Here is a 57671-nt window from a genome sequence, read left to right as displayed (position 1 = left end):
GTGGCACACCGTCGAGCAGGATGCACCCTTCGGCGGGATCGTAAAAACGCAGCAACAGGTCGTACACCGTCGATTTGCCAGCACCGGACGGCCCGACCAGCGCGAGGGTTTCGCCCGCCTTGATGGTCAGATTCAAGCCATCGACGGCGTAGCTTTCCGGGCGCGACGGGTAGGAAAAACGCACGTCCTGCAGAACGAGATTGCCCGTCACCCGCTCGGGTAACGTCACCAGGCCAGTCGCCGGTGGCTGGATGATGTTTTCCGAGCGCAGCAGTTCGGCAATCCGCTCGGCGGCCCCGGCGGCGCGCTGCAACTCACCAATGACTTCACTCAACGTGCCAAATGCACTGCCGACAATCAGGCTGTAGAAGACGAACGCCGCCAGTTCCCCTGCCGAAATTCGTCCGGCCATCACGTCCATGCCGCCCACCCAGAGCATCACGCCGACCGCCCCCAACACCAGCACGATCACCAGGGTAATCAGCCAGGCCCGCTGGAAAATCCGTTTACGTGCCGTGTTGAACGCCTCTTCCACGGTCACGGCAAAACGTTGTTCGTCCTGGGTCTGGTGGTTGTAGGCCTGCACGGTTTTGATCTGGCCCAGGGTTTCGGAAACATAACTGCCGATATCGGCAATCCGGTCCTGACTCAGGCGCGACAGGCTGCGCACCCGACGACCGAAAATCAGGATCGGCGCAATCACCAGCGGCAAAGCCACAACGACGATGCTGGTGAGTTTCGGGTTGGTGATAAACAGCAACACAATCCCGCCGATCACCATCAGCAGATTACGCAGGAACAGGGACAGCGATGAACCGATCACTGATTGCAGCAGCGTGGTATCGGCGGTCAACCGCGACTGGATTTCGGAGCTGCGGTTGTCTTCGTAAAACCCGGGATGCAGATAAACCAGATGGTTGAACACCTGACGGCGGATGTCGGCGACCACGCGCTCACCGATCCACGACACCAGGTAGAAACGCGCGAAGGTGCCAATCGCCAGGCCTATCACCAGCAACATGAATAAACCGATCGTCTGGTTGAGCAGATGCGGGGACTGGGTCATGAACCCCTGGTCCACCAGCAAGCGAATCCCCTGCCCCATGGACAAGGTAATGCCGGCCGTGACGACCAGCGCGAGCAAGGCGCCGAAGGCCTGCCAACGATAGGGCGCGAGAAAAAGGCTGGTCAGGCGAATCGCGCGGCGGTGACGGGCAGAGAGCATCGGGTTCATCCAGTTACGCAATTGATAGGGCCAGCCTGACGGTTCAATGGGGTTGAACGCTGTAAATCACAATGAGTCAGGTTAATTATGACCGCGATGACTAGCTCCTAGACGCTATTGGTCTAAAGTCCGGGTGGCAACGTCTGGGTATTTCTGGTGGACTGGTGTTGCCGCTCTGGAAAGATCGCAGGGAGTTGTCATAGCCCGGTCACCTGACGGTTCTACAGTAAGCACACACCTGAAGAGGAGACAGGCCATGTCCTTGCAAAATAGCAGCGATGACAAGATTCAAGTGATCCGCACACAGCCAGATCAGTCTCTGGGTTGCTCAATCATTGACGAAAAAGGCCGCGAAGTACCGATCACTGAAGAAATGATCCAGGGCGCTTGCCGCGAACTGGAAAAGCGATTGGTCAAGCCTGCCAAACAAGATTGATATAGCCCCGTCTTCTTGACCCGGCCCTGATGGCCGGGTTTTTTGTGGGTGCTTTTTGAGGGCGCTGCGCACCCTATCGCGGGCAAGCCCGCTCCCACAGGATTAATGCGATTCCAGCAATCACGCATGACCTGTGGGAGCGGGCTTGCCCGCGAATGGGCCAACTCGGTTTTCAGACAGCCGATGCACCCAAAGCCGCCACAATCTTCAGCAACGCAGGCGAATCCCCCTCAATCCGCACCTGCAACCCGTCAATCTCGCGCCGCGATGGATAATTCTTGCGCAACGCATCAAACGCCGCACGCTGCTCACTCACACTGCCCACAAGACTACGGCGGAAATCCGCGTCGTCGCGGCGAGGGTCGTACACGCCACGGCACAACATCGCTAGCGCCCAGGCAGGATCGCTCTCAGCGTTCAAGGTCACCTGCGACAACCACGGTGCCGGCAGCAAATCGCTCAAGCGGACCTGCGCCGGTTGCCCGAGAAAATCGCAGTACGCCTGGTAGATCTGCGCCGTCCCGCGTTGCTTGCCGTCGAGGCTGTAACCGGCAATGTGCGGCGTGGCCAGCACGCAGAGTTCGGCCAGTGCCACATCGACCTCAGGCTCGCCCTCCCAGACATCCAGCACCGCTTGCAGGTCTTCGCGCTGCAGCAGCACCTCGCACAGGGCGGCGTTGTCCACCACCGGACCACGGCTGGCATTGATCAGCCAGGCACCGGGCTTGAGCTGGTTCAAACGGTTTTGGTCGAACAAATGCCAGGTCGAACCGGCCCCGTGTTTTTTCAACGGTGTGTGCAGGCTGATGACATCGCACTGCTCGATGATCTGCTCAAGGCTGACGAAATCGCCCCCTTCAGCAGCTTGCCGTGGCGGATCGCAGACCAGCACGTTCCAGCCCAGCCCTTGCAGAACCTTGACCAACCGCCCACCCACTTCGCCGGCACCGACCACGCCGTACGTGCGCCGGGTGAGGTCGGCGCCTTCGATTTCGGCGAGGGTCAGCAAACTGCCCAGCACGTAGTCGACCACGCCTCGGGCATTGCAGCCGGGAGCGCTGGACCAGGTGATGCCGGCCTGCTGAAAGTAATCGAGGTCGAGGTGATCGGTGCCGATGGTGCAGGTGCCGACGAAGCGCACCTTGCTGCCTTCGAGCAACCCGAGATTGACGTTGGTCACCGAGCGCACCAGTAGCACATCGGCCTGCTCGACGGTGGCGCGGTCGATTGAACGTCCCGGCACCCGGCGGATTTCGCCGAAACCTTCGAAGAAGGCATCGAGCAGCGGAATATTTTCGTCGGCAACAATCAGCATGGCAGGCTCCTTTGGCGGATCGGCAGTGTAGGCGCAGATGACACTTCACGCCTAGCACACACAATTTGTAGGAGCGAGCCTGCTCGCGAAAAACGCATGAGCACTGCGGTGATTCAGACAGCCCTCGTCATCGTTGACGTCCATCGCGAGCAGGCTCGCTCCTACAGGTTTTTGTGTGATTACAAATGGGTAACACAGGACTTTTCCTGACCGTTACGTCAACGCGTAGAATGCGCCGCCTCGCGCATCAAAACCTTTTGGACGTTTTGCCTTTGAATTCCGTGACTGACCGCCCCGCCGCCATTTCCCTCAATCGCCCCGCCCGGGTTCGCCTCGAGCTGAAGAACCTGCTCGGCCTGGCGTTGCCGATCATGATCGCGCAACTGGCCACCACGGCGATGGGCTTCGTCGATGCGGTGATGGCCGGTCGAGTCGGGCCACGGGATCTGGCGGCGGTGGCGCTGGGCAACTCGATCTGGGTCCCGGTGTTTCTGTTGATGACCGGCACGCTGCTGGCCACCACGCCGAAAGTCGCCCAGCGCTTTGGTGCTGGCACCCACAGCGAAATCGGCCCGATCGTGCGGCAGGCGTTGTGGCTGGCGTTGGTGGTGGGCTTGATGGCGACTGGCATGCTGTTCAGCGCCGAACCGATTTTGCACCTGATGAAGGTCGATCCCGAGCTGATCGGCCCGTGCATGCAATACCTGCACGGTATCGCCAGCGGGCTGCCCGCCGTCGCGCTCTACCATGTGTTGCGCTGTTTCAGTGACGGCCTGGGACGCACGCGCCCGGCGATGGTCCTGGGGTTGTGCGGGCTCGCGCTGAACATTCCGCTGAACTACGTCTTCATTTATGGCCACTTCGGTGTGCCGGCCATGGGCGGCGTCGGTTGTGGCTGGGCCACGGCGATTGTGATGTGGGTGATGGCGCTGGGCATGGCCGGCTGGGAGCGCTGGGCGCCGGCGTATCAGTCGAGCCAGTTGTTCAGCCGTTTCGACTGGCCACAATGGGCGGTGATCAAACGCCTGCTGAGTATCGGCTTGCCGATCGGCATCGCGGTGTTTGCCGAATCGAGCATCTTCGCGGTGATTGCCCTGCTGATCGGCAGCCTCGGCGCCACGGTGGTGGCCGGGCATCAGATTGCCCTGAATGTCAGCTCGCTGGTGTTCATGATCCCTTACTCCCTGGGCATGGCTGTGACCGTGCGCGTCGGTCAGGCACTGGGGCGTGAAGAGCCGCGCGAGGCGCGTTTTGCCGCGGGTGTCGGCATGGGCACCGCGCTGGCCTACGCCTGCCTGTCGGCGAGCATGATGTTGCTGATGCGCGAGCACATCGCAGCGATCTACACCGCAGACCCGACGGTGATCCATATCGCGGCGATGCTGATTGTGTACTCGGCGCTGTTCCAGTTTTCCGACGCCATCCAGGTGACCGCGGCCGGCGCCCTGCGCGGTTTTCAGGACACTCGGGTGACGATGATCCTCACCCTGTTCGCCTACTGGGGCATCGGCTTGCCGGTGGGTTACGCCCTCGGTCTGACCGACTGGTTCGGCGAACCCCGTGGCCCGAGCGGGCTGTGGCAGGGTTTGATCGTCGGCCTGAGCTGCGCGGCGCTGATGCTGTCGATTCGCCTGACGCGCAGTGCACGCAAGCGGATCCGCATGAGCCATTCGATGGGTTGAACTGTAGGAGCGAGCTTGCTCGCGATGGAGCTGAGAGCGACGCGTTTATCCAGCAAACACGCGCTATCGTTTACGTCCATCGCGAGCGAGCTCGCTCCTACAAGGGTCAGCGTTGGTTAATCCGATTTCTTGCGAATCCAGTACAGGTAAGTGCCGGCATCTTCGTGCTGCGCGATCAGCTCGTGGTCGAGGAACACGCAGAACTTGGGAATGTCGCGACGGGTCGACGGGTCGGTGGCGATCACCTTGAGCAGGCCGCCGGGTGCCAGGTCACGGATGTGCTGGTGCAGCATCATCACCGGTTCCGGGCAGTTGAGGCCGGTGGCGTCGAGGGTGCCGTCTACCGGCGTATCAAGCATTTCACTCATGATTCACTCCTGAAACTGGCCGGCATTGTCGCGCATTGCCGGGTGTTCGGTCATCTGTGGCATGACGCCATCCCCTGTAGGAGCGAGGCTTGCCCGCGAAGCTTTTGGCGTCCTTAAGGGCCTCTTCGCGGGCAAGCCTCGCTCCTACACGGTTTGTGTACATCAGCGGGATTTTGGTTTCTTCACGTCCAGGCGGCGCAGGTGGCACGTCACTTCTTCGCGGTCGTGATACAGCTGCTTGCAGCCGATTTCGACGCGAATCCCGCGCTCCTTAAAACCGTCGGCAATGCGCTCCAGCAAGCGTTTCACTTCAGCGTAACGCTGCTTCATCGGCAGCTTGAGGTTGACCACCGCTTCGCGGCAATGCCCTTCACCAATCCATTCCTCCAGCATCGCCGCGTTGCGTGCCGGTTTCTCGACGATGTCGCAGACCATCCAGTCCACCGGCTGCCGTGGCTTGAAGGTGAAACCGTCGGCCATCAAATGCTGCACCAGACCAGTGTCCATCAGGCTTTCAGCCATCGGACCATTGTCGATGGCAGTCACCAGCATGCCACGATTGACCAGTTGCCAGGTCCAGCCACCCGGCGCCGCGCCAAGGTCGACGCCAGTCATGTCGCTGTGCAGACGCTCGTCCCACTGATCGCGCGGGATGAAATGGTGCCACGCCTCTTCCAGCTTCAACGTCGAACGGCTCGGCGCCTCGCGCGGAAACTTCAGGCGTGGAATGCCCATCGGCCACATCGCCGAGTTATTCGACTCGGCCAGGCCCATGAACACTTCGCGACCACTCTTGAACGTCAGCAGCAAACGCGGCTTGTTCGCGTCTTCCACCAGTTTGCCGGCCGCCATCAGCGCCTTGCGCAGGTGCACTTCGAATTTCTTGCAGAAGTTCGACAGCTCTTTGCCGTCGTTGGTGTCGACCATTTCCAGCCACAGGCTGCCGCACAGCGGGAAATCCGCCATGTGCGTGAGAATCACGCTGATACGGTCGGTTTCCGGCAGGTCGATGAAAATCCCCCGCGCCCATTGGCGCGGGAAGATCAGCTCGGCGAAACGCTGACCGCGCATCAGGCGCTCGGCGCCGTCTTCTTCGGTGCAGATGAATTCGGCGCAGGCGCTGGCGGTTTTTGCCTTGGCATAACCGGCCACGTTCAGCCGTGCGGCGTGTTCGGAAATCTCGGAACAGACTTCGCCTTCGAAGCCCGGCCGGCAATGCATAAAGAGGGTGTTCATTCTTACTCCTGGGCAGTTGGCGAAGAATTCAGCCACTGCGCGATGCCCAGACTTGCGTTGAAGCAAAGCCTGTCACGAAAACCGGCGCATGATAGCCGAGTTCGGAACCTCGGACTTGCCCATAGAGTCCGGTTATTAGCTTTAACGTTCAAACGGGGCTAGGTTGAAAGCTCTGTCCGTCCCCTCAGTCCGTAGCCGTGCGGACTTTAAGGAGTGATCGTAATGCCGTCCCTCGATAGCCTGAAAACCCTTAAAACCCTGCAAGTCGACGACAAGACCTACCATTACTTCAGTCTGCCCGATGCCGCCAAAAGCCTCGGTGATCTCGACAAGCTACCGATGTCGTTGAAAGTGCTGCTGGAAAACCTGCTGCGCTGGGAAGACGAAAAAACCGTCACCGGCGCCGACCTGCGAGCGATTGCCGCCTGGCTCAAGGAGCGCCGCTCCGACCGCGAGATCCAGTACCGCCCCGCCCGCGTCTTGATGCAAGACTTTACCGGCGTTCCCGCCGTGGTCGACCTGGCCGCCATGCGCGCCGCCATGGCCAAGGCCGGCGGCGACCCGCAGCGGATCAATCCACTGTCGCCGGTGGACCTGGTGATCGACCACTCGGTGATGGTCGACAAGTTCGGCAGCGCCAGCGCCTTCGAACAGAACGTCGACATTGAAATGCAGCGCAACGGCGAGCGTTACGCCTTTCTGCGCTGGGGCCAGAGTGCTTTCGACAACTTCAGCGTGGTGCCGCCGGGCACCGGGATTTGCCATCAGGTGAACCTCGAATACCTCGGCCGCACGGTCTGGACCAAGGATGAAGACGGCCGCACCTATGCGTTCCCCGACACGCTGGTCGGCACTGATTCCCATACCACCATGATCAACGGCCTCGGCGTCCTCGGCTGGGGCGTCGGCGGGATCGAAGCGGAAGCGGCGATGCTCGGCCAACCGGTGTCGATGCTCATTCCAGAAGTGATCGGCTTCAAACTCACAGGCAAATTGAAGGAAGGCATCACCGCCACCGACCTGGTGCTGACCGTGACCCAGATGCTGCGCAAGAAAGGCGTGGTCGGCAAATTCGTCGAGTTCTACGGCGACGGCCTTGCCGATCTGCCGCTGGCCGACCGCGCGACCATCGCCAACATGGCCCCGGAATATGGCGCTACCTGCGGCTTTTTCCCGGTGGATGACATCACTCTGGATTATCTGCGCCTGTCCGGTCGTCCACTTGAAACCGTGAAACTGGTCGAGGCCTACAGCAAGGCGCAAGGCCTGTGGCGTCTGCCGGGCAAGGAACCGGTGTTCACCGACAGCCTGGCGCTGGACATGCGCAGCGTCGAAGCCAGCCTCGCCGGGCCGAAACGCCCACAGGACAGGGTGTCGTTGCCGAATGTTGCGCAAGCATTCAGTGACTTCACCGACCTGCAATTCAAACCTGCCAGCAAGGAAGAAGGTCGCCTCGAAAGTGAAGGCGGCGGTGGCGTTGCGGTGGGCAATGCCGACTTGGCCGGTGAAGCCGACTACGATTTTGAAGGTCAAACCTATCGCTTGAAAAACGGCGCGGTGGTCATCGCCGCAATCACCTCCTGCACCAACACCTCCAACCCAAGCGTAATGATGGCCGCCGGCCTGGTGGCGAAGAAAGCCGTGGAAAAAGGCCTCAAACGCAAACCGTGGGTGAAAAGCTCGCTCGCTCCCGGTTCCAAAGTGGTGACCGACTACTACAAGGCTGCCGGGCTGACGCAATACCTGGATCAACTCGGTTTCGACCTGGTCGGTTATGGCTGCACTACCTGCATCGGCAACTCCGGGCCGTTGCCGGAGCCGATCGAAAAAGCCATCCAGAAAGCCGACCTGACCGTCGCTTCGGTGCTGTCGGGCAATCGCAACTTCGAAGGCCGCGTGCATCCGCTGGTGAAAACCAACTGGCTGGCCTCGCCGCCGCTGGTCGTCGCGTTTGCGCTGGCCGGCACGGTGCGCATTGATATCAGCAGTGAGCCATTGGGTGACGACAAGGACGGCAACCCGGTTTACTTGCGGGACATCTGGCCAAGCACCCAAGAAATCGCCGACGCGGTGAATCAGGTCAACACCGCGATGTTCCACAAGGAATATGCCGAAGTGTTTGCCGGCGACGAGCAATGGCAGGCGATTGAAGTGCCTCAAGCGGCGACTTATGTCTGGCAGAACGATTCGACTTACATCCAGCACCCACCGTTTTTCGACGACATCGGCGGACCGCCGCCCGTGGTCAAGGACGTCGCGGGTGCCCGCGTCCTTGCGCTGCTCGGCGACTCGGTGACCACCGACCACATCTCCCCCGCCGGCAACATCAAGACCGAGAGCCCCGCCGGCCATTACCTGCGCGAGAAAGGTGTGGAGCCGCGGGACTTCAACTCCTACGGCTCCCGTCGCGGCAACCATGAAGTGATGATGCGCGGCACCTTTGCCAACATCCGCATTCGCAACGAGATGCTCGGCGGCGAGGAAGGCGGCAATACGATTTACATTCCTACCGGGGAAAAACTGGCGATCTACGACGCGGCCATGCGTTACCAAGCCTCGGGCACGCCGCTGGTGGTGATTGCCGGGCAAGAATACGGCACCGGTTCGAGCCGCGACTGGGCGGCCAAGGGCACCAATCTGTTGGGCGTGAAAGCGGTCATCGCCGAAAGCTTCGAGCGGATTCACCGCTCCAATCTGGTCGGCATGGGCGTGTTGCCCTTGCAGTTCAAGCTGGATCAGAACCGCAAGAGCCTCAATCTGACTGGCAAGGAGACCCTGGACATTCAGGGCCTGAGCGGCGTCGAGCTGACGCCGCGAATGAACCTGACGCTGATCATCACCCGTGAAAACGGCAGCCGAGAGAAGATCGAGGTGTTGTGCCGGATCGATACGCTGAATGAAGTCGAGTACTTCAAGTCAGGGGGGATTTTGCATTACGTGTTGCGGCAGTTGATTGCGTCGTAAGTATTTGCAGAAAAAGACACCGCCTTCGGGCGGTGTTTTTGTTTGTGGGGTGTATGTCCCTATAATCGCCGCGCTTTTGTATACCGGACATCGCACCACTGTAGGAGCGAGCCTGCTCGCGATGGGGCCGTAACATCCAATATCAGTGCCGCCTGACACTCCGCCATCGCGAGCAGGCTCGCTCCTACAAAGGACCGAGGCGACCCGCAGAATTTCGAACACAAGGACTTCAGATGTTTGCTTTGCCATGGACCTTCCTGGCCCTGCTCTCCCTCGGTTATGCCATGGCGCTGTCCTACGGCCATCTCGGCTGGCTGGCGCTTATCTCGGTCGCATTGCTACTGATCGCCGGTTTCGCCGTGCGTCAGCAACAGCTCCGGATCGGCCATTACCTCGGTCACGGCCTGTTTATTTTCATGGCGCTGGCATTGGCGATGCACTGGCTCCCCGGTTTCTACAACGGTCGAGGTATCAATCCGCATCGTATTACCGACGATGCCGTACCGTTTGCGCTGTACCTGAATCTGGACAAACCGCTGATTGGTTTCTGGCTGTTGCTGGTCTGCCCGTGGATTGTCGGCCGGCATTCGCTGCGGCTTTCCATTCCCGCCGCGCTGCTGGGGCTGACACTGAGCAGCGTGCTGGCATTGGGTGGCGCGCTGTTGTTGGGTGTGATCAGTTGGGCCCCCAAATGGCCTGATCAGGCCTGGCTGTGGCTGTTCAACAACCTGTTGCTGGTGACGCTGGTGGAAGAAGCGCTGTTTCGCGGCTACCTTCAGGGCGGCCTCAGCCGGCACTTTAAACACCTACCTTATGGTGAAAACCTGGCGCTGCTGCTCGCCTCGCTGTTGTTTGGCCTGGTGCATGCCGGCGCTGGCTGGCAATGGGTGTTGCTGGCGAGTCTGGCAGGTGTCGGCTATGGTCTGGCCTACCGTTTCGGCGGGTTAGGTGCGGCCATTGCCACGCATTTCGGTTTGAACCTGCTGCATTTCAGCCTGTTCACCTATCCGATGCTGGCGGGCTGACGCAACGGTCGTTTTGCGACGCGCCGCTGATTATTGAAAAATTTTCTTCAATAAATCCCTGACGGTGCCGACAACCTCTCAAAGCCTTGCGGATTGAAAAAAGCCATGCGTAACAACCAGCCCATTACACAACGCGAACGGACCTTCCCGGCTCAGCAACGATTGATTTCCACTACCGATGCCAAGGGCGTGATCACCTACTGCAACGACGCTTTCGTCGAAATCAGTGGGTATTCCCGCGAGGAACTGATCCGTGCACCGCATAACCTGGTTCGTCACCCCGACGTACCGGCCGCGGTGTTCGCGCACATGTGGGGCACATTGAAACAAGGCTTGCCATGGATGGGCATTGTCAAGAATCGCTGCAAGACCGGTGACCACTACTGGGTTAACGCCTACGTCACACCGGTGTTCGATGGCAGCCAGGTAATCGGTTACGAGTCGGTGCGGGTCAAACCCACCGCCGAGCAGATCCAGCGTGCCGAAGCGCTCTACCAACGCATCAACCAGGGCAAGTCAGCGATTCCTTCCACCGATAAATGGCTGCCGGTCCTGCAGGACTGGTTGCCGTTCATTCTGGTCAGCCAACTGAGCTTCATGATCGGTGCCACGCTCAACTCCCAATGGGGTTTTGCCTTGGCCGCCGGTCTTTCGGTGCCACTGGGCCTGCTGGGGTTGAGCTGGCAACAGCGCGGCCTCAAGCGCTTGCTGCGACTGGCCGAGCAAACCACCTCCGACCCGCTGATCGCACAGATGTACACCGACAGCCGTGGTGCCCAGGCGCGTCTGGAGATGTCTATCCTCAGCCAGGAAGCCCGCCTGAAAACCTGCCTGACCCGTCTGCAGGACACCGCCGAGCACCTGAGCGACCAGGCGAAACAGTCCGACACCCTGGCCCACAGCAGCTCCACCGGCCTGGAACGTCAGCGCGTCGAAACCGAGCAGGTGGCCACCGCCGTCAATCAGATGGCCGCCACCACCCAGGAAGTCGCCAGCCACGTGCAACGCACGGCGGACGCGACTCAAGAAGCCAATCGCCTGACCGGGCGCGGCCGTGACATCGCCGGGGAAACCCGCGAAGCCATTCAGCGCCTGTCGGAGGTGGTCGGCGAAACCGGTCTGACCGTGACGCAACTGGCCAAGGACAGCGACGAAATCGGCGGCGTGGTCGACGTGATCAAAGGCATCGCCGACCAGACCAACCTGCTGGCATTGAACGCCGCCATCGAAGCGGCGCGTGCCGGCGAGATGGGTCGCGGCTTTGCGGTGGTTGCCGACGAAGTTCGCCAATTGGCGCAGCGCACCAGCGAATCCACCGGGCAGATTCATGCCCTGATCGCCAAGCTCCAGCAAACCGCCAGCACCGCCGTGCAAACCATGGAATCCGGGCATCGCCAGGCGGAAGAAGGTGTGGCACGGGTGCTCGAAGCGGATCAGGCGCTGGTCGGGATCAGCGAAGCGGTGGCACACATCACCGACATGACCACCCAGATTGCGGCCGCGACCGAAGAGCAAAGCTCAGTGGCCGAAGAAATCAGCCGCAACATCAGCAACATCTCGCAACTGGCCGACCAGACGTCGGAACAGGCGCAGCACTCGGCGTTGTTGAGTGAAGAGCTGACCAAGACCGCGAATACCCAGTATTCGTTGGTGGAGCGGTTTAACCGCTGATTGATGCTGGAAAGACAAAAAACCCGGACGGTGAAAGCCTCCGGGTTTTTTATTGCCAGTTTGAATGGGATGTCGCCTGTCCGGGCCTCTTCGCGGGCAAGCCTCGCTCCTACAGGTCATCCCGAGCAGACACCGATAACCTGTAGGAGCGAGGCTTGCCCGCGAAGAGGCCCGGACAGGCACTGCAAATCTCACCGCAGAAATGTTGCAACCTTGTTCGCCGCAGCCGCCAAATGCTGCTCATGCGTAAACCCCGAAGCCTTCAACGGCTTCAAATCATGATCCCCCGCCGCCAACCAGAACACCTCGATACTCGGCGCCAACGCATAAGCCTCGACCGCCTCACGATTCCCCAACGCATCGCGCTCGCCCTGGACAATCAGCGTCCGGGTCTTCAACGCAGCCAGATGCTCGACCCGTGGCTTCTCCGGCTTGCCTACGGCATAGAACGGATAGCCGAGGCACACCAAGGCATCGGCTTCGAGCTCATCGGCCAAAAGACTGGCCATCCGCCCGCCCATGGACTTGCCGCCAATGGCCAGGCGACCAGTGACATGGCGTCGCACCACGGCGTACACCTCACGCCAGCACTCCAGCAGTTTCGGTGCCGGGTTCGGGGGACGCTTGCCGCCATCGACACGTCGTTGCGCCATGTAGGGGAACTCGAAGCGCAGCACGTTGACGCCCTGCGCAGCAAGGCGCGCGGCCATGTCGTTCATCCAGGCGCTGTCCATCGGCGCCCCGGCGCCATGCGCAAGAATCAGCGTCACAGGTTCAACCGAAACCGTTGAAGCGGCTTCATTCCACAGCCATCCATGCTCCCGCACACACTGCGCCCATTGATCCCCGTCAATACTGGCCTTGTGCTCTTTGTCCATGCTTGCCTCGCTTTTAGTCTGCCTATAACTCCAGGCGAAGGGAGCGTCTGCCTTGCGCGAACGCCCTTTCGGCTGAACCGTGGATGGGGAACCATGAACACTTCTATCAGTACCGCCTACAACTACAAGGTGGTCCGCCAATTCGCCATTATGACGGTGGTGTGGGGCATCGTCGGCATGGGGCTCGGGGTTTTTCTCGCGGCTCAATTGGTCTGGCCCGAACTCAACTTCAATTTGCCGTGGACCAGTTTCGGCCGCTTGCGCCCACTGCACACCAATGCGGTGATCTTCGCGTTCGGCGGTTGCGCCCTGTTCGCCAGTTCGTTCTATTCGGTGCAACGCACCTGCCAGACACAACTGTTTGCGCCGAAAGTTGCCGCATTCTGCTTCTGGGGCTGGCAACTGGTGATTCTGCTGGCGGCGATCAGCCTGCCGCTGGGCTACACCAGTTCCAAGGAATACGCCGAGCTGGAATGGCCGATCGACATCCTGATCACCATCGTCTGGGTCGCCTACGCCATCGTGTTTTTCGGCACGCTGGCCAAGCGTAAGACCAAGCACATCTATGTGGGCAACTGGTTCTTCGGTGGCTTCATCATCACCGTGGCGATTTTGCACATCGTCAACAACCTTGAGCTGCCGGTGAGTTTCACCAAGTCCTACTCGCTGTACGCCGGTGCGACCGATGCCATGGTGCAGTGGTGGTACGGCCACAACGCCGTAGGCTTTTTCCTCACCGCCGGTTTCCTCGGGATGATGTACTACTTCGTGCCGAAACAGGCCGAGCGTCCGGTGTATTCCTATCGCCTGTCGATCGTGCACTTCTGGGCGCTGATCACCCTGTATATCTGGGCCGGTCCGCACCACTTGCACTACACCGCGCTGCCGGACTGGGCGCAGTCGCTGGGCATGGTGATGTCGCTGATCCTGCTGGCGCCAAGCTGGGGCGGGATGATCAACGGCATGATGACGCTTTCCGGCGCCTGGCATAAGTTGCGCAGCGACCCGATCCTGCGCTTCCTCGTGGTCTCCCTGGCGTTCTACGGCATGTCGACCTTCGAAGGGCCGATGATGGCGATCAAGACCGTGAACGCCCTCTCCCACTACACCGACTGGACCATCGGCCACGTACACGCCGGCGCACTCGGCTGGGTGGCGATGATTTCCATCGGCGCGCTGTACCACATGATCCCGAAAATCTTCGGTCGCCCGCAGATGCACAGCATCGGCCTGATCAACGCGCACTTCTGGCTGGCCACTATCGGCACCGTGCTGTACATCGCCTCGATGTGGGTCAACGGCATCGCCCAGGGCCTGATGTGGCGCGCAGTCAACGAAGACGGCACGCTGACCTACTCCTTCGTCGAAACCCTGGTGGCCAGCCACCCAGGCTTCATCGTGCGACTGGTGGGCGGTGCGATCTTCCTCAGCGGCATGTTCCTGATGGCTTACAACACCTGGCGCACCGTGCGGGCCTCGCAGCCTGCCGAAGTCGCCGCTGCCGCGCAGATGGCCTGAGGAGTCCGAGATGAAACACGAAACAATCGAAAAAAACGTCGGCCTGCTGATGCTGCTGATGGTCCTGGCCGTGAGCATCGGCGGTCTGACCCAGATCGTCCCGCTGTTCTTCCAGGACGTGACCAATAAACCGGTGGAAGGCATGAAGCCCTACACCGCGTTGCAACTGGAAGGTCGCGACATTTACATCCGCGAAGGCTGCGTCGGTTGCCACTCGCAGATGATCCGGCCGTTCCGCGCCGAGACCGAGCGTTACGGTCACTACTCGGTGGCCGGGGAAAGCGTCTGGGACCACCCGTTCCTGTGGGGTTCCAAGCGTACCGGTCCGGACCTGGCCCGTGTCGGTGGCCGCTACTCCGAAGACTGGCACCGCGCGCACTTGTACAACCCGCGCAACGTGGTGCCGGAATCGAAGATGCCGGCCTATCCATGGCTGGTGGCCAATCAGCTCGACAGCAGCCACACCGAAACCAAGATCAAGGCAATGCGCACCCTCGGCGTGCCGTACACCGATGCCGACATCGCAGGCTCGGTCGAATCGCTCAAGGGCAAGACCGAAATGGACGCACTGGTCGCCTACCTGCAAGTGCTCGGCACTGCCATCAAGAGCAAGAGGTGAGCCATGCCCTTTGAAATAATGAGCGTAATGAGCAGTGGATTGATTCGTGGCCTGGGCACGGTCGTGGTGTTCGTGGCCTTCGTCGGCCTGACGTTGTGGGTGTTCAACAGCAAGCGCAATCCGGAGTTCGCCGAAGCACGTTTGCTGCCGTTCGCCGATGAGCCACAAGCCGATAGCACCCAAGAACCTGAAGCAAGGAGTACCCGGTCATGACCACTTTCTGGAGTACGTGGATCTGCGTACTGACCATCGGCAGCCTGATCGGCCTGACCTGGCTGCTGATCGGCACCCGCAAGGGCGAAACCAAGGGCAGCGTCGACCAGACCATGGGCCACAGCTTCGACGGCATCGAGGAGTATGACAATCCGCTGCCGCAATGGTGGTTCATGCTGTTCGCCGGCACGCTGGTGTTCGCCGTGGGCTACCTGATTCTTTACCCGGGCCTGGGCAACTGGAAAGGCATCCTGCCGGGTTACGAGAACGGCTGGACCGGCGTTCACGAATGGGAAAAGGAGATGAACAAGGCCGACGCGAAGTTCGGACCGATCTTCGCCAAATTCGCCGCCATGCCGGTGGAAGAAGTGGCCAAGGACCCGCAAGCGCTGAAAATGGGCGGTCGCCTGTTCGCCTCGAACTGCTCGGTGTGCCACGGCTCGGATGCCAAGGGCGCTTTCGGCTTCCCGAACCTGGCCGACAGCAACTGGCGCTGGGGCGGTGACGCCGAGATGATCAAGACCACGATCATGGGTGGACGCATGGCGGCGATGCCGGCCTGGGGTGAAATCCTCGGTGAAGCCGGCGTGAAAAACGTTGCCGCGTATGTACGTCATGAACTGGCCGGCCTGCCATTGCCGGCTGGCGACACCGCCGACCTGCAAGCCGGACAGCAAGCGTTCAGCACCACCTGCGTAGCCTGTCATGGGGCAAACGGTAAGGGCACTGAAGCCATGGGTGCGCCGAACCTGACGCAACCGGCCGGTTTTATCTACGGTACAAGCCTGGCGCAACTGCAACAAACGATCCGCCATGGCCGCCAGGGCCATATGCCAGCGCAGAACGAACTGCTCGGCAACGACAAAGTGCAACTGCTGGCCGCTTATGTGTACAGCCTGTCCCACGGTCTGAATACAGAGCGTTTGCAGGCCGAAGGCAAAAGCGAATAATTCTTGACCGCTCTGCTGCCGCATTCTTCTCGGATGCGGCAGTTCCCTGCCCCTTTGCGACCCATTGTCGCACCCCTCCGTTAGTCCGCCTTTCGGTTCACCAGATTCGGGTCTAAGCTTGCCCCGATGCGGACTGGCTTGAGCCGGTTCCAGGTCGACCCGACCCGATGTGTTCGACGAATCAGCTCGATGACAAGCCGCAAAGGCTGGTAGATACCGGCTGTCGTGCCAATTGCCATCGGTCACCCGATCGTTGCGTTTGAACACACCCCGTTACATCTGACCTGACCCTCTCATCATTTTCGTTCGCTGCGACATTTTGTCCGAGGGCGATTTTGTCCTTACGCGGCGCATGGAAAGGCCGCAGAATCAGCTTTTGAAAGCATTGACCCAGGTCATGGCGCGTTGCAATGACCCCCTGCTTTCTCCATACTTGCGGCCGATTTTTACTCCTAATAAAACACCCAAACCGTGGAACCTTAGAATGAGCACAGCAATCAGTCCGACTGCTTATAACTATAAGGTAGTCCGCCAGTTCGCCATCATGACGGTGGTCTGGGGGATCCTTGGCATGGGGCTCGGTGTCTTCATCGCCTCGCAACTGGTCTGGCCGGAGTTGAACTTCGGTCTGCCGTGGACGAGCTTTGGACGCCTGCGCCCGTTGCACACTAACCTGGTGATTTTCGCCTTTGGTGGTTGTGCACTGTTTGCCACTTCTTATTACGTCGTGCAGCGAACCTGCCAAACGCGACTGATTTCCGACAGCCTCGCGGCCTTCACCTTCTGGGGTTGGCAAGCGGTGATCGTCGGCGCCATCGTTACCTTGCCGCTGGGTTACACCACCACCAAGGAATACGCTGAGCTGGAATGGCCCCTGGCTATTCTGCTGGCCATCGTCTGGGTCACCTACGGTCTGGTGTTCTTCGGCACCATCACCAAGCGCAAGACCAAGCACATCTATGTGGGCAACTGGTTCTACGGTGCCTTCATCGTCGTGACGGCGATGCTGCACATCGTCAACCACGCCTCGCTGCCGGTCAGTTTCTTCAAGTCCTACTCGGCCTACGCCGGTGCGACGGATGCGATGATCCAGTGGTGGTACGGCCACAACGCCGTCGGTTTCTTCCTGACCACCGGCTTCCTCGGGATGATGTACTACTTCGTTCCGAAGCAGGCCGAGCGTCCGATCTACTCCTATCGCCTGTCCATCGTGCACTTCTGGGCGCTGATCACCCTGTACATCTGGGCCGGTCCGCACCACCTGCACTACACCGCGCTGCCGGACTGGGCGCAGTCGCTGGGCATGGCCATGTCGATCATCCTGCTGGCACCAAGCTGGGGCGGCATGATCAACGGCATGATGACCCTGTCGGGCGCCTGGCATAAGCTGCGCACCGACCCGATCCTGCGTTTCCTCGTGGTCTCCCTGGCGTTCTACGGCATGTCGACCTTCGAAGGTCCGATGATGGCGATCAAGACCGTCAACTCGCTGTCGCACTACACCGACTGGACCATCGGCCACGTACACGCCGGCGCTCTTGGCTGGGTAGCGATGATCTCGATCGGCGCGATCTACCACATGATCCCGAAACTGTTCGGTCGCGCGCAGATGCACAGCATCGGCCTGATCAACGCACACTTCTGGCTCGCGACCATCGGTACCGTGCTGTACATCGCTTCGATGTGGGTCAACGGCATCACCCAGGGCCTGATGTGGCGTGCAATCAACGATGACGGCACCCTCACCTACTCGTTCGTCGAAGCGCTGCAAGCCAGCCACCCGGGCTTCATCGTTCGCGCATTGGGCGGCGCATTCTTCGCCACCGGCATGCTGCTCATGGCCTACAACGTATGGCGTACCGTACGTGCCTCGAACCCGGCAGAAGCTGAAGCCGCCGAACAGATTGCTGTAGTTGGAGCTCACTGATGAAGCATGAAGCAGTCGAGAAGAATATTGGCCTGCTGGCCTTCTTCATGGTCATCGCCGTCAGCATCGGCGGCCTGACCCAGATCGTTCCGCTGTTTTTCCAGGACGTCACCAACAAGCCGGTCGAAGGCATGAAGCCTCGTACCGCCCTTGAACTGGAAGGCCGCGACATCTACATCGCCAACGGTTGTGTCAGCTGCCACTCGCAGATGATCCGCCCGTTCCGTGCTGAAACCGAACGCTACGGCCACTACTCGGTTGCCGGTGAAAGCGTCTGGGACCACCCGTTCCTGTGGGGTTCCAAGCGTACCGGTCCGGACCTGGCCCGTGTCGGCGGTCGTTACTCCGATGACTGGCAGCGTGCGCACTTGTACAACCCGCGCAACGTAGTGCCCGAGTCGAAAATGCCGGCCTACCCGTTCCTCGTGGAAAACAAGCTCGACGGCAAAGACACCGCCAAGAAAATGGAAGTCTTGCGCACGCTCGGCGTCCCTTACACCGACGAAGACATCGCCGGCGCCAAGGATGCTGTGAAGGGCAAAACCGAAATGGACGCGCTGGTGGCCTATCTGCAAGGCCTGGGCACCATCATCAAAAGCAAACGGTGATTTAGATGGATATCGGGATGATTCGTGGCCTGGGCACCGTTGTTGTGATGGTGGCCTTCATCGGTCTGGCGCTGTGGGTGTTCAGCCCCAAGCGCAAGTCGGAGTTTGAAGACGCGACCTTGCTGCCTTTCGCGGATGATCCCGAAGCCATCAAGCACGTCGAGCAAGCTTCTAGGAGTAACAAAGAATGACTACGTTCTGGAGTCTGTACGTCACAGTCCTCAGTCTCGGCACCATCTTCGCCCTGACCTGGCTGTTGCTGTCCACCCGCAAGGGCCAGCGCAGCGAAGCCACCGAAGAAACGGTTGGCCACTCCTTCGACGGGATCGAGGAGTACGACAACCCGCTGCCGAAATGGTGGTTCATGCTGTTCGTGGGCACCATCATTTTCGCCCTGGGTTACCTGGTGCTGTACCCGGGCCTGGGCAACTGGAAAGGCCTGCTGCCAGGTTACAACTACCTGGATAACGAGAAGCAGACCGCGTTCGCCAACGGCCAGAGCGGCTGGACCGGCGTTCACGAGTGGGAAAAGGAAATGGCCAAGTCGGACGCCAAGTTCGGCCCGATCTTCGCCAAATTCGCTTCCATGCCGATCGAAGAAGTCGCCAAGGACCCGCAAGCCCTGAAGATGGGTGGCCGTTTGTTCGCCTCCAACTGCTCGGTTTGCCACGGCTCCGACGCCAAAGGCGCTTATGGCTTCCCGAACCTGACCGACGCCGACTGGCGCTGGGGTGGCGAAGCAGAAACCATCAAGGCCACCATCATGGGCGGTCGTCACGCGGTCATGCCGGCATGGGCTGAAGTGATCGGCGAACAAGGCGTTGCTGATGTTGCTGCGTTCGTCCTGACCAGCCTCGATGGCCGCAAGCTGCCGGAAGGCACCAAGGCTGACCCGGCTGCCGGGCAGAAACTGTTCGCCGCCAACTGCGTGGCGTGCCACGGTCCGGCCGGCAAAGGGACGCCAGCGATGGGCGCACCTGACCTGACCCACCCGGGCGCGTTCATCTACGGTTCGAGCTTCGCTCAACTGCAGCAGACCATCCGCTACGGCCGTCAGGGCCAGATGCCTGCGCAAGAACAGCTGCAAGGCAACGACAAGGTTCACCTGCTGGCCGCTTACGTCTACAGCTTGTCTCACGGTGAGAAAGCTCCGGCGGCGGATGCCCAGTAAGGCAAACGCTTGATGCAAAAAAACGGCCCCGCCAGTGAGAATTGGCGGGGCCGTTTCATTTCAGCTTACCGGATGACCGGAATGACTTTGTCGACCTTGCGGCTTGGCCAGTTGCTGCGTCTGACAATGCTGACTTCGAGGGAGCGCCCGTCACCGGAAAAACTGGCAATCAGGTACGTTTGCTGGGATGCCGACCCGCTTAAAAATACCGGCACCTCACCGAACCGCTGCTCCATCCCCCAATCAAAAAAGGCCCCTGTCCCCCAGTGGTCATGCCCACCGAAAATGGCCGTCACCTTGTACTGTTCGACCATCTGCTTAAACCTGGAAAGCTGAGCGTCGCTGCCATTCCAATCGTATACCTTGTGCATGTTCAGGATAATAATCCTGCCTTGTTCTCTAGCCCTCTTCAGATCCTGCTCCAGCCAGTCAAGCGCAGGGGTCACTTCAAAGTGTGTGGGCGCAAGAGGATTACCGGAAGAAAAACTCACTGCGTAAGTCGGCTCGTTATTCAATTGAATCACGTGTACATCACCGAAATTTTTCGAATAGGCAAAGCTGCCGTAGTAAACCGTGCCGAACCCTTGGGCTCTTGCCGCCAGATCCATGGAGTCAACTTTCCCCCAATAACGATCCTTGAGGTCATTAAGACTGCCTGCCGCACAGTTATTCAAAAAACAGTCATCCACATTATTGACGTAGTCATGATTGCCCAGCCCATAGTCATACAACCCTCCCAACTTTCGCTCGAAGACCGACCTCATGTATGAACGCTCACCACCATGCCCAAATGCCGTGATATCACCATTAATCATGACTGGTATACGGGAAGCTCCGCCATTCAGCTCTCTGAAACTCGCTATATCGGAATACTGTAGCTCTATCAGCTCTTTTGATCGTTCCTCTTTATTGGGGTCTGAAATATTGTCATCGGTCAGATCACTCCAGGGATATTGCGAATCAGAGGCAAACACCATGTGCCTGGGCGTTTCAGCCATCGACTTGCCGTGTACAGAAAGCAGGGACAACACAATTGCAAGACACAGCAACAAATTACTTTTTTTATAAAATTCCATTTAAGCCCATCTCCATTCATATTAATAAGCCCCCAGACCTCAACAAACAAAATATACCGACCCACCAAATAACCACAAACACACTCTTGTTACTGGAAATGGACTTCTATGAAACCTTCAAGTTATTTTAAACTGCTGTTCCTGGCGATCTTTACTTGCGGCCCTGCCATGCATTCGACTGCCAGTGACATTACTCCCCGACACTTCGTCTTTGCCTCGAACCCCAAGTTCCCTTCAAGTGAAAAGTCAGACAATGGCGAAAGTGAATCCACTTCAAGCAAAGAAGAGCGTTCACGCTGGCTGATCGATGCGCAGTACTCCAGCATCGCTGACTTGCGCAAACAATCGGGCGGCGCCTCCGCCGTTCCCGTCATGATCAACGGCAACATGACTGCGTCGGGACAACCCAGCGAACGCACCTACCTCAACGCGGTATTGCAGAACAAACTGAGCAACCTCTATGACTACGGCCTGGGCAATCACGACTACGACTTCAATGTCGCCAGTTGCGCAAGTTGCGCCGCTGGAAGCGTGGACGACCTCAAGGACCGGTACTGGGGAAAAGTCGCCAACATGGACCTCGCCGCGCGGGCTTCCGGCTTGACGAAAACCTGGTACGGCAGCCTGGCTTACTCCCGGGATTACGGTGATGTTCACGTGGTTCAGTTGCACAACGAACCCACTTACACCACCAACTTTTCCACCAGTTCGTTCTTCCAGACCACCGCCTATGAAATCACGGCATCCCTCGACTGGCTGGAACGCGACCTGCAGCGGGCGCGGGCGCAAGGCAAAATCATTTTGCTGAACTTGCATCAGCCGTTTCACTGGCCGGTCAGGGAGACCGAGATTTTCCGGTTCACAAAGATGATCGAGGACTATGGCGTGACCGCCGTGTTTTCCGCGAACGCCAACAAGCAAAGCGGGAAATATGAGTCGAGCAACTACATCTACGGCGATATTCCCTTGTTCATGAGTGGCTCGGCGGTTCAGCAAAGCTGGTTGTATGCCACGTTCTCTGCCGATAGAACGCAAATGACGGTAAACGTCGTCGCGGGCAATGACTGGCGAAACCCCGTCGCGACTCACTCTGTCCCGGTCAAGTAAGCGGCGATCGGCGCCAGGCATACAAGATGCTGGCGCCGATGAATAACCCCCAGCCGGCTATACTCCACAAGTCAATTGACCTGAATCATGTTTTGTTACATCTGCTACACCATTCATGATTTTTCCCCAACGCGACCAAAGGTCGCACCCTTGATCTAGAGCTACAGGCGTATCATTGCGCCACTGCAACACCCCTTTTTGACCGCGGTCGGCATGTACTGACCGAGGCATTTTTCCACTGCCGTGGGATGCAACTGATGAGCAACCAGATTCCGGTACACGACGTTACCCCGCCTGCCAAGAACGCGAACAACAGCGTCGACCTCTACGCCTCTCGAGAAAAGATCTACACCCGCGCCTTCACCGGCCTGTTCCGTAACCTGCGGATGATGGGCGGTGCGTTTTTGTTTCTGTTGTATTTCGGCACGGTCTGGCTGAACTGGGCCGGTCATCAAGCCGTCTGGTGGAACCTGCCGGAGCGTAAATTCTTTATTTTTGGCGCAACGTTCTGGCCGCAGGATTTCATCCTGCTCTCGGGCATTCTGATTGTCAGCGCGTTCGGGCTGTTCTTCATTACCGTGTACGCCGGTCGTGTCTGGTGCGGTTATACCTGCCCGCAGAGCGTCTGGACGTGGATTTTCATGTGGTGCGAGAAGGTCACCGAAGGCGACCGCAACCAGCGCATCAAGCTCGACAAGGCGCCGATGAGCGCCAACAAGTTCCTGCGTAAATTCAGCAAGCACTCGATGTGGCTGCTGATCGGCTTCGCAACCGGCATGACCTTCGTCGGTTACTTCTCGCCGATCCGCGAACTGACCATCGAATTCTTCACCGGCGAAGCGGATGGCTGGTCGTATTTCTGGGTCGGTTTCTTCACCCTCGCCACTTACGGCAACGCCGGCTGGTTGCGCGAGCAGGTTTGCATTTACATGTGTCCGTATGCGCGCTTCCAGAGCGTGATGTTCGACAAGGACACGCTGATCGTTTCCTACGATCCGCGTCGCGGTGAAAGCCGCGGCCCGCGCAAGAAAGGCATCGACTACAAGGCTCAGGGCCTAGGCGATTGCATCGACTGCACCATGTGCGTCCAGGTCTGCCCGACCGGCATCGACATCCGCGACGGCCTGCAAATCGAATGCATCGGTTGTGCTGCGTGCATCGATGCCTGCGACAGCATCATGGACAAGATGGATTACCCGCGCGGTCTGATCAGCTACACCACCGAGCACAACCTGTCCGGGCAAAAAACCCATAAACTGCGCCCGCGCCTGATCGGCTACGCCGCTGTATTGCTGGCGATGATGGCGTTGCTGGCGACGGCGTTCTTCATGCGTTCGCTGGTCGGTTTCGACGTCAGCAAAGACCGCGTGCTGTACCGCGAGAACGCCGAAGGCCGGATTGAAAACGTCTACAGCCTGAAGATCATGAACAAGGATCAGCGCGACCACACCTACGTGCTGGAAGCCGCTGGCCTGCCGGATCTCAAGCTGCAAGGCAAACGCGAGATCAAGGTCGCCGCCGGCGAAATTTTCAGCCAGCCGGTGGAACTGTCCATCGCGCCGGAAAAACTGCCATCGAGCACCAACGAGGTGAAATTCATCCTCAAGGATGCCGATGACGAGAGCATCCACGTTGAAGCCAAGAGCCGGTTCATCGGCCCACAAATTCGTTAAGAGAAGTGATCATGCCCGCAGCAAACGCCGCAAGTCCCTGGTACAAGCATCTTTGGCCGTGGATCATCATTGCCATCCTCGCCTGTTCGGTGACCTTGACCTTGTCCATGGTGACCATCGCGGTGAACAACCCGGACAACCTGGTCAACGACAACTACTACGAGGCCGGCAAAGGCATCAACCGCTCCCTCGACCGTGAGTTGCTGGCGCAAACCCTGCTCCTGCGCGCCAGCGTGCACCTGGATGACGTGACCGGCGAAGTCGACCTGCGCCTGAGCGGCAACAGCCAACCGAAAACCCTCGAACTGAACCTGATCTCGCCGACCCAACCGGAGAAGGATCGCAAGATCACCCTCGCCCAAAGCGAAACCGAACAGGGCCGCTACATCGGCCAGTTGAGCGACAAGGTTGAAGGTCGTCGTTTTGTCGAATTGCTGGGTACTCAGGACGACCACACCTGGCGTATGTTCGAAGAAGAACTGGTCAGCCATGACAAGGATCTGCTGCTGGGTGACGAACCGCTGCAGGGCGCCGAAGACCTGAAAAAGTAAAGTCGCGCTTCGCGCATCGCCGGCAAGCCGGCTCCTACAGGATCGTGCGCCCCCTTGTAGGAGCTGGCTTGCCAGCGATGAGGCCCTTCCAGACGACATAGATCCAACATCATGACCACCCCAACCCCCTGCTACCACTGCGCCCTGCCCGTCCCGGCCGGCAGCCGCTTCACCGCGGCCGTCCTCGGTGAAACCCGCGAGTTCTGCTGCCCGGGTTGTCAGGCGGTGGCCGAAGCGATTGTCGCCGGCGGGCTGGAAAGCTATTACCAGCACCGCAGCGAAGCCTCGGCCAACCCCGAAGCGTTGCCGGTGCAGTTGGTGGATGAACTGGCGCTGTACGATCGCGCCGACGTGCAAAAACCCTTCGTGCGCCACGATGGCGAACTCGCCGAAACCACGCTGCTGATGGAAGGCATCAGTTGCGCGGCCTGTGGCTGGCTGATCGAAAAACACCTGCGCGGCTTGCCGGCGGTGGCCGAAGCGCGCCTCAACCTGTCCAATCATCGCCTGCACGTACGCTGGGCCGATGCGCAATTGCCGCTGAGCCAGGTGCTCAGCGAGTTACGCCACATCGGTTACGCCGCCCATCCCTATCAGGCCGACCGCGCCAGCGAACAACTGGCCAGCGAAAACCGCCTGGCGCTACGCCAACTCGGGGTTGCCGGGCTGCTGTGGTTCCAGGCGATGATGGCGACCATGGCCACCTGGCCGGAATTCAACATCGACCTCAGCCCCGAGCTGCACACCATCCTGCGCTGGGTCGCGCTGTTCCTCACCACGCCGATCGTGTTCTACAGCTGCGCGCCGTTCTTCAAAGGGGCAATGCGCGATTTACGTACCCGCCACCTGACCATGGACGTCTCGGTGTCGCTGGCGATTGGCAGTGCCTACATCGCCGGGATCTGGACCTCGATCACCGGGGTCGGCGAATTGTATTTCGATGCCGTCGGCATGTTTGCGCTGTTCCTGCTGGCCGGACGTTATCTGGAGCGTCGCGCCCGCGAACGCACCGCCGCCGCCACCGCACAACTCGTCAATCTGCTGCCCGCCTCGTGTTTGCGCCTGAGCGCTGATGGTCAGAGCGAGCGGATCCTGCTCAGCGAACTGCGCGTCGGCGATCAGGTTCTGGTGCATCCCGGTGCGATCCTGCCGGCCGATGGCAAGATCCTCGACGGTCAGTCGAGCATCGACGAATCCCTGCTGACTGGCGAATACCTGCCACAGCCGCGCACGCTTGGTGACGCCGTCACCGCCGGCACCCTGAACGTCGAGGGTGCGTTGACTGTGGAAGTCCTCGCCCTCGGCCAGGACACCCGACTGTCTGCCATCGTCCGCCTGCTCGACCGCGCCCAGGCCGAGAAGCCACGACTGGCGGAGATCGCCGACCGCGCCGCGCAATGGTTCCTGCTGCTGACGCTGATCGCATCCGCTTGCATTGGCCTGCTGTGGTGGGAGCTGGACTCATCGCGCGCCTTCTGGATTGTCCTGGCGATGCTCGTCGCGACCTGCCCGTGCGCCCTGTCCCTCGCCACACCGACCGCCCTCACCGCTGCCACCGGCACGCTGCACAAACTGGGTTTGTTGTTGACCCGCGGCCACGTGCTGGAGGGCCTGAACCAGATCGACACGGTTATTTTCGATAAGACCGGCACCCTCACCGAAGGGCGTCTGGCGCTACGCTCGATCCGCCCGCTCGGCGCGCTCGACAGCGATCAATGCCTGGGCCTCGCCGCCGCCCTCGAAAACCGTTCCGAACACCCCATCGCCCGTGCGTTTGGTCGCGCGCCATTGGCCGCTGAAGAAGTCCACAGCACGCCGGGGCTGGGCCTCGAAGGCGTGGTCGGTGAGCAGCGTTTGCGCATCGGTCAACCGGGTTTTGTCTGCGAACTCAGTGGCGCTGCCATCCCGCTGATGCCGGATGAAGCCGGCCAATGGCTGCTGCTCGGCGACAATGCCGGACCGCTGGCATGGTTCGTCCTCGACGACCGTTTGCGCAGCGATGCGCCCGCGTTACTGGAAGCCTGCCGGGCGCGCGGCTGGCGCACGTTGCTGCTGTCGGGTGACAGCTCGCCGATGGTCGCCAGCGTCGCCGCCGAGCTGGGCATCGACGAGGCCCGTGGCGGTTTGCGTCCGGACGACAAATTGCAGGTCCTGCAACAGTTGCACAAAGAAGGACGCAAGGTGTTGATGCTCGGTGACGGCGTGAATGACGTGCCGGTGCTGGCCGCCGCCGACATCAGCGTCGCCATGGGTTCGGCCACCGATCTGGCGAAAACCAGTGCGGATGCGGTGCTGTTGTCCAACCGCCTGGATGCGTTGGTGCAAGCCTTCAGCCTCGCTCGGCGCACCCGTCGGGTCATCATCGAGAACCTGTTGTGGGCCGGGCTGTACAATGGCCTCATGTTGCCGTTCGCCGCCCTCGGCTGGATCACGCCGGTGTGGGCGGCGGTCGGCATGTCCATCAGTTCGTTGACCGTGGTGCTGAACGCCCTGCGCCTGACTCGCCTGCCGAGCACGCCGGCCGCCAGCGCCACGCCAGAAACCCGCCCGCTGCCGGCCTGAGCCGCGCGGGCATGGAGCCTCACCATGCCAGCTCTCTACGTGATGATCCCGGCCGCACTGCTGATCGTCGCCATCGCGGTCTACATCTTCTTCTGGGCGGTCGACAGCGGTCAGTACGACGACCTCGACGGCCCGGCCCACAGCATCCTGTTCGACGACCAGGACCCGAACCACACCGCAGCGGTCGACGAGGCCAGCGGCCATCCGGCCAAACCGGACGACAAGGCGCCCCCGCATGTTTGAGCTGGCGCCCCTGCTGGTGTCGGCGGTCATCCTGGGCCTGCTCGGCGGCGGGCATTGCCTGGGCATGTGCGGCGGCTTGATGGGCGCGCTGACCCTGGCGATTCCCAAGGAACAGCGCAGCCGCCGGTTTCGATTGCTGCTGGCCTACAACCTCGGGCGGATTCTCAGTTACGCAGCGGCCGGCCTGCTGATCGGCCTGGCGGGTTGGGCGGTGGCGAACAGCCCGGCGGCGATGTTCATGCGTATCCTCGCCGGATTGCTGCTGATCGCCATGGGGCTTTATCTCGCCGGCTGGTGGAGCGGCCTGACCCGCATCGAAAGCCTCGGTCGCGGTCTGTGGCGGCATATCCAGCCCGTCGCGAACAAGCTACTGCCAGTGTCGAGCCTGCCGCGAGCCTTGTTGCTCGGCGCGCTCTGGGGCTGGCTGCCGTGCGGGCTGGTTTACAGCACGTTGCTGTGGTCGGCGAGCCAGGGCAATGCGCTGGACAGTGCATTGCTGATGCTCGCGTTCGGGCTGGGCACCTGGCCGGTGTTGCTCGCCACGGGGCTGGCGGCCGAGCGGGTCACGGCGCTGTTGCGCAAACGGTACGTACGCATGACGGGCGGCTTGCTGGTGATGCTGTTTGGCATCTGGACCTTGCCGGGGCCGCATCAGCATTGGCTTATGGGGCACTGAATCGGCGGCGCGGCCTTCGCGGGCAAGCCTCGCTCCTACAGGGGATCTCCAATTCCTGTAGGAGCGAGGCTTGCCCGCGAAGAGGCCCGCACCGACAACACAAATCCTGACCGTTGATGCAAATCAAGATGCCCCAACGCCGCACCCCATAGACTTGCCGACACTGCCAGCCTATCCGGGGGAATGCCCGCATGATGCTCGACGCCATTCGTTGGGATACCGATCTGATCCGCCGTTACGACCTGGCGGGACCGCGTTACACCTCCTACCCGACCGCCGTGCAGTTCGATGGTCATGTCGGCACCTTCGACCTGTTCCATGCGCTGCGCGAAAGCCGCAAGGCCCTGCGTCCGTTGTCGCTGTACGTGCACGTGCCGTTCTGCGCGAACATTTGCTACTACTGCGCCTGCAACAAAGTCATCACCAAGGATCGCGGCCGCGCCCTGCCCTACTTGCAGCGCCTGGAGCAGGAAATCCAGCTGATCGCCTGCCATCTCGACCCGGCGCAGAAGGTCGAGCAATTGCACTTCGGTGGCGGCACACCGACCTTTCTCAGCCATGACGAACTGCGTCAGCTGATGGCGCAACTGCGCAAAAGCTTCAACTTGCTGGATGACGATTCCGGCGACTACGGTATCGAGATCGACCCGCGCGAAGCCGATTGGTCGACCATGGGCCTGCTGCGCGAACTGGGTTTCAACCGGGTCAGCATCGGCCTGCAAGACCTCGACCCCGCCGTGCAACGAGCGGTGAATCGCCTGCAAAGCCTGGAGGAAACCCGGGCGGTGATCGACGCTGCACGGACGCTGCAATTTCGCTCGATCAACATTGACCTGATCTACGGTTTGCCAAGGCAGACGCCGGAGAACTTCGCCCGCACGGTCGACGAAGTGATCAACCTGCAACCGGACCGCCTGTCGGTATTCAACTACGCGCACTTGCCGGAGCGCTTCCTGCCGCAACGGCGAATCAACAGCGACGAATTGCCGACGCCGGCACAGAAGCTGGAAATGCTCCAGCGCACCATCGAACAGCTGACCGCCGCTGGCTACCGTTACATCGGTATGGATCACTTCGCCCTGCCCGACGATGAACTGGCGATTGCTCAGGAAGAATCAACCCTGCAACGCAACTTCCAGGGCTACACCACTCACGGCCATTGCGACCTGATCGGCCTCGGCGTCTCGGCCATCAGCCAGATTGGCGACTTGTACTGCCAGAACAGCAGCGACCTGAATCAGTACCAGAACGCCTTGGCCTCAGCACAACTGGCCACCAATCGCGGCCTGCTGTGCAATGCCGATGACCGCGTGCGGCGGGCGGTGATTCAACAATTGATTTGCAGTTTCAACCTGGAGTTCGCTGAGATCGAGAAGACTTTCAACATCGATTTTCGCGGCTACTTCGGCGAATTGTGGCCGCAACTGCAACGCATGGCCGAAGACGGACTGATCGAACTGAACAATGAACGGATCACCGTACTGCCGGCCGGACGCTTGCTGGTGCGATCGGTGTGCATGGTGTTCGACGCGTACCTGGAGCAACAGAACCGTCAGCGATTCTCACGGGTGATCTAAGACTTCATTGCCAAAGATGCGGTCTTCAGCACTTGCTCGGGGGTCAGGTTTGACTGAGTCATGGCTTTGGACAGGGCCATATTGGCGGTGATCAACCCGCCATTGAGCGTGCCGATGGCCGCTTGCAACGCGCCAAGTTTGGCCCTGCGCTCTTCGGCAGAGAGTCGTTTGTCTGCCATTACCGCTTGCATGAGCGCGACTTTCTCGGCGATCTGCTTCTGTAATCGGCGAATCATTTTCAGGATCTGTTGAATGTTTTCCGGTAACCCGCTTTCTTCAATGTCCTTGTTGTCACCGTGAGAACTGGCAGCCTTGGTCAAACCGGCGCCAGACAACGAGACTTTGATGCCTTCAGCCACGGGCGAAGTGGCCGGGCCAATGGCGATTGCCGAGTCTTCGCCGGCCAGGCCGTTTGCAGGCTCATGCAGTGTTTGCACACCACTGTTGCCGGGGTTGAGCACGCCGATGGTGGCCATGAAACGAGTACCTGCGCATAGGTTGATGCCAGGTTATCGGCCACCGACGGCGGCGCTTTACCATGGCGTGACAAATCGGCACAGCGCTGGCCTGAACGTCTTCCGGTGAGGTACCCTTACGTCTTATGTGTGCTTTCCCACAAGGATTTAAGAAATGTCCGAGCCAGTAAAACTGCGCGCTCATAACCAGGCCCATTGCAAGGACTGCAGCCTGGCTCCCCTCTGCTTGCCACTTTCTCTGAATCTGGAAGACATGGATGCGCTGGACGAAATCGTTAAACGTGGCCGCCCACTGAAGAAGGGCGAGTTCCTGTTCCGTCAGGGCGACGTTTTCGACTCCGTTTATGCAGTACGTTCTGGCGCCCTGAAAACCTTCAGTCTCAGCGATGGCGGTGAAGAACAACTCACCGGCTTCCATCTGCCCAGCGAGCTGGTCGGCCTGTCGGGCATGGACACCGAAAAGCATCCGGTCTCGGCGCAGGCGCTGGAAACCACCTCGGTCTGCGAAATTCCGTTCGAACGCCTCGACGAACTGGCGCTGCAACTGCCACAACTGCGCCGTCAGTTGATGCGCGTGATGAGTCGTGAAATCCGCGACGATCAACAAATGATGTTGCTGCTGTCGAAAAAAACCGCCGACGAGCGCATCGCCACGTTCCTGGTCAACCTGTCGGCGCGCTTCCGCGCTCGCGGCTTCTCGGCCAACCAGTTCCGCCTGAGCATGTCGCGCAATGAAATCGGCAACTACCTGGGCCTGGCGGTGGAAACCGTGTCGCGGGTGTTCACGCGCTTCCAGCAGAACGAGCTGATCGCCGCCGAAGGCAAGGAAATCCACATCCTCGACCCGATCCAGCTCTGCGCCCTCGCCGGCGGTTCGATCGAAGGCTGATTACGACCACGGCGGCTGAGCGAAACGGTTCAGCCGCCGTTATACTGCGACGTTTGCAGCCTGCCAGGACACCTAGACAATGGTCTTCGACTCCTTCGACATCAAATCCCTGATCCGCCCGGTGATCGACTTCCCGAAACCGGGCGTCATTTTTCGCGACATCACCCCGCTGTTCCAGTCGCCCACGGCTCTGCGCCTGGTGATGGACAGCTTTGCCCACCGTTATGTCGAGGCCGATTTCACCCACATCGGCGCCATGGATGCCCGTGGTTTCCTGATCGGTTCGGTGTTGGCCTATCAGTTGAACAAGCCGCTGGTGCTGTTCCGCAAGCAAGGCAAACTGCCGGCGGATGTGCTGGCCGAAGGTTATGCGACCGAGTACGGCGAAGCCTTCCTCGAAGTCCACGCCGACAGCTTGTGTGAAGGCGACTCGGTGGTGATGTTCGATGATTTGATCGCCACCGGCGGCACGCTGATTGCGGCGGCGAACCTGATTCGACGCATGGGCGCGCGGGTGCATGAAGCGGCGGCGATTATTGATCTGCCGGAGTTGGGTGGGTCGCAACGCCTGGAAGACATGGGGATTCCGACGTTTTGCCTGACGCAGTTTGCCCTGGCTGATAAATAAGCGGCGTCTACAAAGGCCTCTTCGCGGGCAAGCCTCGCTCCTACAGGATAATGCGACCCCTTGTAGGAGCGAGGCTTGCCCGCGAAGGCGTCAGCCGCAACACCGCAGGATTCAAAGCCCCATCTGCTTACTGATAATCTCGTTCATCACTTCCCGTGTCCCGCCACCAATCGACAGGATCCGGTTGTCCCGGTACAGCCGCTCCACCAGGCTTTCACGCATATAACCCAAGCCCCCCAGAATCTGCACCGCATCCGTGGTAATCCGGTCCGCCGTGTCCGTCGCGAAATTCTTCGCCATGGAAATCTCCTTGATCACACTCTGCCCCGCCGCCATTTTCGCCGCCTGGCGGTAAGTGAACTCCCGTGACACTTCCAGCGCCGTGGCCATTTCGGCGAGGCGATGCTTGAGCACCTGAAACTTGCCGATGGGCTTGCCGAACGCTTCGCGCTGACGGGCCCATTTCAGGCTTTCCTCCAGCGCCAGTTGCGCGGTCATGTTGGCCATCAGCGCCAACGCCAGGCGTTCGCTCTGGAAGTTGCCCATGATGCAAGCGAAGCCCATGTTCTCGGCGCCGATCAGATGGCCTACAGGTACGCGGCAATCGTCGAAGAACAATTCAGCGGTGTCCGACGCCCACCAGCCCATTTTCTTCAACTGACGGCCTACGGTGAACCCTGGCGTGCCCTTCTCGATCAGCAGCAGGCTGATGCCGCCAAAACCGGGCGCACCGGTGCGCACTGCGACGGTGTAGTAATCCGCACGCACGCCACTGGTGATAAAGGTTTTGCTGCCGCTGACCCGGTAGACGTCGCCGTCACGCACGGCGCGGGTTTGCAGGTTGGCCACGTCGGAGCCACCGCTGGGCTCGGTGACCGCCAGGGCACTGATCTTCTCGCCAGCCAGCACGGCCGGCACGATGCGATCGCGAACGTCCGGCCTGGCCCATTTGAGAATGGGCGGCAGACCGATGTCCAGCGAACCCAACCCGGCGACCAGACCGCCAGAGCCGCAGCGCATCAACTCTTCGCTGGCGGCGATCTTGGCGAACAGATCACCTTCATGGCTGCCGCCCAGGGTTTCCGGGTAACCGATGCCCAGGATCCCCGCTGCACCGGCCTTGAGGTAGAGTTCGCGGGGAAAGCTTTCGGCTTCTTCCCACTGGTCGATGTCCGGAAGAATCTCGCGCTCGACGAAACGTCTGACGCTGTCGCGGACCAATTGGTGGCTGGGGTCGAAGTATTCCTGGAAGGCAGGCATCGGCGAACTCCATGGAAGGGTTCAGCGACGTTAACCGAGCGCTTGCTTGGTTTTCAACAGGATTGTGTGAATCAGATGGACCGAGTCGCTCCCTTCGCGGGCAAGCCTCGCTCCTACAAGGGCTATGCAAAACCTGTAGGAGCGAGGCTTGCCCGCGAAGGCGTCAGCCCAAACACCGAAAATTACAAAGCGATAGGCTTACGCCCCGCAAACGAATGCGCCAACGTCCCGCCATCCACCAGTTCCAGCTCGCCACCCAACGGCACGCCGTGGGCAATGCGCGAGGCGATCAGGCCTTTGTTGTTGAGCAACTGGGCGATGTAATGCGCCGTGGCTTCACCCTCGACCGTCGGGTTGGTCGCCAGGATGACTTCGGTAAAAGTGCCTGCCTCTTCGATCCGCGCCAGCAATTGCGGAATCCCGATGGCTTCCGGCCCCAGCCCGTCGAGCGGCGACAGGTGGCCCTTGAGCACGAAGTAACGACCGCGGAAACCGGTCTGCTCCACCGCGTAGACGTCCATCGGCCCTTCCACCACGCACAGCAAGGTGTCGTCGCGGCGGTTATCGGCGCATTGCGGGCACAGGTCGTCTTCGGTCAGCGTGCGGCACAACCGGCAATGCCCCACCCCTTCCATCGCCTGGCTGAGTGCCAGGGCCAGTCGCGAGCCACCGCTGCGATCACGCTCGAGCAGCTGCAACGCCATGCGTTGGGCAGTTTTCTGACCCACACCTGGCAAAATTCGCAGGGCATCGATCAGTTGGCGAATCAAAGGGCTGAAGCTCATGGGGAAACGTCCGACAAAACAACGAGACGCGGTTTATACCCGCGCCTCTCTTTAGCGTCAAATACTCAGTCCTGCGCGACGCGCACCACCAGTTTGCCGAAGTTGCGTCCCTCCAGCAGACCGATGAACGCCTCGGGCGCATTCTCGAGACCTTCGACCACATCTTCGCGGAATTTCACCTTGCCGTCGCGCACCCACGGCGCCATGGCGCTGACGAATTCCGGCTGACGATCACCGTAGTCGTCGAACACGATGAAGCCCTGAATCCGCACACGCTTGGTCAGCAAGGTGCGCTGCAATTGCGGCAGGCGATCCGGACCGGTCGGCGCCTCGCTGGCGTTGTAGGAAGCGATCAGGCCGCACAGCGGAATCCGCGCCTTGGGGTTGAGCAACGGCACCACCGCGTCGAATACCTTGCCACCGACGTTCTCGTAATAAATGTCGATGCCCTGGGGACACGCCTGAGCCAGCTCAGCGGCGAAGTCGGGACTCTTGTGGTCGATGCAGGCGTCGAAACCCAACTCATCCACGACGTAGCGGCACTTGTCCGCGCCACCGGCCACGCCGACCACACGCAGGCCTTTGATCTTCGCCACTTGCCCGACCACCGAACCCACCGCACCGGACGCCGCCGCGACCACAAGGGTTTCTCCGGAGGCTGGCTGGCCGATGTCCATCAAACCCATGTAGGCGGTCATGCCCGGCATGCCGAGCACGCCCAGCGCCATCGACGGGCTCGGCAGCCCGGACGGCACCGGAATGATATTGCGACCGTCGCTGATGCTGTGGCTCTGCCACCCGGTAGCGCCGACGACCAGGTCACCTTGCTGAAATTTCGGATTCAGCGAGCGCTCGACACGGCTGACGGCGCCACCGGTCATCACTTCGTCGATTGCCACTGGCGCCGCGTAGGACGGCGCGTCACTCATACGGCCGCGCATGTAGGGATCCAGCGACAGGTACAGGGTTTTGAGCAATATCTGGCCATCCGCCAGGTCCGGCAGTGCTTCCCGTTCCAGGCGAAAATTCTCCGGCGTCGGTGCGCCCACCGGGCGGGACGCCAGGACGATACGTTGGTTGAGGGTCAATGCTTGTGGCATGTGAGCGTCTCCTTTGATCGATGAATTTGGCGGTATAGGGAAGCAGACCTTTGTGGCGGTCGGGTGTTCGATGTTTCTACCTTGAGACCGAGTTGTTACCATCGCGAGCAGGCTCACTCCTACAGGTTAACCGCGTTCCCAGGTAGGAGTGAGCCTGCTCGCGATGGCGGCTTCACAGGCGCCGTATGACCAACAGACAGAAACAAAAATGCCAGGCGCAATGCCTGGCATTTTTTTGTAGCTCATCCGACGCGCTTTGGCGAATCAGAACGGCAGCTTCATCCCCGGTGGCAGTTGCATGCCAGCGGTCATGCCGGACATTTTGTCCTGGCTGTTGGCTTCGATCTTGCGCACGGCGTCGTTGACGGCGGCGGCGAATACGGCCTCCAGCATCTCTTTGTCGTCTTCACTCAGGCCTTCGACCAGGCTCGGATCGATGGTCACACGCTTGACGTCGTGACGACCGGTCATCACCACGGTGACCATATCGCCACCGGCCTTGCCGGTGACTTCGGCGTTGGCCAGCTCTTCCTGCATCTTGGCCATTTTTTCCTGCATCTGCTGCGCCTGCTTCATCAGGCCGGCCATGCCACCTTTCATCATGGGAATCACCTCAAAGTACTTGGATAAAAACAGCGCCCGGCCCTTTCGGCCGAGCGCCTTCAGTTATTAGCCCTGACTGACCAGGGCTTCGACAGGTTCAATAGTATCGTTACGGACCACCGCACCGAACTGCTGCATCATTTGCTGGATGAACGGATCACCGTGGATCGACTCTTCCGCCTCGCGCTGACGGTTGGCACGACGCCGGGATGCAGCCTGGGCCGGGGTCTCCTGCTCGGGCTTGATCAGCTCCATGCTCAGGGTCAGCGTGCGCCCGTGAAACTGGTTCAGCGCATCGTTGAGACGACGTTGCTGGGTCGCGTTGAACAAGGCGCTATGGGCCGGGTCCAGGTGCATCAGCCAGTGGTCACCCTCCACGGAGATCAGCGTGCAGTTGGCGGCGATGCTGCCGGTCATGCCGGAAATCGGCAGTTTCGGGAACAGTTCCAGCCATTGCAGGGCCAGACCGGTGGCAGGCATCGCGGCCGGCTCAGGTTCGGGTTCCGGCGCAGGTTCGGCGGCGTGTTCACTGGCCAATTCGTCGAGGTAGCTGTACGCCGAATCCATGTCCGGCTCGATGTAGTCCTCGTCCAACGGCGGCTCATCGTCGGGGTCGATGCCCCGTGTCGCGGCGTCGACGTCGGCCACGGAAGGTTCCGGGATCGGCGCAGCGGCCCATTCCGGCGCGTCTGGCACCACGCTGTCAGGCGTCGGCAACGGCATCGGGGGCAATTCGGGTTGTTCAGCGGCGGTTTCCAGCACCGGCTCGACGGCCGGCTGCTGGACGACTTCGGGTTCTACCGGATCATTCCACGGCAGATCGACGACGGCTTCGACCGCTACCGGCGCAACAACGGGCTCCGGCACGATGACCGGTTCAGGCACGACAACGGCTGCAACCGGCTCAGGCTCGGGAGCAACCACCGGCGCGACCGGCGCGGCAACAACCGGTGCAACTGCCGCAGCGACTACCGGCGCAACAACCGGCGCGGCAGCCACTGAGTTTGCGGAATCAACTGTGGCCTGGCTGATCCCCACTGGCTTTAGCGGTTGCCTCGGCGCATCGGCGGTGTCCGCCGGGCGGAACGCGAGCATCCGCAGCAAGACCATTTCGAAGCCGCCGCGCGGGTCCGGCGCCAGCGGTAAATCGCGGCGGCCGATCAGGCCCATCTGGTAATAAAACTGCACATCTTCGGCCGGCAAGGCCTGGGCCAGCGCCAGCACCCGATCACGGTCGCCGTGACCGTTGTCGACGCCTTCAGGCAAGGCCTGGGCGATGGCGACACGGTGCAGCACGTTGAGAATTTCCGAGAGCACGCCGTTCCAGTCCGGACCTTGCTCCGCCAGATGGCGGACAGCCTCGAGCAACGCCTTGGCGTCGCCTTCGATCAGCGAGTGCAGAACGTCATAGACCTGACCGTGATCGAGCGTGCCGAGCATCGCCCGTACATCGGCGGCCATGACTCGACCTTCACCGAAGGCAATCGCCTGATCGGTCAGGCTCATGGCATCGCGCATCGAACCATCGGCGGCGCGGCCCAACAGCCACAGCGCGTCGTCTTCGAACGGTACGTTTTCGACGCCCAGCACGTGGGACAAATGCTCGACCACCCGTTCAGGGGTCATGTTCTTCAGCGAGAACTGCAGGCACCGCGAAAGAATCGTTGCAGGAAGTTTCTGCGGGTCGGTGGTCGCCAGGATGAACTTGACGTAGGGCGGCGGCTCTTCGAGGGTTTTCAACAGCGCATTAAAGGAATGGCTGGAGAGCATGTGCACTTCGTCGATCAGGTAGACCTTGAAGCGCCCGCGGCTCGGGGCGTACTGCACGTTGTCGAGCAGCTCGCGGGTGTCCTCGACCTTGGTCCGGCTCGCGGCGTCGATCTCGATCAGGTCGACGAAACGGCCTTCATCGATCTCGCGGCACACCGAACACTCGCCACACGGCGTCGAAGTGATACCCGTTTCACAGTTCAGGCATTTGGCGATGATCCGCGCGATGGTGGTCTTGCCGACCCCGCGCGTGCCCGTAAAGAGGTAAGCGTGGTGCAGCCGCTGGCTGTCCAAGGCATTGATCAGAGCCTTGAGCACATGGGTCTGGCCGACCATTTCGCGGAACGAGCGCGGACGCCATTTACGTGCAAGAACCTGATAACTCATCGAAAACCATCGCCACTGGGAAGCAGAAGCGGCTAATGCTAGCGGAGCAAGGCCAAAATTGCATCCGGCGCGCTCGTCTAATCTGGCTAAGCTGCACTTGCGGTGATTTTTATCGGCTCGATTTTCATCGATAGCGGAGCGTTTATGCGGCTGGCCTTGGGGGCACTGCTGTTGATGAGTCTGAACGTCATGGCTGCCAACGCGCCGCTGCGCTTCGTGGTGCCCGACAGTTGGGCGATGCCGATGGTGCAGCTTTATCAAGGCCAGCCGACCCAGGGCATCCTGCATGACGTGATGGTCAGCCTCGCGACCCAGGTTGGCGTTCCGGCCGAGTTTCACGTACTGCCGCGGGCCCGGGTGCAAAATGCCATGGAGCACGGCGAGATCGATGTCCGCTGCTACGCCGCACAAACGTGGTCGCCAAATCAGTCCGGGGACTACATCTGGAGCATTCCGCTCTGGACCCAGCCGGACGTGCTGATCAGCCGGCACGAGTTGCAGACCTCAATCGATCCGGCGAATTTGCCACAACAATCCATCGGCACGGTGCTCGGCTACAGTTACCCCACCCTGCAACCGCTGTTCGACGCCGGGCGCCTGCTTCGCGAGGACGCGCGCAATCAGGAACAGGTCCTGGAAAAACTCATGGCCGGACGCTACCGCTATGCCGTGAGCAACCAATGGACGCTGGACTGGTTCAATCAGCGTCTGCTACCTGAGCAGCAACTGCAAGGCGTGGCGGTGCTGCAAGTGCAGAGTGTCGGTTGTTACGTGCGTAATGACCCGAAAGTGCCCGTGCAACGCATTCTGCGCACGTTGCTGAGGATGAAAATGTCCGGGGAAATTGATGACATTATCCGGCTTTATGTCGGCAAACCCTGAACCTGCGAGAGCGAGTCTCAGACTGTTTGATCGAGCGCTCGCCATTGCGCCGGCGCGACAAAACCTTCGACCCAGCCCGGCACATCAACCGCCGGCATCGGCCGGGCAATGAAATAGCCCTGCGCAACGTCGCACCCCAACTGCATCAACAGCTCGCCGTGCTCGATACTTTCCAGCCCTTCGGCGATCACTTGTCGGCCAAACGCGCGGGCCAGGCCAATCACTGCGGTGGTGAGGGCCAAGTCGTCGCGATCATGCAGAATGTCGCGGATAAACGACCTGTCGATCTTGATGGTCTGGGTGCGCAAGCGCTTGAGGTAGTTCAAGGACGAATAACCGGTGCCGAAGTCGCCCAGTGAAAACTGCACGCCGAGCGCCTGACAGGCCTGCAGACAGGCGCTGACATGCTGGATGTTTTCTATCGCCACCGACTCGACGATTTCCAGATCGAGCATCTGCGGCGCGACCCCGGCATGGCGGGCGAGCACCTGTCTGAGCCGGTCGACGAAATCCGCTCGCTGGAAATGCCGGGCGGCGATGTTGACGCTGATCGGCCAGCCCTGCCCCGCTTGCTGCCAACGGTCCAACTGCATCAACACCTGATCCATCACCCATTCACCGATATCGATGATCAGGTCCGTCTCCTCCACCATCGGTAAAAACTCTCTAGCCGGCACCATGCCATTTTGCGGATGCTCCCAGCGCAAGAGCGCCTCGAAGCCGACGACGACACCGCGACGCATGTTCACTTTCGGCTGGAAATGCACACGCAGCTCGCCGGCGGCCAACGCCTGTCGAACCCGTTCGACGGTCTGGTGAGTGGCCTTGACCTCTCGATCCCGGAACACGTCGAATAAATGAAAGCGATTGCGCCCGCTCTGCTTAGCCACGTACATCGCCTGATCGGCGTGACGCAGCAAGGTTTCGGCATCTTGATTGTCATCGGGGAACAGGGTGACGCCGATGCTGGCAAATACATTCAGGGTCTTGCCCCGCAGCTGGTACGGCGCCGAAATCGCGCCCAACACACGGTTCAGCGCCGCGCGCAGCTCCGGAACATCACGCACATAGCGCAACACCAGCACGAACTCGTCACCGGCCAGACGCGCCACCACATCCTCGCCGCGAACAATGTCGCGCAAACGCTTGGCCACCTCCACCAGCAACAGATCGCCACTGGCATGCCCGTAACCGTCGTTGACCGCCTTGAAGCCGTCGAGGTCGAGCATGCACACCGCCAGCGGGATGTTTTCCTCACGCGAGAACGCCAGCGCCTGATCCAGCAGGTCCGAGAGAAACGCGCGATTGGGCAGCCCGGTCAGCACGTCATGGCCGACCCGCCATTGCAGGGAATGCAGCAGTTGGCGTTTTTCGCTGATGTCGAAACGGATCGCCAGGTAACGATGAATCCGCCCGGTGGCGTCATCCAGCAGCGGCACCAACGTACTTTCGACCCAATACAGGCTGCCATTCTTGGCGCGATTGCAGATCTCGCCCTTCCAGACATTGCCCAGCGCAATGGTGCGCCACATGCCGGCGAAGAAATCAGCGGAGTGCAGGCCGGAATTGAGCAGGCGATGGTTCTGCCCGAGCAGTTCGTCGCGGCTGTAACCGGAGACGGCGCAGAACTGATCGTTGACGTAGGTAATCCGGCCGGTCAGATCGGTCTCGGAAAAGATTGCGGCGGCGTCCACGGCCCTGCGGTATTTCTCATCCATGAGTCAGGCTCACTGTCGCTAGCGGTGGTACCGCTCGACCAGCGCAAAATGCCCGGAAGAGATGTTTTGATTCGTACTGCGCAGAGCCACGTGATCACTCCAGGAACAGCGATTGATGGCCCTTTGGCCGCCGAAGATCAACTAGGCTCAAAGACCCGGACAAAGGGCAGCAACAACGATTTCGATAACATTTTGCAAGGCTTCAGGGAGGCTTCAGCACTCCACTTATTGTTCAAGGGAGCACCGTACTGGCTCTTTCGCATCAGCCAAACTTACGCAAACAGGTCACCAAATACCCTTTGGAGGAGGCAATTCTACGAAATGCATCACATTTTGCAAAGCAAGGTGATGGATCATGCAGTTGTCTAATGCAAAAATCTATCGTTAAGTTCTTGATTCTAAATGGGAATTGAGCGATGCAAATTTCAAGTTTGGGTTCAGCCATTCGGCGTTACCGCAAGGTCGCGGGGCTTACTCAGGCTGAACTCGGCGAAAAAACCGGTTTTGACCCGAAAACCATCAGCCGTTTTGAAACCGGCACCTACACCCCCAGCGTGGAAGCCCTGTTCCTGCTTGCCGGCGTGCTGGGGGTGAAACTGAAAGCCTTCTTCGCAGATTTGGGCGATGAGGATGAACAGCGGGCGTACCTGTTCGGAGTCATCCACAAAGCCACCCCGAAGGATCTGGGAAAGCTGATTGCAGCGGTTGACCAGGCCATGTCCAAGCCTTAGTGGCGGAAATGAAAAAAGGAGGCCGACTTGTCGTGATTCGACAGGTCGGCCTCCTTTTTTGCGCCTGTTTTCAAAACGGAAACGACGAAAAATCCGCCCTGGACGAAATCCATGGCAGAGCAACAAGACGGTATTTTTTGATGAAAAACGCGAGAGAAGGCTCGCGGTGCGTTATGGAGGCAACCCCACCAGCCACACCCCGGCACACAATGTTCCCGCTGTGGCTGCTTCCTTCCGGATCTGACCAGGTTCACGGGTAATCGTTGCGGGGGGACCGATGGGGTCACCATAACGACGCTCACCTGACGGCGAGCCGCGCCATTGTACCTATCTGAGGCGAAGTTACAACCGTTCGGGCGGATTAAAAAATATGAGCGGCTTCAAGGACATGCGCAGTCCTGAAAAGAGCGCGGGCGCCTACAGGTCTTGCACCACTTCATCCGCCCTGCCGCCCTCCTGCTGAATCACCAGATGAATGAAGTGCAACTTGGCAATCACCGTCGGCGGCAATACGAACGGGTAGAAATCCGGCTGGCCCATGCTGCGCGACAGTTCGTTGAGCATGCCGGCGAGTTCGATCCACGCATTGACGAATGACAGGAACGCCGCACCGCCGGGATGCTGCGGATCATAGAGGGTGCTGGGCGGGAATGGCTGGTAGTCGAAATCCATTTCCCGCGCACTCATGCCGAAGCCGAGGGCGGTGTCCACCGCGTCCATCATGTGCAGGTAATGCGCCCAGGTTTCGGCCCAGTCTTCCCAGGGATGCATCGTGGCGTAGGCGCTGACGAAATGTTGCTGCCAGTCGAGCGGCGCGCCTTGCTGGTAATGCCGGTCGAGCGCCTCGGCGTAACTTGCGCGCTCGTCACCGAACACGTCGCGAAACGGCTCCAGCCACTGGCAGTTGGCGATCAGCCGGTCCCAATAATAATGCCCGACCTCATGACGGAAGTGCCCGAGCAACGTGCGATACGGTTCGTGCATCTGCACCCGCACCTGCTCGCGGTGCGCGTCGTCGGCTTCTTTGATATCGAGGGTGATCAGGCCGTTGGCATGGCCCGTGGTCGGTGGCTTGCCTTCGAGGTCGACGCCGATGAAATCGAATGCCAGCCCGCTCTCTTCGTCCACGGTTTTGGGGATGACCTGCAAACCCAGGCTGACCAGTTGCGCAACAAGCCGACGCTTGGCGATTTCGACCTTGCGCCAGCGTTCGTGATTCTCGGGAAGCGATAAATCAGGAATGGTGTGATTCAGGCTGCAAGCGATGCACAAGGTTTCGTGATCGTTGGCCGGCAATAGCCAGTTGCAGGCGGCCGGGGTGTCGAGATTGGCGCAGCGCCGGAAGATACCCGCGCCGGGGTCGGCATCGAGAATCCAGGTGTCGACCTGTAAACCGGGCTGTAACGACGATAAGCGACTCTGTTCAGGCTGATAGCCCAAGGCCGCCGAACAAGCCAGGCACTGGCTGTTGCGAAAGAACAGCGACTGCCCGCAACGACAATGCCAGACCTTGCTGTTGCGCGAACTTTCGCCAATGAAAGGCGCGGCGATGCGTGAACTGAGCTGTTCGAAGAAGCGGTACATGGCGATCTCTCCCTGGGCTTGCCAAGACTAGATCATGATTGGTTGTCGATCGTTCCCGGATTTTGCGTGATGGCGAATATCGCCTTCGCGAGCAGGCTCACTCCTAAAGGTAACCGCGTTCTTCCAGCAGGAATGCGGCCAAATGTGGGAGCGAGCCTGCTCGCGATTGGCATCACACAGAAATACCGTGCTTGCTCAAAAACCCGACAAACGCCTCTTCATCCAGCACCTTCAACCCCAGTTCATTGGCCTTGGCCAACTTCGAACCGGCACCCGGCCCAGCCACCACGCAATGGGTCTTGGCCGACACCGAACCGGCCACTTTGGCGCCGAGGCTTTCCAGTTTGTCCTTGGCAACATCGCGGCTCATCAATTCCAGCGAACCGGTCAGCACCCAGGTCTGCCCTGCCAGCGGCAAGCCTTCGACGACTTTTTTCTCGCTCTGCCAATGCATGCCGAAATCGCGCAGCTGCTTTTCAGCGGCTTCAGCGATCTGACGATTTTCGGCGACGGCAAAGAACTCACGAACCGAATTGGCCTGTTTCTCTGGCAAGGCCTGGCGCATGTCCAGCCAGTCAGCGCCGAATACGCCCTCCAGCGAACCGAATTTTTCCGCCAGCTTCTGCGCCCCGCCCGGCCCGACCGAAGGAATGTGCAGCTTGTCGAGGAAACCGCCCAGCGTGGTGCTCGCCGCAAACTCGGCGCCCAACTCGCCCTGATCCTGAATCTGCAGACCATGCTTGAGCAGATCGGCGATCACCTGCTGGTTATGCGCATCTTCGAAGAAGCTGTGAATCTCGTGAGCCACTTCCAGGCCGACATCCGGCAAGTACGTGAGCACTTGCGGCAACGCCTGCTGAACCCGCTCCAGCGAGCCGAGGGAGCGTGCCAGCACCTTGGCTGTCTCTTCGCCGACATCGGGAATGCCGAGGGCGTAGATGAAGCGCGCCAGGCCCGGCTTTTTGCTGTCTTCGATGGCGCTGAGCAGGTTCTTGCTCGACAACTCGGCAAAGCCTTCGAGATCGACGATTTGCTCGAACGTCAGGGCGTACAGGTCGGCCGGCGAACTCACCAGACCTTCGTCCACCAACTGCTCGACGCTCTTCTCGCCCAACCCTTCGATGTCCATCGCTCGACGGGAAACGAAGTGAATGATCGCTTGCTTGAGTTGCGCGCCGCAGGCCAGGCGACCGACGCAGCGATACACCGCGCCCTCGCTAATGGTCTCGCGACCCTTGCTGCGCTTGACCAATTGTGTGCGTTCGACATGCGAACCGCAGACCGGGCACTGCTCAGGAATTTGCACTGGCCGTGCGTTTTCCGGGCGGCGCTCCATGACCACTTGCACCACCTGCGGAATCACGTCGCCCGCGCGGCGGATGATCACGGTGTCGCCGATCATCAACCCCAGACGCGCCACTTCGTCCATGTTGTGCAGCGTCGCGTTGGCCACGGTGACGCCCGCCACCTTGACCGGTTTCAAGCGCGCCACCGGCGTTACGGCACCGGTCCGACCGACCTGGAATTCCACGTCAAGCAATTCGGTGAGCTCTTCCATCGCCGGGAATTTATGGGCAATCGCCCAGCGCGGTTCGCGAGCGCGGAAGCCCAATTCACGCTGGGAGGCGATGCTGTTGACCTTGAACACCACGCCGTCGATTTCATAGGCGAGGCTGTTGCGGCGCTCACCGATGTCGCGGTAGTAATCCAGGCATTCATCGATGCCGTGTGCCAGTTTCAGCTCGCGACTGATCGGCATGCCCCATGCCTGAAGCTGCTTCAGATTACCGATGTGGGTGTCGGCAATCTCCGCCGAAACCTGGCCGATGCCGTAGCAGCAGAATTCCAGCGGACGGTTGGCAGTGATCTTCGAATCCAGCTGCCGCAAGCTGCCCGCCGCCGCGTTGCGCGGGTTGGCGAAGGTCTTGCCGCCGACTTCCAGTTGCGTGGCGTTGAGCCGTTCGAAACCAGCCTTGGACATGAACACTTCGCCGCGCACTTCCAGGGTCGCCGGCCAGCCGGGGCCTTGCAGTTTGAGCGGAATATTACGCACGGTGCGTACGTTGACACTGATGTCTTCACCGGTAGTGCCGTCACCACGCGTTGCGCCGCGCACCAACACACCGTCCTGATAAAGCAGGCTGACCGCCAGGCCATCGAGCTTCGGTTCGCAGCTGTACTCCACCGCCGCCCCGCCGCCAAACAAGTCGCCGGCTGGCAGGTCGAGGCCTTCAGTCACCCGACGATCGAACTCGCGCATGTCGGTTTCTTCGAAGGCGTTGCCGAGGCTGAGCATCGGCACTTCGTGACGCACCTGGGTGAACGCCGACAGCGCCGCGCTGCCGACACGCTGGGTTGGCGAGTCGCTGGTGATGAGGTCAGGGTTGGCTGTTTCGAGGGCCTTGAGCTCATGGAACAACCGGTCGTACTCGGCGTCCGGAATGCTCGGCTCGTCCATCACGTGGTAGCGATAGTTGTGCTGATCCAGCTCAGCGCGCAGCTCTAGAATACGGTTTTTGGCGGCGGTCATGGGTGTTCTCTCATAAAGCAAAAGAGCAGCCGAGGCTGCTCAATCTGTAAATACGGCGGTGATTTTAATTGTAGGAGCCAGCTTGCTGGCGATGGCGATCTCAAATACGCCATCGCCAGCAAGCTGGCTCCTACACAGACCTGCGGGGAATTCAGGATTTTCCGCAGGCCACCAATATCAGCGCTTCTGGGTCAGGGCGCGGCGTTCGAATTCGACGATGCGCTGACGGTAATGCTCGATCGTCTGCGCGGTCAGTACGCTGCGCTGGTCGTCTTTCAGTTCGCCGTTCAGCTCCTGGGACAGTTTGCGCGCCGCAGCCACCATCACGTCGAAGGCCTGCTTCGGATGACGCGGGCCTGGCAGGCCGAGGAAGAAGCTCACGGCCGGTGTGCTGAAGTGGTCGATGTCGTCCAGATCGAAGACGCCCGGCTTGACCGCATTGGCCATCGAGAACAGGACTTCGCCGTTGCCAGCCATGCTTTCGTGGCGGTGGAAAATGTCCATCTCGCCGAAGCGCAGACCGCTTTCCAGAATGTTCTGCAACAGCGCCGGGCCTTTGAAGCCAGCGGCGTCGCGGCAGATCACGCTGATCACCAGCACTTCTTCGGCTTGCGGTTGTTCCTTGTCGCTGACCGAAGGCGAGGCCTTGGTGCTATCCGGGAAATCGTCGTCACGGCTGCTGAAGCTCGGGCCGCCGTCCAGGTCCAGGCTGAGGTTCATGTCGCCTTGCGACGGCTCGGCATGGCCACGCTTGCCGCGCTTGGAACCCGACTCACGGGGCTCACGGGCAGGCATGCTCACCGACGGCAGATCGTGCTCGTCCAGTTGCGGTTCTTTGTGGGTATCCAGAACGCGCGGCGGGCCCAACAGCTCGGCGCTGGTGTCCTCGTCCGGCAAATTGGACAGACTTCGATCAAGACGGAACTTCAGTTTTCCCTTGCCGCCGCGCATCCGGCGCCAGCCATCGAAAAGAATACCGGCAATGACAATAATGCCGATGACGATCAGCCACTCGCGCAGACCGATTTCCATGTAATCCCGTGCCTCTATAAAAAATGCTGAAAAATAAGGGGCTTACAACTTGCAAACCGCTTTAAAACGTGGCGCCAACTCTATGTTCTGACAGGCGTTTTGCCCACGTATACGAAAAATTGACATTAAACTAGCACGACCAAAGGCAACTTTACACCGTCTGTCACAATGGCTTGCGCGAATATGTCGATTGGCCAGCAAGTCAAGGAAGGTAAATAAGTCCTAAGGACAAAAAATACTCAACCTACAGACGCCGACTCAGGCATCCACCATCGCCATCGCCTCCTCGACATCCACTGCCACCAGACGCGAGCAACCCGGTTCGTGCATCGTCACCCCCATCAATTGATCGGCCATTTCCATGGCGATCTTGTTGTGGGTGATATAGATGAACTGCACCGTCTGCGACATCTCTTTCACCAGCCGGGCGTAGCGTCCAACGTTAGCGTCATCCAGCGGCGCGTCAACTTCATCGAGCATGCAGAACGGCGCCGGATTCAACTTGAAGATCGCAAAAACCAGGGCCAGTGCGGTCAGGGCTTTTTCGCCACCGGAGAGCAAATGGATGGTGCTGTTCTTCTTTCCGGGCGGCTGCGCCATGATCGTCACCCCTGTATCGAGTAGATCTTCGCCCGTCAGTTCCAAATACGCGCGTCCTCCACCGAAAACTTTTGGGAAAAGCGCCTGTAAACCGCCATTGATCTGATCAAAGGTATCCTTGAAGCGGTTGCGGGTTTCCTTGTCGATCTTGCGAATCACGTTCTCGAGGGTGTCCAGCGCTTCGACCAGATCGTCGTTCTGCGCATCCAGATAACGTTTACGCTCTGATTGTTGCTGATATTCGTCGATGGCCGCGAGGTTGATCGCGCCGAGGCGCTGAATACGTGCGGCAATGCGTTCGAGTTCCTCTTCGGCGTCCTTCTCGCTGGCTTCGGTCGTCAGCGTGGCGAGTACGCCGTGCAGGTCGTAACCGTCTTCCAGCAACTGATCTTCCAGGGTCTTGCGGCGCACGGTCAGGGCTTGCCATTCCATGCGCTGGGTTTCCATCTGGCCACGAATCAACTGCGATTGCTGCTCGGCCTGGTGGCGGCGTTTTTCGGCGTCACGCAATTCGCGGTCGGCGTCTTCGAGGGCAATCTGTGCGGTCTTGAGTTCTTCGTCGACGGTCATGCGCTTGTCGAGCAACTCTTCGAGCTTCAGGCGCAGCTCTTCCAGCGGCGCCTCTCCCTCCTCCAGATTGAGGCTGAGCTGTTCGCGTTTTTCGGTCAGGCGCTCGGACTGCATTTCCAGCCGCTCCAGCGCCTGACGCGTCGAGTCGTGTTGCGCCTTGAGCGAACCCAGGCGCACCGCCAATTGATGCGCGTGATCCTTGTGCTGCCGGGCTTCCTGACGCACGCGATCAAGGCGTTCGCGCAAGCTGTCGCGCTGGGCCAGCAGCAGCTCACGCTGCTCGGTGTCCAACGCCATGGCGTCGAGGGCTTCCTGCAATTGCAGGCGCGCTTCGCCGATGTTTTCGTGTTCCAGCGCGCGCTGCTCGGCCAGTTCGGTGAGTTCTTCATCGAGCCGCGTACGGCGCAAGGTCAGTTGCTCGACCTTGGCTTTGCCGGCGGACAATTGGGCTTTCAATTCACCTTGCTGACGCGCTTCGTCCTGCAGCAAACGGCGCAAATGTTCGCGACCGTTTTCCTGCTGACGCTGCTGCGCACGCAGATTCTGAAGTTGGGTTTCGAGGGTTTCGACCGTAGCCTCGCGCTCTTCGCGCTCGCCGCTCAGACGCTGGATTTCCTGACCGCGAGCCAGCACGCCACTTTCCGCTTCGCTGGCGCGGCGCACCCGTAAAAAGTGCCGACCAACCCAATAACCATCACGGCTGATCAGGCTCTGGCCGGCGCCCAACTGACTGCGCATTGCCAAGGCCTGTTCGAGGTTTTCAACCGGCTTGACCTGCCCCAGCCAAGGCGACAGATCGATCTGAGCCTCGACCTTGTCGAGCAAGCTGCCGGGCACGCGCATGCCATCGCTGGCGGGGCTGAGCAATCGCAAATCGCCCTGGGCAAAACCGGCCAGATCGAAACCGCCGAAATCGTCCACCAGCACCGCTTGCAGATCGGCGCCGAGCACGGTTTCCACCGCCAGCTCCCAACCGGCTTCAACCTTGAGGCCTTCGGCCAGGCGTGGACGGTCCGCCAGGTGTTGTTCGCGCAACCATTCCGCGGTGCCGGTGCCCGGATCGAGTGCGGCTTGCTGCAAGGCTTCAAGCGAAGCGAGACGCCCGTTGAGACGCTGCAAATCGCCCTGCGCCTGTTGCTGCGCCGACAACGCTTGCTGCAATTCCTGACGCAGTTGCTCGAGTCGCTCGACCTGCGCTTCTTCGCTGGCCTGCAAGTCTTCGAGCGTGGCTTCTGAAGCGGCCAACTGCTCGCTGAGTTCCATGATCGCCGCGTCTTCCGGGTCCGCCGAAAGCAAGGCGCGTTCTTCGCCGAGGCGCTTCTGACGATCAGCCAAACGCTCCATGCTGGTTTCCAGCTGCTGGATGCGTGACTGCTGGACTTCGGACTGGCGACGCGGCTCGGCGGCGGTCAGGTTGAACGTGTCCCACTGCTCCTGCCAGCCGTGCATGGTGGTTTCGGATTCTTCCAGCGCGGCGGCGGCTTCTTCGGCGGCGGCGCTGGTGACTTCCTGCTCCGGCGTGAGCATGTCCAGCTCTTCGCCGAGGGTCAGCAGCAACGTGCGGTCGTGGCCCAGGTGAGATTCGGTTTCCAGACGCGCGCGCTCGGCTTCTTTCAGATCATCCTGCAGCTGACGCAGGCGTTGCTGACCGTGCTGGATGCTCTGCTCGACCCGGGCGATGTCGCCACCGACCGAATAGAAACGCCCCTGCACCAGATTGAAGCGCTCCGACAGGTCATGGTGCCCGTCGCGAAAGCGTTCGATGCTCGCGTCGGCGTTGCGCTGCTCGGCCACCAGCGCCTCGAACGTGACTTCCTGGGTGCCAATGATCGCTTCGCGTTGACCGACCTGTTCGTTCAAGGCCTGCCAGCGCAGGGCCGACAGTTGGGCCTTGAGTTGACGCTCCTCGCCCTTGTATTCCTGATACTTCTTGGCCGCTTCCGCTTGGCGGTGCAGGCGTTCAAGCTGACGCGTCAGCTCTTCGCGCAGGTCCGTCAGGCGCTCCAGGTTTTCGTGGGTGCGACGAATGCGGTTTTCGGTCTCGCGCCGGCGCTCCTTGTACTTGGAGATGCCCGCCGCTTCTTCAATGAAGTTGCGCAAGTCTTCGGGCTTGGACTCGATCAGCTTGGAGATCATCCCCTGCTCGATGATCGAGTAGCTGCGCGGACCCAGGCCGGTACCGAGGAAGATGTCGGTGATATCGCGGCGACGGCACTTGGTGCCGTTGAGGTAATAGGTGGTCTGGCTGTCGCGGGTGACTTTGCGGCGAATGGAAATTTCCGCATAGGCGGCGTATTCGCCAAGCAGGGTGCCGTCGGTGTTGTCGAACACCAGCTCGATGCTGGCCTGGCTCACCGGTTTACGGCTGGTCGAACCGTTGAAGATGACGTCGGTCATCGACTCGCCGCGCAAGTTTTTGGCCGAGCTCTCGCCCATCACCCAGCGCACGGCGTCGATGATGTTCGATTTGCCGCAGCCATTAGGCCCGACCACCGCCGCCATGTTACTGGGGAAGTTCACCGTGGTCGGATCGACGAAGGATTTGAACCCCGCCAGCTTGATGCACTTGAGCCGCACGCTTAAGCGTCCGTCAGGGCAGCAATCACCAGATCGCAACTGCGCTGGCAATACGCGGTCAGCACGGTGCGAATCAGCGCATGGTCACGGGCGATCACGGCCGCGAGCAAGCGTTCGAACAGTTCCAGATACTCGCTCATCGAGGCCTTGCGCTGCTCCAGGGCGAGGAAATACGCACGGCTCATGGCCGGTTGCAGATTCTCGACGGTTTCCTGCAAGTACGGGTTGTTGGCAAACCCGTAGGTGGCGCGCATCACATTGAAACTGTCGTCGACGAAGGCATGGATGTCCTGACGCTCGTAGCTCGCGGTCAGGCGCTGCTGGATTTGCAAGAACGGCGCCAGGTCGGCCTGGACTTTCCAGCCAGTGGCCACGGCATTGGCGAGCAGGATGTACATCTCGCCCATCAGCGTGCACAGGCTCTGCACCTTGTGCACGGTGAGTTCGGTCACATGCGCGCCGCGTCGCGGCAGGATCGCGATCAGGTGGCGCCGCTCAAGGATCAGCAAGGCTTCGCGGACCGAGCCGCGGCTGACATTGAGGGCCAGCGTGACCTTCTGTTCCTGGATGCGCTCCCCGGGCTTCATTTCGCCACGAATGATGCGTTCGGCGAGGTGGTGAGCAATTTGCTCGGCGAGGCTGTCCGGCGCCTTGAACGTCATGGGTGTCCTTCAAATTCTTCGATCTGTACAAGCGGCGCAGTGTAGCGCACATGAGGGGTCATGGCGGAGTGCCCACTCGGCGGTTTTTGGCACGAATCCCGCAAAAAGCAGGCTAACCCGCAAGGGTCAATAATGAAGGAACGAGTCGTTGATCGACAAAATGCTATTTCCTGACCTTTAAGTCAGAAAATCATTGACCGCAAAGTCAGACCTGATAAATTCGGTCCAAGTCGGTTAACAACAATAATGAGTCTGCGAGGCCTTCCGTGATCCAGTTTTTACTTAACCAGGAACTCCGTAGCGAGCACGCCCTGGACCCAAACCTGACCGTGCTCAATTATCTGCGCGACCATGTGGGCAAACCCGGCACCAAAGAAGGCTGCGCCAGCGGTGACTGCGGCGCCTGCACCGTGGTGGTCGGCGAGTTGCAATCGGATGACGATGGCCGCGAACACATTCGCTATCGCAGCCTCAACTCGTGCCTGACGTTCGTTTCGTCGCTGCATGGCAAACAACTGATCAGCGTCGAAGACCTCAAGCACCAAGGCGAACTGCACAGCGTGCAGAAAGCCATGGTCGAGTGCCACGGCTCGCAATGCGGCTTCTGCACCCCCGGTTTCGTGATGTCGCTGTTCGCACTGCAAAAGAACAGCGAACAACCGGACTCGCATAAAGCGCACGAAGCACTGGCCGGCAACCTCTGCCGTTGCACCGGCTATCGGCCGATTCTGCAAGCCGCCGAGCAATCCTGCTGCGGCAAGCAACCCGATCAATTCGACGCTCGCGAAGCCGAGACCATTGCGCGCCTGAAAGCCATCGCGCCGACCGATATCGGCGAACTCAACAGCGGCGACAAGCGCTGCCTGGTGCCGCTGACCGTCGCCGATCTGGCCGACCTCTATGACGCTTATCCACAGGCCCGGCTGCTGGCCGGCGGCACGGACCTGGCGCTGGAAGTCACGCAGTTCCACCGCACGCTGCCGGTGATGATTTACGTCGGCAACGTTGCCGAAATGAAGCGCATCGAACGCTTTGACGATCGCCTGGAAATCGGCGCCGCCACCGCCCTCTCCGATTGCTATGAAGCCTTGAACGCCGAGTACCCGGACTTCGGCGAATTGCTGCATCGCTTCGCTTCGTTGCAGATCCGCAACCAGGGCACCCTCGGCGGCAACATTGGCAACGCCTCGCCGATCGGTGACTCGCCACCGCTGCTGATCGCCTTGGGCGCGCAGATTGTGCTGTGCAAGGGCGAAACCCGCCGCACCCTGGCCCTGGAAGATTACTTCATCGATTACCGCGTCACCGCGCGTCAGGAAAGCGAGTTCATCGAGAAGATCATCGTGCCGCGTGCCAGCGCCGAACAACTGTTCCGTGCGTACAAGGTTTCCAAGCGTCTGGATGATGACATTTCCGCCGTTTGCGCCGCCTTCAACATCCGCCTGGAAAACGGTGTGATCGCCGACGCACGCGTTGCCTTCGGTGGCATGGCTGCCATCCCGAAACGCGCCGCCAACTGCGAAGCCGTGTTACTCGGTTCACCGTTCAACAACGCCACCGTCGAACGCGCCTGCGCCGCACTGGCCGACGATTTCACGCCGCTCTCGGACTTCCGCGCCAGCAAGGAATACCGCCTGCTCAGTGCACAAAACCTGCTGCGCAAATACTTCATTGAACTGCAAACGCCGCACATCGAGACTCGGGTGACCGCTTATGTCTAATCATCACGCTGTAGAGAAGACCCAAGCCGAACTGGCTGAACTGTTCGCCAAGGACCTGACCACCGGCGTCGGCCGCAGCGTCAAGCACGACAGCGCCGCCAAGCATGTGTCCGGTGAGGCGCAGTACATCGACGACCGTCTGGAATTTCCGAACCAACTGCACGTTTACGCACGGCTGTCGGACCGCGCCCACGCGAAAATCATCAGCATCGACACCAAGCCTTGCTACGCCTTCGAAGGCGTGCGCATCGCCATCACCCACGAAGACGTGCCGGGGCTGAAAGACATCGGCCCGCTGATGCCCGGTGATCCGTTGCTGGCCATCGACACCGTGCAGTTCGTCGGTCAGGTGGTACTGGCCGTTGCCGCTCGTGACTTGGAGACCGCACGCAAAGCCGCCATGGCCGCAGTGATCGAATACGAAGACCTGGAACCGGTGCTGGACGTGGTCGAGGCCTTTCGCAAAAAGCATTTCGTGCTGGACAGCCACACCCATGAACGCGGTGATTCAGCGGGCGCGTTGACGACAGCGAAAAATCGTATCCAGGGCACGCTGCACATTGGCGGCCAGGAGCACTTCTACCTCGAAACACAGATCTCGTCGGTGATGCCCACTGAAGACGGCGGGATGATTGTCTACTGCTCCACGCAAAACCCCACCGAAGTACAGAAACTGGTGGCGGAAGTGCTGGACGTGTCGATGAACAAAATCGTCGTCGACATGCGCCGCATGGGCGGTGGTTTTGGTGGTAAGGAAACCCAGGCAGCGAGCCCGGCATGTTTGTGCGCCGTCATCGCGCACCTCACCGGCCAGCCAACCAAAATGCGCCTGCCGCGCGTTGAAGACATGCTGATGACCGGCAAGCGTCACCCGTTCTATGTCGAGTACGACGTGGGCTTTGACGACAGCGGGCGCCTGCACGGCATTCAGCTGGAACTGGCGGGTAACTGCGGCTGCTCGCCGGACCTGTCGAACTCGATTGTCGACCGTGCGATGTTCCACGCCGACAACTCGTACTACCTCGGCGATGCGACGATCAACGGTCATCGCTGCAAGACCAACACCGCGTCGAACACCGCTTACCGTGGCTTCGGCGGCCCGCAAGGCATGGTCGCCATCGAAGAAGTCATGGACGCGATTGCCCGGCATCTGGCCCTCGACCCGCTGGCGGTGCGCAAGGCCAACTACTACGGCAAGACCGAACGCAACGTCACCCATTACTACCAGACCGTCGAGCACAACATGCTCGAGGAAATGACCGCCGAACTGGAAGAAAGCAGCCAGTACGCCGAGCGCCGCGAAGCGATTCGCCGCTACAACGCCAACAGCCCGATCCTGAAAAAAGGCCTGGCGCTGACCCCGGTGAAATTCGGTATTTCCTTCACCGCCAGTTTCCTCAACCAGGCCGGTGCGCTGGTGCACGTCTACACCGACGGCAGCATCCACCTGAACCACGGCGGCACGGAAATGGGCCAGGGCTTGAACACCAAAGTCGCGCAGGTCGTGGCCGAAGTGTTCCAGGTGGAAATGGACCGCGTGCAGATCACCGCGACCAACACCGACAAGGTGCCGAACACCTCGCCGACCGCCGCCTCCAGCGGTGCTGACCTGAACGGCAAAGCTGCGCAAAACGCGGCGGAAATCATCAAGAAACGCCTGGTGGAATTCGCCGCACGGCAATACAAGGTCAGCGAAGAAGACGTGGAATTCCACAACGGTCACGTACGGGTTCGCGATCACATCCTGACGTTCGAAGCGCTGATCCAGCAGGCGTATTTCGCTCAGGTCTCGCTGTCGAGCACCGGCTTCTACAAGACCCCGAAAATCTTCTACGACCGCAGCCAGGCACGTGGTCGGCCGTTCTACTACTACGCGTTCGGCGCGGCGTGCTGCGAAGTGATCGTCGATACGCTGACCGGCGAGTACAAAATGCTGCGCACCGACATCCTCCACGACGTTGGCGCCTCGCTGAACCCGGCGATCGACATCGGGCAGGTCGAGGGCGGTTTCATCCAGGGCATGGGCTGGCTGACCATGGAAGAACTGGTCTGGAATGCCAAGGGCAAACTGATGACCAACGGCCCGGCGAGCTACAAGATTCCGGCGGTGGCGGACATGCCGCTGGACCTGCGGGTGAAGCTGGTGGAAAACCGCAAGAACCCGGAAGACACGGTGTTCCATTCCAAGGCTGTGGGTGAGCCGCCGTTCATGCTCGGCATCGCGTCGTGGTGTGCGATCAAGGACGCTGTGGCGAGTCTGGGTGATTACAAACATCAACCGAAAATCGATGCGCCGGCGACGCCGGAGCGGGTGTTGTGGGGCTGTGAGCAGATGCGGCAGTTGAAGGCGGCGAAGGCCGTTGAAACCGAAACCGAGTTGGCTTCGCTGTAAAGACCGCGGCGCCTGGATCGCCAGCAAGCCGGCTCCTACAGATCGGTGGTGTATCGCGATTCTGCGACTGACACAAAACCTGTAGGAGCCGGCTTGCTGGCGATGAGGCCCGAACAAACAACAGAAATGTTGAGGTGAATATGTACAACTGGATCGACGCCCTCGCCGACCTGCAAAACCGCGGTGAACCCTGCGTCCTGGTGACCATCATCGAAGAGCTCGGCTCGACGCCGCGCAATGCCGGTTCGAAAATGGTCATCAGCGCCAGCCAGACCTTCGACACCATCGGTGGCGGGCATCTGGAATACAAGGCCATGCAGATCGGCCGCGAGATGCTCGCCAGTGGCAAACAGGACACGCACCTGGAGCGCTTCAGCCTCGGCGCCAGCCTCGGCCAGTGCTGCGGCGGAGTGACCGTGCTGCTGTTCGAACCGATGGGCCAGGTCCAGGCGCAGATCGCCGTGTTCGGCGCCGGCCATGTCGGTCGCGCACTGGTGCCGCTGCTCGCCAGCCTGCCCTGCCGGGTGCGCTGGATCGACTCGCGGGAAGATGAATTCCCTGAACAGATCCCCCACGGCGTGCGCAAAATCGTCGCCGAAGAGCCGGTGGATGAAATCGACGACCTGCCCGCCGGCAGCTACTGCATCGTCATGACCCACAATCATCAGCTCGACCTTGAACTCACCGCTGCGATCCTCAAGCGCAATGACTTCGCCTACTTCGGCCTGATCGGTTCGAAAACCAAACGGGTGAAGTTCGAACACCGCCTGCGCGACCGTGGTTTTGACAGCAGCGTGCTGCAACGCATGCGCTGCCCGATGGGCATCGGCGAAGTCAAAGGCAAATTGCCTGTGGAAATAGCCATCTCCATCGCCGGCGAAATCATCGCCACCTATAACGCGAATTTCGGCCAGCACGCCGCCAGCGCCGGATCGTCGATTGCCAAATTGCTGCCTGCCTCACGCCGCAGCCAAGCCTCTAATTGAGAACGCCCATGCCTCTGACTCGCAAAGCCTACCGCGCCGCCATCCTGCACAGCATCGCCGACCCCGCTGAAGTGGGGATCGAAGCCTCGTACGAGTATTTCGAAGACGGTTTGCTGGTGGTCGATAACGGCCAGATCAGTGCCCTCGGTCACGCCAGCGAATTGCTGCCAACCCTGCCCGCCGATATCGAGATCACTCATTATCAGGACGCGCTGATCACCCCCGGTTTCATCGACACCCATATCCATTTGCCGCAAACCGGCATGGTCGGCGCCTACGGCGAACAGTTGCTGGACTGGCTCAACACCTACACCTTCCCGTGTGAAAGCCAGTTCGCCGACAAGACTCACGCCGACGAAGTCGCGGACATTTTCATCAAGGAACTGCTGCGCAACGGCACCACCACCGCGCTGGTGTTCGGCAGCGTGCACCCGCAATCGGTGAACTCGTTCTTCGAAGCGGCTGAACAGCTGGACCTGCGGATGATCGCCGGCAAGGTGATGATGGACCGCAACGCGCCGGACTACCTGACCGACACCGCCGAATCCAGCTACGTCGAAAGCAAGGCGTTGATCGAGCGCTGGCACGGCAAGGGTCGCTTGCACTACGCAGTCACGCCGCGTTTCGCCCCGACCAGCACCCCGGAACAACTCACCCTGGCCGGCCAGCTGCTGAGTGAATATCCGGACCTGTACATGCAGACCCACATCAGCGAAAACCTCAAGGAAATCGAGTGGGTCAAGGAACTGTTCCCGGAGCGTAAAGGCTACCTGGACGTCTACGATCACTACCAGTTGCTCGGCGAGCGCTCGGTCTTCGCCCACGGCGTGCACCTGTGCGATGACGAATGCGCGCGATTGGCAGAAACCGGCTCGGCCATCTCGTTCTGCCCGACCTCGAACTTCTTCCTCGGCAGCGGCCTGTTCAACCTGCCGATGGCCGAGAAGCACAAACTCAATGTCGGTATCGGCACCGATGTGGGCGGCGGCACCAGTTTCTCGCTGCTGCAAACATTGAACGAGGCGTACAAGGTCATGCAGTTGCAAGGGGCGCGGCTGAGCCCGTTCAAATCGTTGTACCTGGCGACGCTGGGCGGCGCACGAGCACTGCGGTTGGAAGACAAGATCGGCACGCTGCAACCGGGCACCGACGCGGACTTCCTGGTGCTGGATTACAACGCCACGCCGTTGCTGAGCTACCGCTTGAAGCAGGCGAACAACATTGCCGAGACGTTGTTTGTGTTGATGACGCTGGGGGATGACCGGACGGTGTTGCAGACGTATGCGGCGGGGAATCAGGTGCATCAGCGCTAAGGTTTTTCGGGCATAAAAAATCCCCCGCGATCATCAGATTCCGGGGGATTTTTTATGCCCTGTAGGAGTGAGCCTGCTCGCGATGGACTCAAGGGCGCCGCGGGGCTTCAGATACCCCGCGTAATCGTTAACGACCATCGCGAGCAGGCTCGCTCCTACAGGGGACGGCGTTAGATTTTCGCCGGCGAACGCCCTGGCTTCTTGGTCTGCAACAAATGCGAGAACACCGCATGCAAATCATCCGACGCGCTTTCTTCGTCGAGGTTGAGTTTGCTGTCGATGTGGTCCATGTGATGCATCATCAGGTTCACCGCCAGCTCACCGTTGCGCGCTTCGATCGCGTCGATCAGTTGGGTGTGTTCGTCATAGGAACAGTGCGAACGGTTGCCGCTTTCGTATTGCGCGATGATCAACGAAGTCTGGGACACCAGGCTGCGCTGGAAGCTGATCAGCGGTGCATTCTTCGCCGCTTCGGCCAGTTTCAGGTGGAACTCGCCCGACAGACGAATGCCGGCACCGCGATCGCCACGGGAGAAGCTGTCGCGCTCGTCGTTGACCATCTGCCGCAACTCGGCGATTTGCTCGGCGGTGGCGTGCTGCACGGCCAGTTCAGTGATCGCACGTTCGACCAGACGGCGGGCGAGGAACACCTGGCGCGCTTCCTCGACACTCGGACTGGCAACCACGGCGCCGCGATTCGGCCGCAACAGCACGACGCCTTCATGGGCCAGGCGCGACAGCGCGCGGCGAATGATGGTGCGACTGACCCCGAAAATTTCCCCCAGCGCTTCTTCGCTCAACTTGGTGCCGGGCGCCAGGCGCTGTTCGAGGATGGCCTCGAAGATATGCGCGTAGACAATATCGTCCTGGGTACCGCTGCGGCCGGCTTTGCCTGCTCGCGGTTGTTTCTTGAGGGGTTGCAACTGTTCGTTCATGGGCACTCGAGTCGGGAGAACTGCGGCGAATTGACCGTGACTGTAATACGGCACAGTGGGTCGCTGGCAAGTATCGCGTAAAAAACACCGCGATTGTACACAATGGATGGTGGCAACACGACTGTACGGCTGTTTGTCGCCTTTGCTGTATCGCAACGATTGCTTACGTTTGAGTTTAGGCTTATCCGCAGAATCCGCAGCGAATACGATCCCCTGTAGGAGCGAGGCTTGCCCGCGAAGGCGTCGTGTCATTCAACATTGATGTCAAC

The 57671-nt window shown here is 60.3% G+C and carries 47 protein-coding genes and 1 other RNA gene (1 of these 48 running past the window's edge); 28 read left to right on the top strand and 20 right to left on the bottom strand.

All coding sequences use genetic code 11. The features are described 5' to 3' along the window. Positions 1 to 1225, bottom strand: the 5' portion of a protein-coding gene (locus tag KGB24_RS26460; protein ID WP_223413919.1) for an ABC transporter transmembrane domain-containing protein. Its footprint begins 572 nt before the window's first position; 1225 of the gene's 1797 nt are visible here — the first part of the coding sequence; it begins with the start codon at positions 1223 to 1225; its stop codon lies off the left edge, out of view. 256 nt (positions 1226 to 1481) lie between these two features. Between KGB24_RS26460 and KGB24_RS26455 the strand changes: the two genes are divergently transcribed. After that, the gene (locus KGB24_RS26455; RefSeq protein ID WP_223413918.1) at positions 1482 to 1661 is read left to right on the top strand and encodes a PA1571 family protein; all 180 of its coding nucleotides are present in this window, start codon (positions 1482 to 1484) and stop codon (positions 1659 to 1661) included. A gap of 172 nt (positions 1662 to 1833) precedes the next feature. Here the strand turns inward: KGB24_RS26455 and pdxB are convergent, their stop codons facing one another. Further along, on the bottom strand, positions 1834 to 2976 hold the full coding sequence (gene pdxB, locus KGB24_RS26450) for a 4-phosphoerythronate dehydrogenase PdxB (RefSeq protein ID WP_223413917.1): 1143 nt from the start codon (positions 2974 to 2976) through the stop codon (positions 1834 to 1836). A gap of 272 nt (positions 2977 to 3248) precedes the next feature. On the opposite strand from pdxB, the gene KGB24_RS26445 reads away from it, so the two are divergent. Then, a complete protein-coding gene (locus KGB24_RS26445; protein ID WP_008028508.1) occupies positions 3249 to 4658 on the top strand; it encodes an MATE family efflux transporter in 1410 nt (469 codons plus the stop codon). A gap of 116 nt (positions 4659 to 4774) precedes the next feature. Here KGB24_RS26445 and tusA read toward each other — a convergent pair whose 3' ends face one another. Together tusA and rlmM are read right to left on the bottom strand one after the other, a co-directional pair. Beyond that, entirely contained in the window at positions 4775 to 5026 is a 252-nt protein-coding gene (gene tusA, locus KGB24_RS26440; protein ID WP_008028510.1) for a sulfurtransferase TusA, read from the bottom strand. Between the two features lie 162 nt (positions 5027 to 5188). Continuing rightward, positions 5189 to 6262 carry a 23S rRNA (cytidine(2498)-2'-O)-methyltransferase RlmM gene (rlmM, locus tag KGB24_RS26435; protein ID WP_223413916.1) on the bottom strand — a complete coding sequence of 358 codons (1074 nt, stop codon included), beginning with the start codon at positions 6260 to 6262 and terminating at the stop codon, positions 5189 to 5191. A 222-nt stretch (positions 6263 to 6484) separates the two neighbouring features. Here rlmM and acnA point away from each other — a divergent pair, with 222 nt between their 5' ends. The 3 genes from acnA (at position 6485) to KGB24_RS26420 (ending at position 11922) form a co-directional block, all read left to right on the top strand. Next, positions 6485 to 9226: an aconitate hydratase AcnA gene (gene acnA, locus KGB24_RS26430; RefSeq protein ID WP_223413915.1), complete on the top strand. Its 2742-nt coding sequence runs from the start codon at positions 6485 to 6487 to the stop codon at positions 9224 to 9226. 233 nt (positions 9227 to 9459) lie between these two features. Continuing rightward, complete coding sequence (locus tag KGB24_RS26425) at positions 9460 to 10251, top strand: CPBP family intramembrane glutamic endopeptidase (RefSeq protein ID WP_223413913.1); 792 nt, start codon at positions 9460 to 9462, stop codon at positions 10249 to 10251. Positions 10252 to 10356: 105 nt separating this feature from the next. Next, the gene (locus tag KGB24_RS26420) at positions 10357 to 11922 is read left to right on the top strand and encodes a methyl-accepting chemotaxis protein (protein WP_223413912.1); all 1566 of its coding nucleotides are present in this window, start codon (positions 10357 to 10359) and stop codon (positions 11920 to 11922) included. Positions 11923 to 12113: 191 nt separating this feature from the next. Here KGB24_RS26420 and KGB24_RS26415 read toward each other — a convergent pair whose 3' ends face one another. Continuing rightward, positions 12114 to 12800, bottom strand: a complete 687-nt coding sequence (locus tag KGB24_RS26415; RefSeq protein WP_223413911.1) for an alpha/beta family hydrolase — start codon at positions 12798 to 12800, stop codon at positions 12114 to 12116. A gap of 93 nt (positions 12801 to 12893) precedes the next feature. Here KGB24_RS26415 and ccoN (KGB24_RS26410) point away from each other — a divergent pair, with 93 nt between their 5' ends. From ccoN (KGB24_RS26410) to ccoP (KGB24_RS26375), 8 genes are all read left to right on the top strand, one after another. After that, positions 12894 to 14318: a cytochrome-c oxidase, cbb3-type subunit I gene (gene ccoN, locus KGB24_RS26410; protein ID WP_192416898.1), complete on the top strand. Its 1425-nt coding sequence runs from the start codon at positions 12894 to 12896 to the stop codon at positions 14316 to 14318. 10 nt (positions 14319 to 14328) lie between these two features. Next, a complete protein-coding gene (ccoO, locus tag KGB24_RS26405) occupies positions 14329 to 14937 on the top strand; it encodes a cytochrome-c oxidase, cbb3-type subunit II (protein ID WP_008028522.1) in 609 nt (202 codons plus the stop codon). 3 nt (positions 14938 to 14940) lie between these two features. Next, complete coding sequence (locus KGB24_RS26400; RefSeq protein ID WP_008028524.1) at positions 14941 to 15150, top strand: cbb3-type cytochrome oxidase subunit 3; 210 nt, start codon at positions 14941 to 14943, stop codon at positions 15148 to 15150. Beyond that, the gene (ccoP, locus tag KGB24_RS26395) at positions 15147 to 16100 is read left to right on the top strand and encodes a cytochrome-c oxidase, cbb3-type subunit III (protein WP_207285065.1); all 954 of its coding nucleotides are present in this window, start codon (positions 15147 to 15149) and stop codon (positions 16098 to 16100) included. The genes KGB24_RS26400 and ccoP (KGB24_RS26395) overlap by 4 nt, the downstream gene beginning before the upstream one ends. Before the next feature lie 484 nt (positions 16101 to 16584). Further along, complete coding sequence (ccoN, locus tag KGB24_RS26390) at positions 16585 to 18027, top strand: cytochrome-c oxidase, cbb3-type subunit I (protein ID WP_008028528.1); 1443 nt, start codon at positions 16585 to 16587, stop codon at positions 18025 to 18027. Continuing rightward, positions 18027 to 18635 carry a cytochrome-c oxidase, cbb3-type subunit II gene (ccoO, locus tag KGB24_RS26385; protein ID WP_008028530.1) on the top strand — a complete coding sequence of 203 codons (609 nt, stop codon included), beginning with the start codon at positions 18027 to 18029 and terminating at the stop codon, positions 18633 to 18635. Before ccoN (KGB24_RS26390) ends, ccoO (KGB24_RS26385) begins: the two co-directional genes overlap by 1 nt. Before the next feature lie 5 nt (positions 18636 to 18640). Continuing rightward, on the top strand, positions 18641 to 18826 hold the full coding sequence (locus KGB24_RS26380; RefSeq protein ID WP_003175465.1) for a CcoQ/FixQ family Cbb3-type cytochrome c oxidase assembly chaperone: 186 nt from the start codon (positions 18641 to 18643) through the stop codon (positions 18824 to 18826). Further along, positions 18823 to 19806: a cytochrome-c oxidase, cbb3-type subunit III gene (gene ccoP, locus KGB24_RS26375; protein WP_008028532.1), complete on the top strand. Its 984-nt coding sequence runs from the start codon at positions 18823 to 18825 to the stop codon at positions 19804 to 19806. The genes KGB24_RS26380 and ccoP (KGB24_RS26375) overlap by 4 nt, the downstream gene beginning before the upstream one ends. Before the next feature lie 65 nt (positions 19807 to 19871). Here ccoP (KGB24_RS26375) and KGB24_RS26370 read toward each other — a convergent pair whose 3' ends face one another. Next, positions 19872 to 20882, bottom strand: a complete 1011-nt coding sequence (locus KGB24_RS26370) for a metallophosphoesterase family protein (RefSeq protein ID WP_223413910.1) — start codon at positions 20880 to 20882, stop codon at positions 19872 to 19874. Between the two features lie 108 nt (positions 20883 to 20990). Here KGB24_RS26370 and KGB24_RS26365 point away from each other — a divergent pair, with 108 nt between their 5' ends. From KGB24_RS26365 to hemN, 7 genes are all read left to right on the top strand, one after another. After that, a complete protein-coding gene (locus KGB24_RS26365; RefSeq protein ID WP_223413909.1) occupies positions 20991 to 21989 on the top strand; it encodes a metallophosphoesterase family protein in 999 nt (332 codons plus the stop codon). 257 nt (positions 21990 to 22246) lie between these two features. After that, positions 22247 to 23662, top strand: a complete 1416-nt coding sequence (gene ccoG / locus KGB24_RS26360) for a cytochrome c oxidase accessory protein CcoG (protein WP_008028537.1) — start codon at positions 22247 to 22249, stop codon at positions 23660 to 23662. Between the two features lie 11 nt (positions 23663 to 23673). Next, positions 23674 to 24213, top strand: coding sequence for a FixH family protein (locus tag KGB24_RS26355; RefSeq protein WP_223413908.1), 540 nt, complete (start codon positions 23674 to 23676; stop codon positions 24211 to 24213). A gap of 111 nt (positions 24214 to 24324) precedes the next feature. Then, a complete protein-coding gene (locus KGB24_RS26350; RefSeq protein WP_223413907.1) occupies positions 24325 to 26775 on the top strand; it encodes a heavy metal translocating P-type ATPase in 2451 nt (816 codons plus the stop codon). A 24-nt stretch (positions 26776 to 26799) separates the two neighbouring features. Further along, complete coding sequence (gene ccoS / locus KGB24_RS26345) at positions 26800 to 27018, top strand: cbb3-type cytochrome oxidase assembly protein CcoS (protein ID WP_008028543.1); 219 nt, start codon at positions 26800 to 26802, stop codon at positions 27016 to 27018. Next, complete coding sequence (locus KGB24_RS26340; protein WP_008028545.1) at positions 27011 to 27694, top strand: sulfite exporter TauE/SafE family protein; 684 nt, start codon at positions 27011 to 27013, stop codon at positions 27692 to 27694. The genes ccoS and KGB24_RS26340 overlap by 8 nt, the downstream gene beginning before the upstream one ends. A gap of 194 nt (positions 27695 to 27888) precedes the next feature. After that, entirely contained in the window at positions 27889 to 29271 is a 1383-nt protein-coding gene (gene hemN, locus KGB24_RS26335) for an oxygen-independent coproporphyrinogen III oxidase (protein WP_032828730.1), read from the top strand. On the opposite strand, the gene KGB24_RS26330 is transcribed toward hemN, so the two are convergent. Further along, positions 29268 to 29747, bottom strand: coding sequence for a hypothetical protein (locus KGB24_RS26330; RefSeq protein WP_223413906.1), 480 nt, complete (start codon positions 29745 to 29747; stop codon positions 29268 to 29270). The genes hemN and KGB24_RS26330 overlap by 4 nt on opposite strands. Before the next feature lie 154 nt (positions 29748 to 29901). On the opposite strand from KGB24_RS26330, the gene fnr reads away from it, so the two are divergent. Then, a complete protein-coding gene (fnr, locus tag KGB24_RS26325) occupies positions 29902 to 30636 on the top strand; it encodes a fumarate/nitrate reduction transcriptional regulator Fnr (RefSeq protein ID WP_008028550.1) in 735 nt (244 codons plus the stop codon). Positions 30637 to 30715: 79 nt separating this feature from the next. Continuing rightward, a complete protein-coding gene (locus tag KGB24_RS26320; protein ID WP_008028553.1) occupies positions 30716 to 31264 on the top strand; it encodes an adenine phosphoribosyltransferase in 549 nt (182 codons plus the stop codon). A gap of 111 nt (positions 31265 to 31375) precedes the next feature. On the opposite strand, the gene KGB24_RS26315 is transcribed toward KGB24_RS26320, so the two are convergent. The 5 genes from KGB24_RS26315 to dnaX form a co-directional block, all read right to left on the bottom strand. After that, positions 31376 to 32524, bottom strand: coding sequence for an acyl-CoA dehydrogenase family protein (locus tag KGB24_RS26315; RefSeq protein WP_008028555.1), 1149 nt, complete (start codon positions 32522 to 32524; stop codon positions 31376 to 31378). A gap of 182 nt (positions 32525 to 32706) precedes the next feature. Beyond that, complete coding sequence (recR, locus tag KGB24_RS26310; protein WP_223413905.1) at positions 32707 to 33309, bottom strand: recombination mediator RecR; 603 nt, start codon at positions 33307 to 33309, stop codon at positions 32707 to 32709. A 65-nt stretch (positions 33310 to 33374) separates the two neighbouring features. After that, the gene (locus KGB24_RS26305; protein WP_192226257.1) at positions 33375 to 34409 is read right to left on the bottom strand and encodes an NADP-dependent oxidoreductase; all 1035 of its coding nucleotides are present in this window, start codon (positions 34407 to 34409) and stop codon (positions 33375 to 33377) included. Positions 34410 to 34673: 264 nt separating this feature from the next. Then, positions 34674 to 35012, bottom strand: a complete 339-nt coding sequence (locus KGB24_RS26300) for a YbaB/EbfC family nucleoid-associated protein (protein WP_008028561.1) — start codon at positions 35010 to 35012, stop codon at positions 34674 to 34676. A gap of 66 nt (positions 35013 to 35078) precedes the next feature. Continuing rightward, positions 35079 to 37169 (bottom strand): DNA polymerase III subunit gamma/tau, encoded by a 2091-nt coding sequence (dnaX, locus tag KGB24_RS26295; RefSeq protein WP_223413904.1) that lies wholly within the window; start codon positions 37167 to 37169, stop codon positions 35079 to 35081. Positions 37170 to 37313: 144 nt separating this feature from the next. Here dnaX and KGB24_RS26290 point away from each other — a divergent pair, with 144 nt between their 5' ends. Continuing rightward, positions 37314 to 38051: a substrate-binding periplasmic protein gene (locus tag KGB24_RS26290; protein ID WP_008028565.1), complete on the top strand. Its 738-nt coding sequence runs from the start codon at positions 37314 to 37316 to the stop codon at positions 38049 to 38051. A 17-nt stretch (positions 38052 to 38068) separates the two neighbouring features. Here the strand turns inward: KGB24_RS26290 and KGB24_RS26285 are convergent, their stop codons facing one another. Then, positions 38069 to 39769: a putative bifunctional diguanylate cyclase/phosphodiesterase gene (locus KGB24_RS26285; protein WP_223413903.1), complete on the bottom strand. Its 1701-nt coding sequence runs from the start codon at positions 39767 to 39769 to the stop codon at positions 38069 to 38071. Between the two features lie 416 nt (positions 39770 to 40185). Between KGB24_RS26285 and KGB24_RS26280 the strand changes: the two genes are divergently transcribed. Next, positions 40186 to 40500: a helix-turn-helix domain-containing protein gene (locus tag KGB24_RS26280; RefSeq protein ID WP_008028568.1), complete on the top strand. Its 315-nt coding sequence runs from the start codon at positions 40186 to 40188 to the stop codon at positions 40498 to 40500. A 183-nt stretch (positions 40501 to 40683) separates the two neighbouring features. On the opposite strand, the gene ffs is transcribed toward KGB24_RS26280, so the two are convergent. The 6 genes from ffs to KGB24_RS26250 all read right to left on the bottom strand — a co-directional run bounded on the left by ffs (position 40684) and on the right by KGB24_RS26250 (position 50055). Then, an RNA gene (ffs, locus tag KGB24_RS26275) (signal recognition particle sRNA small type) lies at positions 40684 to 40780 on the bottom strand. A 137-nt stretch (positions 40781 to 40917) separates the two neighbouring features. Next, positions 40918 to 42084 (bottom strand): putative zinc-binding metallopeptidase, encoded by a 1167-nt coding sequence (locus tag KGB24_RS26270; protein ID WP_223413902.1) that lies wholly within the window; start codon positions 42082 to 42084, stop codon positions 40918 to 40920. Between the two features lie 172 nt (positions 42085 to 42256). Next, a complete protein-coding gene (gene ligA, locus KGB24_RS26265; RefSeq protein WP_223413901.1) occupies positions 42257 to 44614 on the bottom strand; it encodes an NAD-dependent DNA ligase LigA in 2358 nt (785 codons plus the stop codon). 177 nt (positions 44615 to 44791) lie between these two features. Continuing rightward, positions 44792 to 45646: a cell division protein ZipA gene (zipA, locus tag KGB24_RS26260; protein WP_223413900.1), complete on the bottom strand. Its 855-nt coding sequence runs from the start codon at positions 45644 to 45646 to the stop codon at positions 44792 to 44794. Positions 45647 to 45904: 258 nt separating this feature from the next. Beyond that, on the bottom strand, positions 45905 to 49393 hold the full coding sequence (gene smc / locus KGB24_RS26255) for a chromosome segregation protein SMC (protein WP_223413898.1): 3489 nt from the start codon (positions 49391 to 49393) through the stop codon (positions 45905 to 45907). A 2-nt stretch (positions 49394 to 49395) separates the two neighbouring features. Beyond that, positions 49396 to 50055, bottom strand: a complete 660-nt coding sequence (locus KGB24_RS26250; RefSeq protein WP_223413897.1) for a GntR family transcriptional regulator — start codon at positions 50053 to 50055, stop codon at positions 49396 to 49398. A 266-nt stretch (positions 50056 to 50321) separates the two neighbouring features. Between KGB24_RS26250 and xdhA the strand changes: the two genes are divergently transcribed. From xdhA to guaD, 4 genes are all read left to right on the top strand, one after another. Beyond that, complete coding sequence (gene xdhA, locus KGB24_RS26245) at positions 50322 to 51776, top strand: xanthine dehydrogenase small subunit (RefSeq protein WP_223413896.1); 1455 nt, start codon at positions 50322 to 50324, stop codon at positions 51774 to 51776. Next, the gene (gene xdhB, locus KGB24_RS26240; RefSeq protein ID WP_192416913.1) at positions 51769 to 54168 is read left to right on the top strand and encodes a xanthine dehydrogenase molybdopterin binding subunit; all 2400 of its coding nucleotides are present in this window, start codon (positions 51769 to 51771) and stop codon (positions 54166 to 54168) included. Before xdhA ends, xdhB begins: the two co-directional genes overlap by 8 nt. Before the next feature lie 140 nt (positions 54169 to 54308). Next, positions 54309 to 55154, top strand: coding sequence for a xanthine dehydrogenase accessory protein XdhC (gene xdhC / locus KGB24_RS26235; RefSeq protein WP_223413895.1), 846 nt, complete (start codon positions 54309 to 54311; stop codon positions 55152 to 55154). 8 nt (positions 55155 to 55162) lie between these two features. Next, the gene (gene guaD, locus KGB24_RS26230) at positions 55163 to 56467 is read left to right on the top strand and encodes a guanine deaminase (RefSeq protein ID WP_008027372.1); all 1305 of its coding nucleotides are present in this window, start codon (positions 55163 to 55165) and stop codon (positions 56465 to 56467) included. Between the two features lie 170 nt (positions 56468 to 56637). On the opposite strand, the gene KGB24_RS26225 is transcribed toward guaD, so the two are convergent. Further along, the gene (locus KGB24_RS26225) at positions 56638 to 57402 is read right to left on the bottom strand and encodes a GntR family transcriptional regulator (RefSeq protein WP_008027375.1); all 765 of its coding nucleotides are present in this window, start codon (positions 57400 to 57402) and stop codon (positions 56638 to 56640) included. Positions 57403 to 57671 lie beyond the last annotated feature (269 nt).

The sequence above is a fragment of the Pseudomonas sp. BF-RE-25 genome (assembly GCF_019956105.1).
Classification (GTDB): domain Bacteria; phylum Pseudomonadota; class Gammaproteobacteria; order Pseudomonadales; family Pseudomonadaceae; genus Aquipseudomonas; species Aquipseudomonas migulae.
Note: the sequence above shows the minus strand (reverse complement) of the source record. Positions and strands in the feature narration are given on the sequence as shown.

What these genes read in the sequence shown, in the direction of transcription:
- KGB24_RS26455 (WP_223413918.1), top strand. Translation starts at nt 1,482, where the DNA reads ATGTCCTTGCAAAATAGCAGCGATGACAAGATTCAAGTGATCCGCACA.
- KGB24_RS26290 (WP_008028565.1), top strand. Translation starts at nt 37,314, where the DNA reads ATGCGGCTGGCCTTGGGGGCACTGCTGTTGATGAGTCTGAACGTCATG.
- KGB24_RS26400 (WP_008028524.1), top strand. Translation starts at nt 14,941, where the DNA reads ATGCCCTTTGAAATAATGAGCGTAATGAGCAGTGGATTGATTCGTGGC.
- ccoP (WP_008028532.1), top strand. Translation starts at nt 18,823, where the DNA reads ATGACTACGTTCTGGAGTCTGTACGTCACAGTCCTCAGTCTCGGCACC.
- KGB24_RS26250 (WP_223413897.1), bottom strand. Translation starts at nt 50,055, where the DNA reads ATGACGTTCAAGGCGCCGGACAGCCTCGCCGAGCAAATTGCTCACCAC.
- guaD (WP_008027372.1), top strand. Translation starts at nt 55,163, where the DNA reads ATGCCTCTGACTCGCAAAGCCTACCGCGCCGCCATCCTGCACAGCATC.
- KGB24_RS26300 (WP_008028561.1), bottom strand. Translation starts at nt 35,012, where the DNA reads ATGATGAAAGGTGGCATGGCCGGCCTGATGAAGCAGGCGCAGCAGATG.
- KGB24_RS26415 (WP_223413911.1), bottom strand. Translation starts at nt 12,800, where the DNA reads ATGGACAAAGAGCACAAGGCCAGTATTGACGGGGATCAATGGGCGCAG.
- KGB24_RS26365 (WP_223413909.1), top strand. Translation starts at nt 20,991, where the DNA reads ATGAAACCTTCAAGTTATTTTAAACTGCTGTTCCTGGCGATCTTTACT.
- KGB24_RS26330 (WP_223413906.1), bottom strand. Translation starts at nt 29,747, where the DNA reads ATGGCCACCATCGGCGTGCTCAACCCCGGCAACAGTGGTGTGCAAACA.
- tusA (WP_008028510.1), bottom strand. Translation starts at nt 5,026, where the DNA reads ATGAGTGAAATGCTTGATACGCCGGTAGACGGCACCCTCGACGCCACC.
- KGB24_RS26380 (WP_003175465.1), top strand. Translation starts at nt 18,641, where the DNA reads ATGGATATCGGGATGATTCGTGGCCTGGGCACCGTTGTTGTGATGGTG.
- KGB24_RS26280 (WP_008028568.1), top strand. Translation starts at nt 40,186, where the DNA reads ATGCAAATTTCAAGTTTGGGTTCAGCCATTCGGCGTTACCGCAAGGTC.
- KGB24_RS26350 (WP_223413907.1), top strand. Translation starts at nt 24,325, where the DNA reads ATGACCACCCCAACCCCCTGCTACCACTGCGCCCTGCCCGTCCCGGCC.
- xdhB (WP_192416913.1), top strand. Translation starts at nt 51,769, where the DNA reads ATGTCTAATCATCACGCTGTAGAGAAGACCCAAGCCGAACTGGCTGAA.
- KGB24_RS26355 (WP_223413908.1), top strand. Translation starts at nt 23,674, where the DNA reads ATGCCCGCAGCAAACGCCGCAAGTCCCTGGTACAAGCATCTTTGGCCG.
- dnaX (WP_223413904.1), bottom strand. Translation starts at nt 37,169, where the DNA reads ATGAGTTATCAGGTTCTTGCACGTAAATGGCGTCCGCGCTCGTTCCGC.
- acnA (WP_223413915.1), top strand. Translation starts at nt 6,485, where the DNA reads ATGCCGTCCCTCGATAGCCTGAAAACCCTTAAAACCCTGCAAGTCGAC.
- ccoG (WP_008028537.1), top strand. Translation starts at nt 22,247, where the DNA reads ATGAGCAACCAGATTCCGGTACACGACGTTACCCCGCCTGCCAAGAAC.
- ccoO (WP_008028530.1), top strand. Translation starts at nt 18,027, where the DNA reads ATGAAGCATGAAGCAGTCGAGAAGAATATTGGCCTGCTGGCCTTCTTC.
- KGB24_RS26315 (WP_008028555.1), bottom strand. Translation starts at nt 32,524, where the DNA reads ATGCCTGCCTTCCAGGAATACTTCGACCCCAGCCACCAATTGGTCCGC.
- KGB24_RS26285 (WP_223413903.1), bottom strand. Translation starts at nt 39,769, where the DNA reads ATGGATGAGAAATACCGCAGGGCCGTGGACGCCGCCGCAATCTTTTCC.
- KGB24_RS26420 (WP_223413912.1), top strand. Translation starts at nt 10,357, where the DNA reads ATGCGTAACAACCAGCCCATTACACAACGCGAACGGACCTTCCCGGCT.
- KGB24_RS26305 (WP_192226257.1), bottom strand. Translation starts at nt 34,409, where the DNA reads ATGCCACAAGCATTGACCCTCAACCAACGTATCGTCCTGGCGTCCCGC.
- rlmM (WP_223413916.1), bottom strand. Translation starts at nt 6,262, where the DNA reads ATGAACACCCTCTTTATGCATTGCCGGCCGGGCTTCGAAGGCGAAGTC.
- KGB24_RS26370 (WP_223413910.1), bottom strand. Translation starts at nt 20,882, where the DNA reads ATGGAATTTTATAAAAAAAGTAATTTGTTGCTGTGTCTTGCAATTGTG.
- pdxB (WP_223413917.1), bottom strand. Translation starts at nt 2,976, where the DNA reads ATGCTGATTGTTGCCGACGAAAATATTCCGCTGCTCGATGCCTTCTTC.
- ccoN (WP_008028528.1), top strand. Translation starts at nt 16,585, where the DNA reads ATGAGCACAGCAATCAGTCCGACTGCTTATAACTATAAGGTAGTCCGC.
- xdhC (WP_223413895.1), top strand. Translation starts at nt 54,309, where the DNA reads ATGTACAACTGGATCGACGCCCTCGCCGACCTGCAAAACCGCGGTGAA.
- fnr (WP_008028550.1), top strand. Translation starts at nt 29,902, where the DNA reads ATGTCCGAGCCAGTAAAACTGCGCGCTCATAACCAGGCCCATTGCAAG.
- KGB24_RS26320 (WP_008028553.1), top strand. Translation starts at nt 30,716, where the DNA reads ATGGTCTTCGACTCCTTCGACATCAAATCCCTGATCCGCCCGGTGATC.
- recR (WP_223413905.1), bottom strand. Translation starts at nt 33,309, where the DNA reads ATGAGCTTCAGCCCTTTGATTCGCCAACTGATCGATGCCCTGCGAATT.
- ccoP (WP_207285065.1), top strand. Translation starts at nt 15,147, where the DNA reads ATGACCACTTTCTGGAGTACGTGGATCTGCGTACTGACCATCGGCAGC.
- KGB24_RS26340 (WP_008028545.1), top strand. Translation starts at nt 27,011, where the DNA reads ATGTTTGAGCTGGCGCCCCTGCTGGTGTCGGCGGTCATCCTGGGCCTG.
- ligA (WP_223413901.1), bottom strand. Translation starts at nt 44,614, where the DNA reads ATGACCGCCGCCAAAAACCGTATTCTAGAGCTGCGCGCTGAGCTGGAT.
- ccoO (WP_008028522.1), top strand. Translation starts at nt 14,329, where the DNA reads ATGAAACACGAAACAATCGAAAAAAACGTCGGCCTGCTGATGCTGCTG.
- KGB24_RS26270 (WP_223413902.1), bottom strand. Translation starts at nt 42,084, where the DNA reads ATGTACCGCTTCTTCGAACAGCTCAGTTCACGCATCGCCGCGCCTTTC.
- ccoN (WP_192416898.1), top strand. Translation starts at nt 12,894, where the DNA reads ATGAACACTTCTATCAGTACCGCCTACAACTACAAGGTGGTCCGCCAA.
- KGB24_RS26425 (WP_223413913.1), top strand. Translation starts at nt 9,460, where the DNA reads ATGTTTGCTTTGCCATGGACCTTCCTGGCCCTGCTCTCCCTCGGTTAT.
- ccoS (WP_008028543.1), top strand. Translation starts at nt 26,800, where the DNA reads ATGCCAGCTCTCTACGTGATGATCCCGGCCGCACTGCTGATCGTCGCC.
- KGB24_RS26225 (WP_008027375.1), bottom strand. Translation starts at nt 57,402, where the DNA reads ATGAACGAACAGTTGCAACCCCTCAAGAAACAACCGCGAGCAGGCAAA.
- zipA (WP_223413900.1), bottom strand. Translation starts at nt 45,646, where the DNA reads ATGGAAATCGGTCTGCGCGAGTGGCTGATCGTCATCGGCATTATTGTC.
- hemN (WP_032828730.1), top strand. Translation starts at nt 27,889, where the DNA reads ATGCTCGACGCCATTCGTTGGGATACCGATCTGATCCGCCGTTACGAC.